A 57,671-nucleotide genomic window follows, 5' to 3' on the forward strand; every position below is an offset into this window, starting at 1 on the left:
TTCAATCTCCCCATCCCCCCATCTCCCCATCTCCCCATCTCCCCATCTCCCTACGATACAATAACTATTCAACCGGATTCTATATGATACTTAAATTCCAAGGTAACATTGATTGCTTCCTCCACATAGTTATTGAATTCCTAAAGTGTCTCGGTAAGATTGTAATTGGGAATCTCGCCCCATTTGATTTGTGATTTTATCCCACTCTCGCTCAATTTGTTTCATGGTTTCATCGCGAGTCATCTTACCCGTCAGAAAATTGGTGAGTGCAGCATCCAAAATTTCTCCTTGGTAGAAATCATTTCCTGGGATGCGTAGATCTAATACCATGTTGGGATTTTTTAAACTTACAGCAATACCACCTAAGTATTTATTAACTGTTTCTTCCCCCATTCCTACCTGTAACCAGGGTTCACGGTTAGTAAACTGTGATATACGGTAAGGATTAAAACCCGTAATCCCAATGGTGACATCAACATTAGATTGCGCGGGTTGGCTCATATAGGAAATCAGGGCATAACCAGCCTCTTTAACTTCTGGTTTGGCCGTTGCATTAATTCCACCTGCCCATCCACCCATCGCACCATAGGGAGCATGGTTAACGCCATCAATGGCATAGGGACAGTTAAATTTATCGCAGGCTACCAATTTACCAGTCTGGCGATCGAGAACTTCTTTACTACCTGGTGATATAGATGCGCCAACTTTATTAGGTATTTGGGAAATGGCTGGATCTATGGCTAATGTTCCCATGTCCCCCCAATCTAAGGTTAAAGCACAGCGTCCACTTAAGAACAATGCTCTCGCTTCGTCCACACCCAAGCTTAATTCATCTGGCGGTGCGTATTTAGTTGTTTCTTTATAAATATCTAGTGCTCTGGCAAAGCCTTGGTTATTGACCAATGGCTTCATAGTTTCGGGGTCAAAATATCCACCTTCTTGTGTTCCTTGACTTTGGAGAAACGAGCTTGCCACCGACCAAAATATCTGATGATTCAAGACTTTTGGCTTTTTCATCATACAAGAACCATAGTCTGGTATACCATCACCATTGAGGTCTTGCCCGTGAAATTGTTTGGCAATAGCGAGATAATCATCCCAGGTTCGTGGAGACTCAAGCTTCGCCTTTTCAAACAAATCCCTGCGATAATAAACCATGTGAAAATTGCCATCCACAGGAACAGCATAGACTTGGTCTTTGTAGGTGGCAATAAAATTGCGGAAAAAAGGTGCAATATCATCCCATTCCAGTTGCCTATCTGCTTGGACGCGAGCTGTTAAATTTTCCAAATATCCAGGCTTGACAAAATCCGTCATCCATTTGGGCGAGAAAACAACCACATCATACTTGTTGGTTTTGTTCACAAACTCCTGCTGCATGGATGCAAAAACATCCTTCATAGGAAACGTAAACATATTAACCTGAGCACCCGTCAGTTGTTCAAACTCACGCACTCGACGTTCAACTCCTATCCCAATTTTATAGAAGGTGGCAACCGTAATGGTAATCCCGTCAAATCTTTGTGGTTTTACTGAATTTTCTATTTTAGTTGGAACGGGATCTGTTTCTAGAGTGGATTTATTTTGACTACAACCAACTGTATTAAACAGCAAAAGGAAAGCTACAAGTGCTGTAGATAATCTTTGCTGATGACAATTTTTTTTGTGGCCCAGTATTTTCATTAAGATGTCTATAGCAATTTTGATACTTAAATTCCAACGTAACATCGATCGCTTTTGACTCATAATTATTTTTGAATTGAGCTGACTTTAGGCAGAAGTTATATCATGTCTGTTGGTATCGTTTGTGTATAAAGTTGGGGAAATATCTAGCGCTATATAAGGTTTTTCCTTCTCTTGTAGGGGCGAACGGCCGTTCGCCCCTACTTCTTCCTTCTTCCTTGTTCCTTCTTCCTTACCTTCTCTATAGAACCCCTAAGCGGATCTATTTAAAAGTAGAGGGGGAGGTGGGGAGATGGGGAGATGGGGAGATGGGGAGATGGGGAGATGGGGAGATGGGGAGATGGGGTGTATTAAATATCTCCCCAAATCCAATCATCAAATCAATTATTACCCATTTTTTATCAATTATATCATGTCCGTTTATATCGTTTGTGTAAACCCAAGGGTGAATATCTACAGGAAATAATGGTTTTTTTCTTGCGAGGGTAGCCTTTCTTCCTCTTCTCTCTTCCCTCTTCCTTCTTCCCTCTTCCTTCTTCCTTACCTTTGCTATACAAGACCGATGCTGCCGGACATGATATTACTTCTCCTGATGACCTATTTTATATAGATCTCAAATGGCTTCTATAGAACCCATTTGAGATCTATATAATTATGGTAGTCAAGTCTTTTCGCGGATCAATTTTGACCGAAAACCTGAAGAAGGAGTGTTGAATTTTTTGTATTATTTCTCCCCACATCTTTCTTCTTCCCTCTTACCAAAAAATGAGGGTATGTGCCTCCCCTTTTAAGGGGATGAAAAAAATATTTAGTTCAGTATTTCAAGCCTCCGACTTCAGTCGGAGGTTCACTGATAACTGATAACTGATAACTGATAACTGATAACTGAAATGACCTCCTGTCTCCTGTCTCCTGTCTCCTGGCTAAAAAACTTAATATTTATGAAGATACGATCGGGGGTTCTATACAATACCGATACTACCGGACATGATATTATAATTTTGAATTTTGAATTTTGAATTTTGAATTGATTATTCGACTCCTAAACTGTCTCGGTAGTCTTGTAATTGGGAATCTCGCCCCATTTTATTTGTAACTTCCTCCCACTCTCGCTCAATTTGTTCCATGGTTTGATCGCGAGTTATCTTACCCGTGAGAAAACTGGCGAGTGCAGTATCCAAAATTTCTCTTTGGTAGAGAGCATTTTCTGGTATGCGTAGATCTAATACCATGTTGGGATTTCTTAAACTTACAGAAATACCACCCAAGTATTTACTAGCTGCTTCTTCCCCAATTCCTGCCTCTAACCAGGCTTCACGGTTAGTAAACTGTGATCTGCGGTAAGGATTAAAACCCGTAATGCCAATAGTGACATCAATATTGGATTGTGCAGGTTGGCTGATATAGGAAATCAGTGCATAAGCAGCATCTTTAACTTCTGGTTTGGCCGCTGCATTAATTGAATCTACCCATCCACCCATCGCACCATAAGGAGCATGGTTAACGCCATCAATGGCATAGGGACAGGTAAATTTATCACAGGCTACTAATTTACCAGTCTGGCGATCGAGAACTTCTTTACTACCTGGTAATATAGATGCGCCAACTTGATCAGGTATTTTGGAAATGGCTGGATCGATTGCTAATGTTGCAATATCGCCCCAATCGAAGGTCAGCGCACAGCGTCCACTTAGGAACAATGTTCTGGCTTCCTCTAAACCTAAGCTTAATTCTTCTGGCGGTGCGTATTTAGTTGTTTCTTTATAAATATAAGGAAAGCAGCAGATGTCTGCTCAAATCATTGAATAACTGTTTGCATCAATGCAATAAATTTTCATGGTTAAGGATATTAGAGTTAAGTTGATCAAAATAACATGGGTCGCGCAACCCCGCCTTTTAAGGCGATCGGGTTTTTGGAGCTTTGCTCAAATCCCCTACTTCCCCTCCACGGTCGGGGGAGGGGCTAGGGGTGGGTTAACTTCTGTACGTCGCCAATCCGACGGCTCCCCTATCTGACTTCTGACTTCTGACTTCGTTAAGGCCAGTTAATCCAAAGACTTTTTCAGAATTTTCTCTCATTCCAATTCTATCTAAAGGTACAAAGATGAATATTCATATTTATAGCAAAATGTCAAGCTGATTTTTTTAACAAAAATCGGAATATATAATCGCCATTTTGTCAATAAATGTAACGAAAAATTTCAAATTTCTTATCGAATTGTATCAAATCAAGACTTTACTCTACCTTTTATTAACGTTTTCTGGTAAATATACTCATTAAGTATCAGCAATTATCCTCAAGGAGCAATACTTAAATGTTCACATCTGTTAAACCCGCCGTTCGCCACATTGTCCCAGAAGACCTTAAAGGGCGATCGCTCTTAAAAGTCGTATATATCGTTTTAGAAGCACAATATCAGAGTTCTCTCTCAGCAGCGGTGCGTTCTATTAACGAAAAAAATCCTAATCTGGCCATTGAAATAAGTGGCTATTTAATAGAAGAATTAAGAGACCCACAAAATTACGAAAATTTTAAAAAAGAAGTTTCTGAAGCTAATATCTTTATCGCTTCCCTAATTTTCATTGAAGACTTGGCCGAAAAAGTAGTGGAGGCTGTTACCCCCCACCGAGATAAGTTGGACGCTGCTGTTGTTTTCCCTTCCATGCCACAAGTTATGCGCCTGAATAAAATGGGCAGTTTTTCCATGGCGCAACTAGGCCAGAGTAAAAGCGCGATCGCTCAGTTTATGCGGAAGCGGAAGGAAAAATCTGGTTCTTCTTTCCAAGATGGAATGTTGAAGTTGTTGCAAACTTTGCCGAAAGTTTTGAAATATATGCCTATTGATAAGGCGCAGGATGCTAGGAACTTTATGCTTAGTTTCCAATATTGGTTAGGGGGTTCGTCGGAAAACCTGGAAAATTTCCTGCTGATGTTGGCAGATAAATATGTTTTTAAAGACAAGAAAAACAGCTCTCTCCAATATGTGGAACCAGTGGTTTACCCAGATATGGGTGTTTGGCATCCACTAGCACCTAAAATGTTTGAGGATGTTAAAGAATATCTCACCTGGTACAACAACCGGAAAGATATTTCTGAAGATTTGAAAGACCCCCTCGCTCCCTGTGTTGGGTTGGTATTGCAGCGTACCCACTTAGTTACGGGAGATGATGCTCACTATGTTGCGATGTTGCAAGAATTGGAAGCAATGGGAGCTAGAGTTATTCCTGTATTTGCTGGAGGATTAGATTTTTCCAAACCAGTCGATGCTTATTTCTGGGAAGTTGCTGCTAAAGGAGTTGAACCTACACCATTAGTAGATACGGTAATTTCTTTGACAGGTTTTGCACTGGTTGGTGGACCTGCTAGACAAGACCATCCGAAAGCTATTGAATCGTTGAAACGGTTGAACAGACCATATATGGTAGCTTTGCCTCTAGTTTTCCAAACTACCGAAGAATGGGAAGAAAGCGAACTTGGTCTCCACCCCATACAAGTAGCTTTGCAAATAGCTATTCCAGAATTGGATGGAGCGATCGAACCTATTATTATGTCTGGTCGTGATGGAGCAACTGGAAAAGCGATTGCTCTCCAAGACCGCATCGAAGCTGTTGCTCAACGTGCTATGAAATGGGCAAGTCTCAGACGTAAACCAAAACTAGACAAAAAAGTTGCTATTACGATTTTCAGTTTCCCACCAGATAAAGGAAATGTTGGTACTGCTGCATATTTAGATGTATTTGGATCTATCTATGAAGTAGTAAAAGCACTCAAAGGAAACGGTTACGATATCCAAGACTTGCCAGACTCTGCAGAAGAATTGATGAAGCAAGTTATTCACGATGCTACTGCTCAATATCAAAGTCCGGAATTGAATATTGCTCACCGGATGTCGGTCGAACAATACGAACGTTTGACTCCATACTCCGAACGTTTACATGAAAACTGGGGACCGCCTCCTGGAAATCTGAATAGCGATGGCGAAAATTTATTAATCTACGGTAAGAGTTTCGGCAACGTTTTTATTGGAGTACAACCAACATTTGGTTATGAAGGCGACCCCATGCGGTTATTATTCTCCCGTTCCGCAAGTCCCCATCATGGTTTTGCTGCTTACTATACTTATTTAGAACAAGTTTGGAAAGCTGATGCGGTGCTACATTTCGGTACTCACGGTTCTCTAGAATTTATGCCTGGTAAGCAAATTGGAATGTCTGGAGATTGTTATCCAGATAATCTCATTGGTAGTACTCCCAACATCTATTATTATGCAGCGAATAATCCTAGTGAAGCGACTATTGCCAAACGTCGGAGTTATGCTGAGACCATTTCCTACTTGACTCCCCCTGCGGAAAATGCTGGTTTATATAAAGGTTTGCAGGAATTGAACGAATTAATCGGTTCCTATCAAACTTTGAAGGATAGCGGACGGGGTATTCCCATTGTCAACACTATTATGGATAAATGTCGGATGGTGAATTTAGACCAAGATATTATCCTGCCAGAAAAAGATGCTCAAGAGTTGACTGCTGAAGAACGAGATAACATTGTTGGGGATGTTTATCGCAGGTTGATGGAAATTGAGTCCCGGTTATTGCCTTGCGGTTTGCACATTATTGGAAAACCTCCTAGTTCTGAAGAGGCGATCGCTACTTTGGTAAATATTGCTAGTCTAGACAGAGAAGAGGAAGGGATAACTGGTTTACCTCGCATTATTGCTAATAGTCTCAACCGCGATATTGAGGAACTTTATCAAAATAATAATAAGGGTATTCTTGCCGATGTTGAGTTACTGCAAAAAATTGTTGAAGCGACTCGCAGTGCTGTAGCTGCATTAGTTCACCAACAAACTGACGCTGATGGTCGAGTTTCTATGGTGAGCAAACTCAATTTCTTCAATATGAGGAAAAAAGCACCTTGGATAGAAGCTTTGGATGAAGCTGGTTTTCCTGATGTTGATGCGGAACTTATTAAACCTCTGTTTGAATATTTGGAATTTTGCTTGGAGCAGGTTTGTGCTGATAATGAATTAGGTTCTCTGTTACGAGCGTTGGAAGGGGAATATATTTTACCCGGACCTGGTGGCGACCCTATTCGGAACCCCGATGTTTTGCCTACTGGTAAAAATATGCACGCTCTAGACCCCCAGTCTATTCCTACTGCTGCTGCGGTGAAGTCGGCAAAAATTGTAGTTGACCGTTTATTGGCACGACAAATGCAGGAGAATGGTGGGCAATATCCAGAAACTATCGCTGTTGTTTTGTGGGGTACTGATAATATCAAGACTTACGGTGAATCTCTTGCTCAGGTGATGTGGATGGTAGGTGTGAAACCTGTACCTGATGCTTTGGGTCGGGTGAATAAATTGGAATTAATTCCATTGGAGGAATTAGGTCGTCCTCGTGTTGACGTAGTGATTAACTGTTCCGGTGTATTCCGAGATTTATTTATCAATCAAATGAATCTTTTGGATAAAGCTGTGAAAATGGCGGCAGAAGCGGACGAACCGGAAGAGATGAATTTTGTTCGGAAGCACGCTTTGAAGCAAGCAGAAGATTTAGGGGTAAATTTACGTCAAGCTGCAACGCGGGTATTTTCTAATGCTTCCGGTTCTTATGCTGCAAATGTTAATTTGGCAGTGGAAAATAGTACCTGGGAAGATGAGTCGGAATTACAGGAAATGTATTTGAAGCGTAAGTCTTTTGCTTTTAATTCTGATAACCCTGGAATGATGGAGGATAACCGGAAAGTATTTGAGTCAGCATTGAAAACTGCCGACGCGACATTCCAGAATTTAGATTCGTCAGAAATTAGTTTGACAGACGTAAGTCATTATTTTGATTCCGATCCGACAAAAATTGTAGCGACTCTCCGGGATGATGGGAAAAAACCATCTTCTTATATTGCGGATACAACAACTGCCAATGCTCAGGTGCGGTCTTTGTCAGAGACGGTACGTTTGGATGCTCGGACTAAAATGTTGAATCCAAAATGGTATGAGGGAATGTTGTCTCATGGTTATGAAGGGGTGCGGGAATTGTCAAAGCGTCTGGTGAATACCATGGGATGGAGTGCCACTGCTGGTGCCGTTGATAATTGGGTTTATGAGGATGTGAATGAGACCTTTATTAAAGATGAGCAGATGCAGCAGCGGTTGTTGAACTTGAATCCGCATTCGTTCCGGAAAATGGTGACTACACTTTTGGAGGTGAATGGTCGTGGTTATTGGGAGACCAGTGAGAGTAATTTGGATAAGTTGAGAGAGTTGTATCAGCAAGTGGAGGATCGGATTGAAGGAATAGAGTAGTAGGTTTGTTGTTCACACCGTAATATTTGTTATTCCACCGTAGGGACGTTGCATGCAACGTCCCTACATTTGTTGTGGGAATTTGACAAAAAACAATATTGCAATAAGGTCTCTACAATTTTTACCGAAAAATTGTGGTTTAAAGCCTCCCCTTTTAAGGGGATAATAAAGAAAATTTTTCATTATTAGTCAATCCTCTTCTTTTCAAGGAGAGGTAATTATTCATTATTCATTGTTGAAGACCGCCAAATTGTATAATAATATTGATAACCAGCAAATTATCAACCTTGCTTCTCCATACCCGTAAGAACGTTACCTGTAAGGACGTTGCATGCAACGTCCCTACATTGTGGAAATTTTACCGAATATAATATAAACAGCAGTATTCACAAACCTGAATCCTTACAAAAATATAATGAATACGGAATATGTTGAAATAAAAAGTGGCAGAAAATCTACCCGTTTGTCACATTGGAATTATGCCGAAAATGGCTGGTATTTCGTAACAATTTGTACCTCCAACCGAGAAAACTTTTTCGGCAATATTACTCAAGGTCAAATGCAACTATCAAATATTGGCAAAATAGCACAGCAATTTTGGCAAGATATTCCTATTCACTCTAAAAAAAAAGATGTATATTTAGATCGATATGTAATATCATGTTCGGATAATTACTTATAATAAAGTTTTTGTTTGTAGTTGGGCTTTAGCCCTTACAATGCTTAGTATTAGGACTAAAGTCCAACTACGAGCCTAATTATAACTGTTCTACCGAACATAATATAATTATGCCAAATCATCTACATGGAATTATAATTATTGACAGTAGTACAAAAGAACCTAAAAGTAGAGAAGTTAAATGTAACATCTCTACAGAATATGATATTTCCAGAATAATGTCAGAAATATCTCCCAAAGCAGGCAGTTTGAGTGCAATTATTCGGTCGTACAAATCTGCCGTTACTAATTGGTGTAACTCAAATAACTATTCATCCTTTGGTTGGCAAAAAAGATTTTATGAAAAGATTATTCGTGACGATAAATCTCTAGAAAATATAAGAAAATATATTATTAATAACCCTATCAAATGGAAAAATGATCGAAACAATGTAGTAGGTTTATTAATGTAAATTCCTTCAACCCTTACGGACGTTTTATTCCCAATCCGTAGAGACGTTGCATGCAACGTCTCTACGGGTAATGGATTGGGGAATCTCAAATGTTGGCACATTTACAACAAACAAAAGAATCTATAGAGGAGATTCATTTTGTTGATTGAAGATTATTTTCAAGAGATTAAGGATTACAAAAATCAAAACACAAAAGAGCAAAAACTATGAACAATAATTTAATAGAAATATCTCCATAAATATTATCAGGTACACCAGTCTTTAAAAATACTCGCGTTCCTATCAAAACTCTTATTGATTATTTAAGTGCAGGAGAAACTATAGCAGACTTTCTTGATGATTTTCCTACAGTGACTCAAGAACAAGCAATTTCTCTATTACAGCGCTTTTCAAGTTGATGAACCACATCTTCACAAATAATACCTTGTAGGGACGTTCCATGGAACGTCCCTACTGTGGTCTACCCAAATGAAAACCTCTGTAAAATTAGCTCAAGAAACATTATTGAAACAAACTTATGAAGATATTACTCGATGGATGCTTACCTAAAAAGCTCAAAAAAGAAATCATAAATCATCAACTAATAACAGTTCCGGAACAAGGTTTGGCAGGAATAAAAAATGGAGAATTGTTAAAATTAGCATCAGAAAGTTTTGATGTTTTTATTACAGTAGACCAAAATTTAATATCGCAACAAAATCTCCGACAAATTGACTTAATCATTATCATTTTAATTGCCAAAGATAACCGTTTAGCTACATTAAAACCTTTAATGATAGAAGTAAATCAAGCTTTAGATAGTGTTAATAAAGGTGACATTATTTCTATTAAAGAATTGAATGGGTAAGAATGGGTAAAGAGTTGAGTTTTTTTGGAGATGTCTCTGTAGGAATTATCTAGTATCCTTGAGAATACCCATTTTATTGCTCAATTTTTTTTCTTTATAGATACCTATATAAGTTTTAAAAATAATTCCTTGCTACATTTTCGATAATTTGTTTATGTATAAATCTTCATTGACAGTAAAATATCAAGAATTATATTCGCGACCATAAAATATTTCTTGCTTCATAAATTCGTATTTATCCAAACTGTAACTTAGAAGTTTCTCCGGGTCTAGTATATATGCAGCATAAGTTTCAGCAAAATCTACAACTATGTCTTGACCCTTTTGAGAAAGTAAACCTAATCCATTTTTAATGTATTCCTCCACACTTTTGTGATGTATCTCTGACCATTTATTCTGTAACTCTAATTTGACTAGACCAATATCACAATAGACTTTTAAACCAACTTCATAAGTAAGATTTTCCCAGAAATTTTCTTTAGCTTCTTCTGGAGAAATTTTTGCTGCTACCCATCCTTCCATTACAGGTAGTTTTAACTTAATGGTGGCTTTTATTTCTGTTGAAAATTTAGGCTTTGCTTCTGAAACTTCTGATTTTGGTTCAGGTTCATACTGAATATTACGAATATTTTCTAGATGAGTAGGTGGTAAAGTTTTGAGATATTCACCAACTTCTTTATTTGTCACTAATTCACAAATTTCAAACTTACTAATTTCTGTGGAACCAACCCGCTCAATAGTTTCTTCAACAGATTGGTTAAGTTCCGATAATTCTGTTGAATTTGTTTCTAAATTTGTGCCTTCGGTTTCCTGAGAATAAGTCATTATATTTTCTCCTATTGTTTTTAGATTGAAAAAAATTATGATAGTAAATCGTAGGTTGGGTTGCGCTGTAGCTTAACCCAACAATTTATTTGTCTTTGTTGGGTTGACATACGGAAACCCAACCTACAGAGTGCCAGTTTTTTATTAAAACAGATTCCACTTGGTGAGGTATACCCATCGCGGGCAAGATGCCCGCACTAGAGACATTTCTTCGTCCTTCTTTCAACATCAAACGCTAACCGTCTTAATAACAACTACTTTACCAAATTTCACAAGTCATATCAAATCCGGATAATTACTACACCCAAGTCATTGCGACGGTCACTCCGTGGAAGGAAGCAATCTCAAGGGTTGAAAAGATTACCGAATGATTAAGGTTTAAAGCCTCTCCTTTAAAGGAGAAAAAGAAAAAATTTTCCTTTTATTCAATCCTCTTCCTTTTAGGGAGAAGTAATTATTAATTATCAATTATCAATTATCCATTATTGAATTCCTATCGTCGCAATGACGATTTTTCAGCCGGATTATATCTCTACTCAACTCAAAATTTTTACCCAAGCTGCCATATCATCTTGTTCTCCATAAATAATTGATTGTCCTGGTCGCAAACGATTAATAATGGTAGTCTGTTCTGGTGTTAATGCCATTGCAGCACTCATTGCTTCTCGGTCATCAGCAGCAACTAAGCGATGAACAATTTTCAGATTGGTATTTTTAATAGCATCAGGAATAAGTCGGGATGGAACTTGATCTACAATTAATAATCCTTCACCATAGGCACGAATTTCTGAGAGAATATTAGCAAACATTTCAGCTACTTTACCTTGAGGATTTGCTTGTTCTAAGGAATTAGAGTTAACATTGAGCAAAATCCGATGAGCTTCTTCGATTACTGTGAGATGTTGTAGAGGTTGTTGTTGAGCTTTTAATTCATATTGAGCTTGACGATATTCATAAATAAAATTTAACAGCACTGCCATAGTAAAGGCTTTGTCTGCATCGTCTCCTAGATAAGAAAGGTTAATAACAACTGGACGGTCAAAGATATCTTGCCATTTTGTAGAGGGAGTTCGGTCAAATAGCTCTTTTTTCCATCCTCTACGAATACTCTGTATACGAGCAGTCAAAGCAGCAGTTAAATTTGCTGTGATTTTTTCTTCATATCCCAAATTTTTGACAACATCCCCAACTCTATTCCTTAGTTGAGTAAAGGTTGGTCGAGATGTATCGGGAGGTGGCAACTCATCATCTAACCATTTATAGTTATCGTAAGCATCAAACAAAAGTTCCTCCAGAATAATAGGTAAAACTTCCTGCATGGGGAAAGTTGCATTTAAAATAGATTTGAGACGGTCGATGTGAGGTAATATTTGTGGTGTAGCACCTTGAAGCCAGATAATATCAAAGGGGTTGAGAACAAGTTTGTTTTGTAGTGGATGACCGCGCCAAGTTTTAACACCAGGCATATAAATGGTAATGCGCTTTTCTGGAGGCAAAGATTTGTTTAATTCCAGTGCCCATTCTACATATTCTTGCTTTGCTGGTTCGATGACTAAAAAAGGAATGTCTTTTTGAGATAGTTCCTGCAAAAGTTTCTTACAGGTGGTGGTTTTTCCTGTTCCTGTAATTCCGGTAACTAAGCCATGCTTTGCCAAGGTCTTTTGAGAAATAGCGTAATTTAGGGTAGTTGGTTGACCTCCCTCTAACAAACGCCCCAAAATAATATCATCTGCACTAACTTTGGGAGGGTTGAGGCTAAAATCAGCACTAGGCATTACTTGTACACCAGGTATTTCACGCATGGGAAGGTTAACGAGTAGTGCTAATTCTTCGATATTAAGTGGGGTAGTTAGACTGTTGAAAGCATTGCCAAGAGGATGCTTGAGAGGAGTTTGATTCTTGGGAATAGCCAGTGTCAAATTAGGTTGATAAAATTCCTGTAAAGCATCACGCACAGAATATCCCCACTGCTCTCCTTTACCCCGCAAATCGTGAATTCGTATTGGTTCAAAAAAACTCTGTTCCCCACTGAGTAAAGCTTTAAGTTGGATAGCACCTTGCTGTGTCACATTTGGCTCTTCAGCTAGCAAGTAGACACCTACATTCCAAGAACCTAAAGTAAGAGATTGCTCAAACCGATTAAGATATCTTTCAAGTAGTGTTTCTGCTGCTTTAGCATGAGCATTAATATACTCTCGGCCAAAAGCTTGTGCTATACTTTGACCTTCGGTAGTCGTTTGAGAAAAAGCTTTACTAATGCTTTCAGTTAACGACATACTTGTTCCTGATGTTGTTTGGCTTGGTGGAAAAAAATCTTCTAAAAGTAGGGAACTTGTCGATACTAAACCAACCAGTGCTTCTAGTAATAAACCACCTTTTGCTAAAGAACTCATCAATAAAGCAGCAGGAGGAAAAAATGGTCCTATTGCTAAGGAACCAAGAACAATTCCCATCAAAACATTTTTAGTATTTTGATTAGTTTTAGTTTCACTTTTGTTAATGCCATGACTAATTGATTCACCCCAAGTTTCAGTTTGTCCTATCGCATTTGAGATGGTCTCAGTAAAGGTTTCATTGAAAGTAATTTTAGTCAGAGAATGCACCTTTCCCATCAGTTCCCGGAGATGATAAATAATTCCATTTACTTCCCCCTGCTCCATTGGTTCCGCTACAACCATATACATAAATGGAGAACCCTGTAATCCAGAAATTAAACGATCTAAGCTTTGAGGATAGCCGGGTTTTTCTCCTGGTTTGAGTGACGGAATTCCTGTTAAAGCCTTAACATAGTGTAGTTTATTTTTTAAAGGCTTCAAGACATGAGTTTGGAACTCTCGATCTCCTGGATAACACGGAACAAGTCTTGTACCTGACCAATTTCCTTCCAAGAAATTTCCCAGATTCTTGACAAAATCTTTGGTTTGATAGTCAGTGGGATCGTGATGACGAATACCCAAATAGATATGATTTTTGCTTCCGTCACTACCAACAATAAAAATCAAGGTGCAATGTTTAGGAAGATGACAAGAAGCTAGTGCAGTTTGCAAAGCTATTAGTGGATCGTCTGATAAGGAAACATTAGAGCTACCTACTTGCTCTAATCGCAAAAACTCTACATCCTCTAATTCTTCAAATGTTCGAGTTACAGGTGCGGTTGGTCGAATGTACTTACCTTTTTCTATTGGAACATCTAAATATTGCCGTCCTAAAGTGTAGAGCAAGGACAGTGACATAGCATTTGCTACGGCTAATTCTAGTTGAGCAGGAGACAGTTTATTATTTGCCATTTGATTTTATTTCCTTTAATTATTAGACATCTCCAAAAATTAATCTTAAACCTGTGAATTTCTAGGCTAAGAGTTAATTTCTGGAGATTTCTGTTTCAGATTGAATGTTGTCTAGCCGTCATCACTAGCAATTAGCAGTCTAGCTTTATCTATTTTTGTTTGTACTGCATCCTTTAAGACTTGACTCATCTGGTCGATCAGGTTTTGTTTCAAATTTGGATCTCTGCTAAATTCATTCTGGATGACTTGACATAATTCATCTTTCTGTCTTTGTACTGTTTCTTTTATCTCCTTGTCTGATAAGTCCCTTTTCTCCCGAGTCTCTGTTCTAGTTTTTTCTTCAGTACCTAATAATGCGCCAATTCCTAAACCTACAGCACCAACTCCTAAAGCAGCCCAACCAACAGGTCCTAAAGCTACCGCTTCCGCAGCAAATAAGGCATAAGCAGCAGCTCCTCCAGCTCCAACAGCAGCTCCTCCAAGTCCACCTACAACAGCACCAGCAGCAGCTCCTTCTTTAATAGTATAAGTATCGATATAAATAATTGCATCCTTGGTAAAAATTGCGTTTGAGATCCCTTCAATCTGGGGCGTTAGCTCAAATTTTGTCATTCCCAGACCAGCTTTGCTCAAACCATATTCATCATAGAGAGGAGAAAGTTTTTCTTCTACCTTTTTGTTAACAGTTTGTAACCAATCACTCAATTCTGAGTTGATTACTTTGCTTGCTTCAGTTCCTGTCAACCAATGTTCAGATTCTTGCTTGACTTTAGATTCAAGATTTTCAGGTGTTGAAATTTTACCGTCACGCCACTGAATTAATTGAGGCTTTAGTCCATGATTAACAGCCCCATTTGCTAATTTTTGTGCCTGATTATTAATTAGAGTTTCAATATTGCCCTCTACAATACCCTTTAAATCACGCTTGAGAATTTTATCGGCCTCATCCTTAAAGTTTCTTGTATTGATATCAATACGTCCCCAACGAGCTAATCCTCTAGCAATAGCTAATTCAGGCTCGTTATCTTTTATGTAAGAATTGGGAAAAATATGATTGCATATTTCAGGAATAAAATTCATTCTAGATGCACCACCTGTGAGCAGAATTTTACTTGGTGTAACTCCTAGAGAACCTAATTTTTGGCTTACTTCCTTCAAGCTATCTCTGAAAGCAGATTCCCAACTTTTGTTCCCCAATTCTTTCATCGGTTGATTAAGTATTTCTTTGATTATTTGATGATTAACTTGTGGATCAAATATAAACTTATTTTGTATCTTCTCATACTTTGCATGGACACAATTGTTATTCTCAGCATAACAATCAACATCTCGGAAATATTCTTCTTTGTTGACACGACACGCAAATTCACAACGATGTATAAAGAAGGGATATTCTTGAAAAATTTGCTCTAGCTCCTCTTTATTGGGATGGGTATCTAAAGTTCGTTTAAAAATTTCTTTATCAATCAGTGAAGCCGATACTATTTTGCTAACAATTGTTAACAATGCACAGCAAGATTAACTTACTGAGGGGGTATCTCCCAATGTGGTAGAAAATTTCTCTACCACGCTTTTGATCAAAATTCCACGCGGGACCTTTAANTCATGGGATCATCAGCTTTATGATCTCACTTGAAGTCACTAAATACCATAAGTAATTCTACTTAATTAAATAGACAAGTTTTTTTGTGGTATGTTGTAATTCAAATTGAAGTGCGGAATGTGGGTTAGATATAGATTTTTTAGAACAAATACAATGTTTCTGTAAACCCATATTTCAAAATTGTGAATTGAGATATACGGGATTAGATATAGCTCTAGATACAAATAATAAACTCTGGTTAATTGAAGCGAACTCTGCACCAGGGTTTTATTATTTAGTTAGAGACTGCGGAGAAGAATTAGTAATAGAATGGTACAGGAAAACACTGCTATTAATATTCTCCCAATAACATTACTCCAAATAATAGTTTAGTAATTTTGGTGTTGGTGAAGCGCGTGTATGATATTAATTTTAATTACTTAGGAGTCAGTCCTCAGGAGTCAGAAGTGAGGAGGGAAGAAAGAAGAAGAAACAGAAGTAGAAGGAAAAAGTTTTTTGGTTGCGTAAAGGTCACGGAGTTCTATCGAACTCTTATGAGGACATGATATCATACCTCAAATCACCAACGCCGTAATTTTTAGCCCCACTCAAAAATTTACTCTTAAGTTTTGAGATTTGCAACAAACCTTAGTTTCTCCTAAATTGATACTTCCGAATCAAGATACTATTACTTTTGCCCACTGAAGATATTGGTAGTCCTGTATAGTAATGGTGAATGGTGGCTGAAATGCTTGCTATACCGTTACCGAAAAAATTACAATGCACCACTACCTAATACCAATTTCATAAAATATTGCTACATTCATGGAAGAGTGAGCACTGGAACACAGGAGTAAAAAGTAGGGAGCAGGGAGTAGGGAACAAGGGGAAACTTGTTTGCACAGCATTCCGCACCGAAAAAATATTCTCTCTCAAAAGAAGAACATTTTGATTATGACTAATTAATGAGACTTGATATATAGCAGAAAAAAGAAGGAAGAAGGAAAAAGAAAAAATCTTGCTTTGTCTGAGTTTTAAGCTTTTGATCTGTCCTCTCCTTTGCTTCGACTGCCATAACTAGCTTTGCGTGAATTTGGTATCAGATTAACAAAATTATGAATTGTTTTCTTTTCCTCCTAATCCTTGCCATATTAAGATAATATTTGAATTGAGATACTGCTCTGATTATCTAAACAGAAGTGTCAGTTATTTTTTGATAGATTTGTCTGCTTGCTTCTTAGCTATTGCTTTTTCTATATTCATTACTTCCAATTTTAATTAGACAATAGCAATTTAAGCTTGAAATGAGTGAGATTGTTACTTTTAAGAAGACTATGATAATCCGAAATAATTCACGATAATTTGATTGCTGCGGTTTTTTCTATCCTCATATTCTCTATTCATTAAAAGTCTAGAATATCTAAAAACTCAAATTAATATTTCCATTCTATATTTCAGAAAAAAAAATTATAGATCGACCAAACAAATGCTAATTTTACCAAAAAAACTTACTACTTTAATCATAATACTTGTACTTACACTTGCCAGTGGATGTTCTCTATTGTTAAAACCTTCTCCGAAAGTTCATATAACTCTAGGAAACCCAAGTAATGCCACAGCTTCTATTGAAAATACAGATAATTATTTAATAGAAAAACCTCAATATGTATTGTCATATAACCGGGATAAAGGAACAGCAAATTGGGTAAGTTGGCAACTGAATAAATCTTGGTTAGGAAATGTAGAAAGACAGGATGATTTTCGCCCTGATGATAGTTTACCTGAAGACTGGTATCAGGTCAGACCTAGTGATTATCGAAATAGTGGTTATGACCGAGGACATTTAATTCCTTCAGCAGACCGTACAGCTAATGAAGAAGATAATTCAGCCACATTTTTAATGACAAATATAATTCCTCAGAGTCCAGATAATAACCGTGAAACTTGGCGGGAATTAGAACAATATTCTCGCGAACTTGTAAAACAAGGAAATGAACTTTATATTATCGCTGGAGGATACAGAAAAAAAGCAACTCTTGCCAAAGGTAAAGTAACTATTCCTAGTCGTACATGGAAAATTATAGTAGTGGTAAAACCTGGTTCTGGTTTGAGGGGAGTTGATAAAAATACCAGAGTAATTACAGTGGATATGCCTAATTCAAATCGGATTAGAAGTGACTGGAAAGCTTACCGAGTTTCAGTGGATAAAATTGAAACTGAGACTGGTTATGATTTTCTTTCAAAAGTTCCTCAAGAAATTCAAGATGTAATTGAAAGTAGAGTTGATAAGCAGTAGATAAGTTAAAATTAATAGGTTCAAAATTGACTTGAATAAGCTAGTAGGTTTTAGGTTGTAAATTAAAAATTTTGGTAGTCCTAAATATCTCAGGATATTGATTAGTAAATCCTCTTGATGCTTAGGAGGTAAGCTGTAAAGTTATTACTTGTTTACCACTACTATTACTTGTTTACCACGACCAAAATTTTCGAGTATATATATAGTTTCCAGATAAGTTGTTAAACTAGATAAGACAAAAGAAAATAGGCAACAGTAGTAAAAATATTTCCCTGTCTATTGAGCATCATTAGTCTACGTTTTAATCAACTCTTTCCTGTGCTGTAGATTATTATTTTTTTCTGTTGCCAAAAAATTTATCTGTAGAAAAAAATTGCCTAATTTGAAATTAACTTTCCCATACTAAAAAATTATTAAAATCTTATATGTAGACATTTTAAATAGGGCTTGCTGATTAAATATCAAAGCATTGACTGATATTGGTTTGCTGCCTTTTTTTGCCTTGAAAAAGTGCAAGCTTTTCGGTCGCTCAAGCTCATGCATGCTAGTATTTTGGGGCGATTATGGCAGAACAATCTTGGGACAATTTTTCCGACTACCTCCTCTACATTCCCATTTCTCCTGTCTCCTGTCTCCTGTCTCCTGTCTCCTTCCCCAACAAAAAGACTTTTTCAGCAAACCCTAAATAGGTAATGTACATCAAAAAAAGTTTGGGTTAAGTTTTAGATGTACTTTCTCAGACTATCACAGATAATATCATCTCTGAAGGTAATAGTTCGTGTAAACCCAAGTGTGAATATCTAGAATAAATTGAAGTTTTTTCAGGCTTTTAAGCCTTCTTCCTTCTTCCCTCTTCCTTCTTTCTTATTCTCCTAGAAACTACCTATCTCTAATCATTTTTTCCTAAATTCAAGTTTCAATAGAAACTGTAGCTACACCTGCATAATCTCCTGTATTTGTCTTACCAACTATATAAACATCTTTTCTAACCTCACCCACCTTATAAACCTTTAAATCACTCAAATATTGCTTCATGATACTGACAAGTTTTTGATATTTCCTTACCACTTCAGACTTTTGTGCGTTATGCCAATCTTTTGCTGTAATTACCAATCTAAAAAAAACTTCAAATTCTATTACTTTAACTGTAGTCTCTAGAGAATGTTTAGTAATTTTCAAAACAATTTCATTATTTAATGAAATTCTCTCTCCAAATTCCCAAATAAAAGCTTCAAAAGGATAATCAGATTCACTCATCCATAGCAAACCTTTTACCAGTTCATCTAATTGCTCAAAAATTTCTAAATTAGTTAAAGCCATTGTAATTAATGCTCAAATTACTAATACATTTATAGACTATTGAGGTGAAATATCTAATCCTTGTTTACCTCCCCATAGGCCAACACATCAATAATAGGCGTTGCTGAGGGGCGGGATGAAACTTTTGGGAGAAGGTACATCCCATGCGCGTGTTTTTTATACTTCCCGTGTTCGAGAGCCTAAAATTCATCCCCCACTCTATGCAACGCCATATATTTACTCATCTAGAAGCGATGTAGCTACCATAGTTGCTCTGCCAACGCAATATTCACAAATCCAGAAAATTATCATCCTGTGAAGCTCCAAAAAAACGGCAAGGTATTTCCCCTTGCATCCTCAAAAAAATTATGATACTATGTAATTATTGGGTGTTACTCGTACCTACACATGACTTTTTATTCAACCCCAAAACAGCATATCGTGACTGAATACATATAGAAGACATACTCACGCAATCAAAGCAGAGAAAACTATCATCCGGTGAAGCACTTCAATAATAAAGAAATGACAAGAAGTAGCGACACCGAAAAATTTTCACCCCATCAACACATCCATACATTGACTCATGCAGAAGCGATGTAGCTAACGCACTTGCTCCGCCAACGCTATCTTCACAAATCCAGAAAATTATCATCCTGTGAAGCACCAAAAAAACGGCAAGGATTTTCCCCTTGCATCCTCAAAAAGCGAGTGTGTAATTCCGAGGTCTCCTCGGAATGAAAGACACACTCAAGACAAATCATAGTAGTATGTAATCATTGGGTGCTGCTCGTATCTACACATGACTTTTTATTCAACTCCAAAACAGCATATCGTTACTAAATACATATAGAAGGCATACTCACACCATCAAAGCAGAGAAAACTATCATCCGGTGAAGCACTTCAATAATAAAGAAGTGGCGACACCGAAAAATTTTCATCCCATCAACACATCCATACATTGACTCATGCAGAAGCGATGTAGCTAACGCACTTGCTCCGCCAACGCTATCTTCACAAATGCAATATATCATCTTGTGAAGCACCAAAAAACGGCAAGGATTTTCCCTTTGCATTCCCAAAAAAATCATAGTAGTATGTAATTATTGGGCTTCTTTCGCCTATAAACATGACTTTTTATTCAACTAAAATAGAAAAACTTATATTTTGCGTTGATACTTAATCTAAAAATCATTACTACTCAGCAACGCCCTTTTAATGGTGCTTATTATTAATAAATCTACCCTTCAACAATGAATAATGAATAATGAATAATGAATAATTACCTCTTCTTTTCAAGGAGAGGATTGACAAATTCATGAAAATTTTTCTTCACAGGAGTCGATTGGATATGGCGAGGAGACCTCCCCATCCCATCCTAGGTCATGCTGCGCAAACGACCGCTTATTATCCCCTATCCAAGGGGAGGCGCATACCCACAATTTTTCGGTAAATTTTTTTCAAATATTGCTCGTTCTAGTGGCACTACCGGGAAGTTAAAAGTCATGCATTTAAAAGCGAGTGTGTAATTCTGAGGTTTCCTCAGAATGTAAGACACACATCTGACAGTCAAAAGTATTGAAGCGTTTCTCAAGGTAATAAGGTACATTTGCCGATCTTCATTTATCAATTCCTACAGAACCAGAATTACTACTCCCTAAAACCAAGGAATTTTGTACAGAAACGCTTTTTGGGAATTGCTATATGTTTTGAAAATAATTATATTAACTCCCAAAAACTACCCTTTAATATATTTTGATGATTAAGCGATCGCTAAAATAACTTATTTGATTGTTATTGTTTTTGTATCACCTTTAGCTTTCAAAATCACAAAAATAAAGCAATTTTAAAATCAGAAGTCAAGAGTAGAATGTTGTAACTTTTAATTTTTGATTTTTTGCTTACTTTCTAGAGTGTTTCTAACATTTTGAGGCACTCTCAGAATTACCTCCTCACCCTTGACCAAAAAGTAAGGTCATAGTCTCCCCTTTTAAGGGGATGAAAAAGCGGTCGATCTTCGGAGCTTCCCGGAGGGTGGGATGGATGGGTGTCCTAACCATATCCAATCGACCAAGAGAAAATCAACTTCAGTATTTTCGTAGCTTCCCTATTGCATGAGGTGCTGATAACTGATAACTGATAACTGAAATGACTTGCCCGAAGCAATATTAGGTTGTCTAAAATACATTTGTAAACTAATTAAATTATCACCAGTAGAGGAAACACTTATGGCAATGACTATGGTTGAAAAAATCCTGGCCAAAGCATCAGGAAAATCTACCGTTACCCCAGGAGAAAATATTTGGATTAACGTAGATGTTCTAATGACCCATGATGTGTGTGGTCCTGGCACTATTGGCATCTTTAAAAAAGAATTTGGCGAAAAAGCCCAAGTTTGGGACCGGGAAAAAATCGTTCTTATCCCAGACCACTATATTTTCACCGCCGACAAACGAGCTAACCGCAACGTAGATATTCTGCGAGACTTTGCCCAAGAACAAAACATCAAATACTTTTACGACATTATCGATCGCTCAAATTTCAAAGCTAACCCAGACTACAAAGGAGTTTGCCATGTTGCTCTCGCCCAAGAAGGGCACACCCGTCCAGGGGAAGTTTTATTTGGCACAGACTCCCATACTTGTAATGCAGGTGCTTTTGGACAATTTGCCACAGGTATCGGCAATACCGACGCTGCTTTTATTTTAGGTACTGGCAAACTTTTGGTAAAAGTGCCAGCAACTATGCGGTTTGTCTTAAATGGGGAAATGCCGGACTATTTATTAGCAAAAGACTTAATCTTGCAAATTATTGGAGATATTTCTGTTTCCGGCGCTACTTATAGAACAATGGAATTTGCTGGAGAGACGGTGAAACAGATGACAATGGAAGAACGAATGACCCTTTGCAATATGGTCATTGAAGCAGGTGGTAAAAATGGAGTTATCGCTGCGGATGAAACTACTTTTAAATATTTGCAAGGTCGAACAGATAAAACATTTGAATCATTTCAGACAGATGAAAATGCCACATTTTATAGCGATCGCTCCTACGATGTGACAAAACTAGAACCTGTAGTAGCGAAACCTCATTCTCCAGATAATAAGGAACTTGCTCGTAATTGTCAGGATGTCAAAATTGACCGAGTTTATATTGGTTCTTGTACAGGTGGAAAAACTTCTGACTTTCTTCATGCAGCTAAACTTATTAAAGGTCATCAAGTGAAAGTTCCCACCTATTTAGTACCAGCAACCCAGAAAGTTTATGAGGATTTATTTAACTTAAAACATGATGGAAAAACCCTCTCAGAAATATTTTTAGATGCTGGTTGTATTGAACCTGCTGCTCCTTCTTGTGCTGCTTGTTTAGGCGGACCAAAAGATACATTTGGGCGATTAAATGAACCAGAAATTTGTGTGTCTACAACTAATCGTAATTTCCCTGGTCGAATGGGTAATAAACAGGCACAAGTTTATTTAGCTTCTCCCTATACAGCAGCAGCTTCAGCACTGACTGGATATGTTACCGACCCACGAGAATTTATGTAGGGTTTGCGCTCATAAAGCTTTTTGGTAGGGTTAGGAGACAGGAGAAATGAGTCGGGAGAAATGAGTCGGGAGCGAGGAGGTAGGAGTAAGAATTGCTCCTCAATTTTTCTGTCCGAAGGTTTGCCTTTTATGCTAACTTTTTGAGGGTTTTAGACTAAAACAAGGGTACTTTTGGGGGACTAAAGAAGGCAAAAACCTTTACCTATCAATGGTTTTATAATTAATCAGCAAGCCCTATGTAAACTTCTTGCGAGTTGATCAATAAAGCATTTAGGAGTCAGGAGTCAGAATTTAATTTTGTATGTAGGAATGGATAAATAAATTGTTGAAAAATATCCAGTCAATCTGATATTGATTGATATTCGATTAGTGATAGTGGAAATTTAACAAATACAGCATTAATTAATTTTGACTCCCGACTAATTTATATTGCTAATATCACAATTTTCTTGCCTCTCTATTACAGGAGGTACTGATAACTGATAACTGATAACTGAAGTGACACTTTAAAACCTATCTAAAATCTCATAACCCAGACACTATAGTTGAAAAAATCATCAATCTACCATCTATAGCGCTGTGCGCAGGCAACAGCTCATCTGGCAACAGCTCATCTGGGGGAATAAAAAACTGATAGCATAAGACTTTTAGCTATTGGACAGTTGTTGTAATTTGTAAATATGCCAGCGCACATTGCTATACATCAGAGCGATCGCCACAAAAAAACCTATCTAAAATCTAATAACCCAGGCGCTATAGTTAAAAAAATCATCAATCTACCATTTACCATTTACATCAGAGCGATCGCCACAAAAAAACCTATCTAAAATCTAATAACCCAGGCGCTATAGTTGAAAAAATCATTAATCTACCATTCATACTAGAGCGATCGCTACACAGAAAATCTATCTAAAATCTAATAACCCAGGCGCTATAGTTGAAAAATCATCAATCTACCATCTACATCAGAGCGATCGCTACACAGAAAATCTATCTAAAATCTAATAACCCAGGCGCTATAGTTGAAAAATCATCAATCTACCATCTACATCAGAGCGATCGCTACACAGAAAATCTATCTAAAATCTAATAACCCAGGCGCTATAGTTGAAAAAATCATTAATCTACCATTCATACTAGAGTGATCGCTACACAGAAAATCTATCTAAAATCTAATAACCCAGGCGCTATAGTTGAAAAAATCATTAATCTACCATTCATACTAGAGCGATCGCTACACAGAAAACTTATCTAAAATCTAATAACCCAGGCGCTATAGTTGAAAAATCATCAATCTACCATCTACATCAGAGCGATCGCTACACAGAAAACTTATCTACAATCTAATAACCCAGGCGCTATAGTTGAAAAATCATCAATCTACCATCTACATCAGAGCGATCGCTACACAGAAAATCTATCTAAAATCTAATAACCCAGGCGCTATAGTTGAAAAAAATACCAACTTAGTAGTCTCTACCTCAGGGCAAACGCATCTAATATCATGTCCGTTGGTATCGTTTGTGTATAAAGTTGGGGAAATATCTAGCGCCATATAAGGTTTTTCCTTCTCTTAAAGCTTCTTCCTTCTTCCTTCTTCCTTCTTCCTTACCTTCTCTATACAATACCGATGCTACCGGACATGATATAAATTCTGGAAACTTCTGCCGTTAAGCTTTAGAAGAGTAATAAGTATAAATATTCAAAAGTCTGGCATCTTTACCCTGTAATATCATGTCCGTTGGTATCGTTTGTGTATAAAGTTGGGGAAATATCTAGCGCCATATAAGGTTTTTCCTTCTTCCTTCTTCCTTCTTCCTTACCTTGCTCTATATAATACCGATGCTACCGGACATGATATAAGAACTTCAAAATAAGATGCGTTTGCCCTGATCTCTACCTAAAGAAAATAATATATAGCAACTGCCAAGTTGATGTTTGACAATTAGAGCATCTTGCTCGCGTCATAAATCATCATAATTAGAGTTTGCTGATTAACTATCAAAGCATTGACAGATAAAGATTTTATCCTTCTGAGATTCCCAAGGGGTGCGCTTATTTTGGTCTAAAACGTTCAAAAAGTTAGCATTTTAGGCAAATCAGGCACAGAAAAATTGAGGGACAAAACTTAGCTCCTACCTCCTGTAAATTCCCATTTCTCCTGTCTCCTGTCTCCTGTCTCCTGTCTCCTGCCTCTACTAAAAGACTTCCATAAGCAAACCCTAATTATTAATTATTGAAGACCAATTTTTCCAAGGATTTTTCGATAAATTAGAATTAGTATATCTCTTATCGTGAGATACTTCTTCTCCTATCCAATCTGGCAATTCAACTTCTTGATTTTCATTATCAAGCTCAACTTCAGCCACAATTAAACCTTGATTATCTCCAGCAAACTCATCAACTTCCCAAATAAAATTACCATGAGAAACCTTATATCTAACCTTTTCAATTAAAGGTGAACTACACAAAGTATTCAACATCTCTTGAGCATCTTCAACTGGAATAGGATACTCATATTCTGACCGTGAATTACCCACAGAAGGTCCTTTAATAGTTAAATAGCCTTGGTCCCCTGCAATTCTTGCCCTTAATGTTATGCCATCTTCTGTAGACATATAACCTTGACGATAAACTTGTCCAATAGCTTGATTACGCCACCCGTTGCCTTTCACTAAAAACTTACGTTCTATTTCTATTGCCATTTTAATATTTAAGAACTTTTGAGAATTAATACAATGATTATTATCATAATGGGAGTTTCTGGTTCTGGTAAATCTACTATTGGAAAATTATTAGCAAAATCTCTAGATTATGAATTTTATGATGCCGATTCTTTTCACTCCCAAGCTAATATTGAAAAAATGAGTAGTGGTAATCCTTTAAATGATGCAGACCGAATTCCTTGGTTAGTAGAAATGAGAAACGCGATTGAGCAATGGTTAGAGAATAATAAAAATATTATATTAGCCTGTTCTGCTCTGAAAAAAGCTTATCGTCATCTACTGATAAAAGACTCACAAAATATTAAACTTGTCTACTTAAAAGGGTCTTTTGATTTGTTAGCCCAAAGACTAAAGGAACGAGAAAATCATTTTATGAAAGTTGAAATGTTAAGAAGTCAATTTAACGATTTGGAAGAACCAGAAGAAGCAATAATAATAGATATAAATGCTGTAAAATCTCCCGAAGATATTATCAATTCTATTAGGAATAGTTTGTAGAAATTTTCTTTATTATAGGTAATCAACTGGGAGAAGGGCAGGAGATAGAGAATATGGAATTCAAATATATAGAAAACCATCTAAAAAAAGGTATTTAGAGAGCAAAATTGTTTGAATATTTGCGTAATAATTCTCCCTTCAAATATTTACTTTTCTTCTCCCTAATGGAAAAGCTTTAAAGTCTTTTTGCCACTCATTTATCCCTAACCTTTAATTTATAATACCAATTTTATCTAAGGCTGCACAGAATGAGGTTTTAGGTCGTAGGTGTTGGGTGTTATACCAATTTTATGTGAAGTGGCATAGAATTATGAAATTAATTAACAAGTCTATCTCGATCTACAGTCAACCCTGATCGAGATATTATTCTATGCAGTTTTGAAATGAGTTTGGTATAATTCCTGCCTTGAATAGTCCAGTCAAAGTAGTAATATTATCTTTTCTTTCACGGGTTTAATACCTCACCATCAACAGGAGTGCTTAAAATTGTTTGGGGTTTTAATTCCCATGCAATTTTGCCTTCTGCCTTCTGCCTTCTTCAAATCACCTAAAACCTAAAACTTTTCCTTTACTTCAAAAAACGACTTGCCATTCCCATCATATCTGAAATATCAACATCCCCATCTCCATCAGCATCCAAAAAGCTATTTAAAACATTATTAGATGCCTGATTAGGATTTTGAGTGTCATTACCAGTCTTCAATAAATTCAGAATTAGTGGCACTAAAGTAGGCAATAAATTCTGGATTTGTGAGAGGTCAAAACCTGTTTTTTCAGATATACTCTGAACAATTTCAGTTATTTGATTAGCTGAAAATAGAGATGCCACAGCTTGGGGGTTAGGGTTTGTACCTGCAAACTGATTAACAATTGCTTGAACTGCTCCATTACCAGACTCTTCTCGCTTCTGCTGTAAAGCTGAACGTACATGACCACCTAAAATTGACATAGCAACTTGAGTTGCACCAGAATTTCCTCCGAAATTGCCACTTAGTTGCTGCACTGTACCAAGAATACTGCTCAATTGATTCGTACTAGCTTCTTGATTAGGGTTATTAATAGCACCAACAATTTGATCGAAAAGTCCCATTATTTTTAAACTGTGATTACTTAGTTGACAACGAGCTTTATAAAGACCAATAACTTCTACCGAAGTCGTCTTTAATTATCTATCTTTGTTACCGCTCAACTAAACTTACTCAAAAATCTGAAAGTTTAGTTGAACGCAAGTGGCTCGACCACTACAGGGTTAAACGGCAAACCCTTTATTCCTTGGTCTAAGACATCAGGAATTACTTTTTTAATTATATTAAATGACCCATTTACATCTGCATTTAATAATTTATTTTCTCTGGTTTTATATAACCCTCTTGTTACTCTTTTTCCACTAAATTTCGGTTTTTTCTCTCCATATTTTGGTAAATCATCCCCATCTAAACAGCTTGATTGAGATGTATAGGATTCTTCTGTAATTATTACTTTTATTCCTCTTAGTTGGGCTTTATATCTTAACATCTCTATTAACCTATAGTGAGGGATATTAACAAATTGTTGATTGTTCTTTTTCCCTAATTTTATCTCTTGTTTCCAATTCTGATTATGCCCAATAATTAAGATTCCTATTTCATGGTTTACACACCAATCTATTACTCTTTTGCTTGCTGTATGGAGATAGTTTTCTACTCGAAAATTTCGTTTCGGCTAAGAGCCGACATGAATGTGAGTTAATTTTTTTAACCGATGATAATTAGTTTTATTGTGGTTTGTTTTTAATTGAGATTGTAAACAAGAGCGTTGTTTATTATAAAAGGTGTTAATTGCTTTTAATGGTCTGCCTTTAATCAATAGAGGTGAATTTCTTGTTTGATTTGTAGTTACAGCTATTAAATTATTTACTCCTAAATCTACTCCTGCTACTTGTTGATTATTTGTTATTTCCTCCTGTTTTTCATAGACTATTTCTATTATGTAAAAGCTACTTTTGGGTATTATTCTAGCTTCTATTATTTCTGTCTGTGAAGTGGGGATTTTTATTTCACTCATCGACAGATGACAAATTCCTTTTTTTAAGGTTTTTTTGTAAATTGATTCATCTGGATAGGGCAGAAGATTTCTGCATGCATGTTTTATGTTTATATTTGGGAATTTTTGGTTTCCCTAAAAATTTATTTAGCTGTTTTTGCCATACTTTTAAAGCTGCAAAATAACTATTCCAAGCTGAGTCTAATTTTCTGATTATTTGCTTACTGACTTTGGTAGTTAAAGCTTGATAATCGTCGCTTTTAGATACCTTGTGATAAAGTTCAGTAAAATTTAATTTCTTTTGATAGGAAAAGAAATGTTGGCGATAATGGTAATTGGCTAAATTGAACAGATTTTTTGACAAAAAAGCCTTGTGGTCAATTTCTGACCACAAATCATGTGATTTGGTAATAACATGACGTTCAACTAGCTTCATACCTTTATTGTAGCTGATAGTGACTCAATGGATAGACAACTGAATAAACTTACTCATTTTAGTTTGATAGCTATAGTTATGAGTCAGTTTGATAAACTTTAGCTAAATCGCTCTTGAGCCTCACGCCATAATCTGTGATTTGGCGACCAGATGAATCGGCGGTAAATTAATGGGACTCGATGTCCCATTAATTTACAAATTTTTATGTTATCATCGAACTATGCTGGTCTGCAGCTCATCGCCGCCAGTAATGAACCATGAAAATTTAATAGGATATGGGGTTGTTAGCCCAAATTCCTAGTAAACTGTGGGAAAACGTAAAATCTTATTCCGGAACTAGGTGAGCAGTTTTTTATGTGCAAAAAGAGCGGTGGGGCATCTCGTTCTTAAAGCTCGTCGAGTCCGACGGGATACCGGGACTGTGAAACGAGAAGCCCACACTAACCTGACGGTATAGTGTGGGAGTATGTCACACAAGTTTCTACTTTTTGTATTTACCCCAAATAGTTACTTAAAAATGCCTCAACTTCATCTACAGTAGGTTGAGCAGACATTGCTCCTTTCTTAGTAGCGCTTAAAGCACCCACCGCACTAGCATAAGTAACAATTTTTTTTGCTACCTCTGGTTGCTGTAGTTGACGAATACCATATTGGCGCAACTGATGTACAAAACCTGCGACAAAGCTATCACCAGCACCAGTAGTATCCATCACATCTATTGAAAAAGCTGGTACTTTCCCTTCATTTTCTGACAAGTAGTAAGCACAACCTAGATCGCCAGCAGTTATTAATGTGCCTTCTACCGAATTTAATTGGTAAGTAATTGCCGCAGGTTCGGTAGATTCAAATAACCACTCAGCTTCTTCTATAGAGAGTTTGACAAAATCCACTCTTTTTAGTAAAGAGTATATAAGCTCTTTAGCTTCATCTGGATTCGGCCAAAATAAAGGACGCCAGTTGACATCTACCATGATTTTAAGATGGTATTGGTCAGCCAATTCAAGAGCTTGGTAAATTGCTTGCCTAGTTTCAGGATAAGCTAGTCCAAGGGTTCCTAAAATTAAAAAATCACCATGCAAAAATAAAGATTCTGGCAAAAGTTCAGCTTGTAAATGGGTATCAGCAAATTCTGTTGTCTGGCGATCGCCAAAACCAACAAATTCACGTTCCCCTGTTGTAGAGTGTAATACATAGACCTTCCGTGTTGGTGCATCAGAATTTTGCTGGATACCTGTAGTGTCTACTCCCACTTCTTGCAAAAGTTGTACCAGTGTTTTGCCTTCTGTATCTTGACCTACTGCACTAATTAAAGCAGTAGGAGTCCCTAGTTTGACTAAACCACAAGCAACATTGGCAAGGGCACCACCAGGGTAGATTGTCCAAGACTGAACTTGATTTAGAGGTATTCCGGGTCGATCGGCCAAACAATCAAATAAAATTTCACCGAGACAAAGAACATGAAGATGGGTCATATTAATTAGAGTATCTCAAGTTATATATAGGTTAGGTAGGGAAATTAGGAATATTTTAGTGGTGATTAAAATCTAAGGTATATTTAAAATCAATAATTTTTTATTTTTTTTTAAAACATAATTAACTAATTTTATCCTCCCTCAGCTTTTTTATACTTTTCCCACTTATAGATTGTCATTAAGGTGAATTTTGTCAAGATGTCTCTAAAATTATAATTAGGCAGATATACATATATAGGCAAAAGTTATGACTGGTTGCGAGTCTCAAACCAAAATATCCCTTTCAGAAAGGGAACTTCAAGTTGTGGAGCTAGTGGCAGATGGGTTGACTAATGAAAAAATCGCCGAGAAGCTAGAAATTAGCAAGCGAACGGTAGATAATCATATCAGTAATATTCTGAGTAAAACTTCAACCCATAATCGAGTAGAACTGGTTCGTTGGGCTTTGCAGTGGGGCAAAGTATGTTTGGATAGTATCAACTGTTGTAATTTACCAGATACAACGGAACAATTGGTAAATCATAGCTTAGAGGGCGATCTATTGGGAAGGTAAATATTAAGATGCAGACTGCGAAACAAAAACAACAACGTTATCAAATTAGCTGTCAAGGATTACCACTAGCAGTATATCGAGAAGTAGCAGCTCATTTGCGTCAAGTCGGCAAAGTAAAAGTGGACTTATTTTTTCTTCCTGCCTCAGAACAATTTGACTATGAAAAAAGCCAAATAGGAAGTCTGTGCTTAGAGTATACAGAAGATGCTGAAGATGGTGTCCGTCAAAAAGTAGACCAAATATTGGCCTATTATCAATCTAAATTCGGGCCTTGGGAAGCCAATCAAATTGCAGGTAATGGTGAGGGAGATTAGTCATTGCTCAAATATCAAATCTCAGGGACTAATGACTGTCCCCTCTCTCAATTTTTTTAGTAATTATTGTTCTAATATCTGGCATTAAAGTTACTCTAGAAGATCAAACAAAAGTCTTAATTTTTACTAATAAACTCTATTTTCAACAATAACAAAAAGAGCTATAGCAATTCCCAAGAAGCGTGAGGTACAAAATTCCTTTGTTTTAGGGAGTAGGGAGTAGGGAGTAGGGAGTAGGGAGTAGGGAATAGAAAAACAACTGTATCTTAGTAACTTGAGAAACGCTATATGTTAGTATGTAGTAATTATTTGTAGTAAATTAGTTATTATGTCTAAATCTAAATTACCTAATTTTATTATTTTTGGCTCTAGTAAATCAGGCTTTACTTCGCTTTGTAACTATCTTGTTCAGCATCCAGATATTTTTATTAGTAAAAAGAAAGAACCTAATTTTTTCTTGTATGATGAAGGTAGCATTATAACTGATCAAAAAGGAAAGACTACATTTTATACTATAGATTGGTACAAGTATTGGTTTAGAAAAGCACAAGAGAAAGCTATTGGAGAAGCTTCTGTATCTTACATAGCTAATGAACAAGCTCCTATTAGAATTAAATAAAGATTACCTGATGTTAAATTAATTGCTTTATTACGCGTTCCTGTGTCTCGTGTCTATTATCATTATTTATTTAATCAAAGAAACAATAAACACGAAGGTGAAAAATCTTTGTTAAAAGCAATAGAAGCTGACCAAAAGCAAGGATATCCCGAGCAATATTTTGAAAAAGGGTTGTACTACTATTACCTAAAAAAATATTTTGATATATTTGACCGTCAAAATATTAAACTTTTCTTATTTGAAGATTTTACCTCAGATCCTCTAAAGGTTGTCAAGGATATATTTACATTCTTAAATGTAGACAGTACCTTTGTACCTGTTGTTGGAGCCAAAGATGCTTCTTCAGGAATCCCAAAAAATCAGACTATTTATAATTTTATTTATAAAGATAATTTCCTTAGAAAAGCTTTACGTCCAATTATGAGAACTTTATTTCCTAACCGTGAAAAAAGAAGAGCATTGTGGACAAATCTAAGTAAGTCGAAATTTATCTCGGCCTCCTCTACCCTCAGAAATGAGAAAAGTCATATTCGAGATGTATAAACCTGATATCATAAAATTACAAAAACTAATAGACCGAGATTTGTCAAAATGGTTGTCTTAATTTAAGCAATTGCAAGTAATACTTTTACAAATTATTCATTAAGTAGAACATAGTAATTTTTGGGCGCTATGTATCAAATTGTAAATTAGCTCAAAAGTTTATATTAATTGCTTTTAGGAGTTTTTTGATTAAAAATGCAACGTCTTTTTTTTGCCTGCTCTATTTATCTATTAGTAATTATTGAATACTATATTGCTCCTACACTAGCTTTGTTTAGAATTGACTGATATCGAGAGATAAGCAGAATTATTATAATTCTGAATTAATTAACTATTGAAACATCAGAGATGTTGCTATGCCACCAATACCATCTTATTTAATCCCTCTAGTAATTGTTTTAGTAATTGTACCATCTGTAGTTGCTATATTATTAAGAATTTTACTTCATTTTGACTTAGTAAATCAAGGAAATAAAGTTAGAAGACTAATTAATCAGCAGTCAGTAAATAAGCCAAGATTTATCGAATATTTAGAGGACAGATTTACAGATGCAAGTAGCAAACTAGAGCAAGTTAATACAGGAGCATTAATAGACCAAGTTTATAGTAGACAAAGATTATTTAAATTAATATCTTATGAACAAATAGAATATTTATGTCGAATTTTACCTAATCTACTTGTGTCTTTTGGATTATTAGGTACTTTTATTGGCATTACCATTAACTTGACTTCTTTAAGTCAAACAGTTAGTGATACTAATGCTACTGATGTTAGTAGTTTGCTCAGGGAATTACAAGTACCATTACAAGGCATGGGAATTGCCTTTACGAGCAGCTTAGTAGCAATATTATTTAGTGCAGTAGTTACATCAGTTAATTTTATTTTTAATACTAGCCTTGCTAAAACTAGATTAATCAGTTCAATAGAAGACTATTTAGATAACATTTACTTACAAACAATAGAAGGTCAAACTCAGCTTGATAAAGTAGTAAAAGCTGTTGCTTATTCTTTTGAAGGATTTTTAACAAGATTTGGTCAAACAGTCAGAGTAGGAGTAGAGTCAGCTCTGCAAGATAAAATTCAAGAAATTCATAATGCTAATACTACTACCAGTAAATTAGCAGAACAGACTTTTGTGCGATTAGGAGAAGCTGCTGCTACAGTGGCAAAAAGTTCTAAAGATTTTCAGATAGCTTCTGATAAGTTTCTAGAAGTAGCACAGATATTTGAACATAGTCAATTTCCGCAAAAGTTAGCTAATTCTACAGCACAATTAGCCAATATTCAAAGTAATTTTTCTCAATCAACTTCGACTCTAGCTACTGCTGTTCAAGCAATAGAAATAGTAGTAATTGAACTACAGGGATATAGTAAGAGACTAGCCAAATTTGGAGAACAAATTACCAGTAATAATCAAACTTCATTAAGACTATTAGAATCTCATCAAAGTAATCAAAAATCTTTAGCTGAGATGATTCGACAATTACAAGAAGCATCACAAGGTTTTCAATTAGCAGTGGGAACTCTGGATACTTTACAAAGAAGAGTAGTATCTAAAGCAGATAATTTAGATGAAGTACAAATTCAACTAAAAACTTTAGCAAATGCCTTGAATAATTCTACAGATGGTATTAGTCAGAGCATTAAATCTTTAGGAGACCAAATAGGGAAAGGTATGAGTAATCAAGCCAATCTAAATAATTCCCATTTAAGCGTCATTGCCACAAATTTACAGGAATATATTAGTCAAATGAAAGAAACTAAAAATGAAATTTATCGGCTGACACATATTATAGATAGATTAGCAAATAAGTAGATGTCATTTCAGTTATCAGTTATCAGTTATCAGTTAGCCTCATAAGGTTATAACTGCGGACTTCAGTACCTCTAGCTAAAGCAAATGGAAAAGCCTCTAATTAAATAGATTTCTATAGTTACTACATAACTTCTCTCTTTTGTCAAGCTTTATGTTAAGACAGATGTGGGTCATTTCAGTTATCAATTATCAGTACATCTGCAATAAAGAGGCTTGACATCAGGAATATTACCTTTTTTTATCCCCTTAAAAGGCTATCTCTTACCCATAAGTCTTGAAACCTTTGTGGGGAGCAGGGGAGAAAGGAGAAAAAATCATAGTAGCCAAGTAAAACTACTGAATTTGTCAAAAAAATGTATGAAAAAGTACATTTTTTCTCCCGAAAAAGCCTAACCAAGACTCATTCATGACTTGTCTATTTTGTCAAGTTTTATATTAAGAAAGATGTGGGTAATGGATAGCTTAAAAGGGGAGGCTTTAGACCGAATTTTTCGGTAATGGATAGAATTATAGAATCCGGTTATACAATATATCTTTATAATTCTATAATTACTTCAATATTCAATCTTCCCTACTCCCTCACTCCCCCACTCCCCTACTCCCCTACTCCCTATTTTTAGAAATAATTATGCGTCATCGTTCACGACTTGTTGAGGATAATCGCGACCTAGAAATTTGGCCGGCATTTACAGACTTAATGTCTAACTCTTTTATGATATTAAGTTTATTATTGCTATTAGCTATTATTAAATCTCTATTTATAGAGTCAATTTCTGATGCCAACGAAAATCGTGCCCTACAACTGCAACAAGAAATTACTAATTTACAAAATCAAATTCAACAAAAGACTGGTGAAGTAACAGGATTACAAGGACAAATTGGTAATTTACAAAATCAAGTAACAAAATTACAAGGATTAGTAACTACATCTAAAGATGAACTAGAGCAAAAGTCAAATAGAGTCACACAACTAGAAACAGAAATTGAAAAATTGAAGTCTCCACCTGTGATAGTAATTAGAGATTCTCAGTCTCGAAGATTTGAATCAGGAAGTGCGGAAATATCGGGAGATTTAAAAAGTTTTATTGAGGGAGATTTAATTAAACAAATAGAGGATTTTGCTAAGGAATATAAAGGTTATGTTGTTGAAGTAATAGGTCATACTGATGGTCAAGTAAATCAGAGAAGTGGAAGTAATTTAGATACTCAGTTAGAACAAGTTGCTAAGGGTAATGAATCTGTTAATAGTTTAGTACCAGGTTCAAATGCAGATTTAGGTTTGATGCGTGCTTTATCTGTTGTACAAGAACTGCAAAAAAATCCTCGTTTGAAAAAATTGGGTTTAAAATTTCGGGCTTATTCTGCAGCACAATTATATAATCCTGGGGGAGATTTTGCCGGGGTAAATCGTAATCCAAACCAGAGTCGGCGTCGGATAGAAGTTCGGTTTACTCCTAGTGCGGTTGAGAGGTAGGTTAAAGTTGAAAGCAAGATTTTTAGCACAGATGTAATTATAGATTTATGAACACGGAACCAAAACTGATGTATGAATGGAGGGACATCAACTGGCGAAAATTGGATAAGTTTGCCGAATATAGTGGCATTAATCCTCAGGACTCGTTTCAACAATTAATAATGAATCATGAATAATGAATAATTACCTCTCCTTGAAAAGAAGAGGATTGACAAATTCATGAAAATTTTTTTTTATTATTAGTCAATCTTCTTCCTTTTAGGGCTATCCATTACCCACATCTTTCTTAATATAAAGCTTGACAAAATAGACGAGTTATGCGTTAGTCTTGGCTCGGCTTTTTCGGGAGAAAAAATGTATTTTTCCATACTTTTTTTTGGACAACTTTAGTAGTTTTACTTAGCTACTATGATTTTTTCTCCTTTCTCCCCTGCTCCCTGCTCCCCTTCCTCTCCAGGGAGGGGTTAGGGGTGTAGAGGTGAGTCCCACAAGGTTTTCAAGACTTATGGTTCAACAATTAATAATGAATAATGAATAATGAATAATTACCTCTCCTTGAAAAGAAGAGGATTGACAAATTCATGAAAATTTTTTTTATTATCCCCTTAAAAGGGGAGGCTTTAAACCATAATTTTTCGGTAAGGGATAGCTTTTAGGGAGAGGTAATTATCAATTATTCATGATCAATTATCAATTATCAATTATTGAAATGGCTCCTAAGTTTGAAATTAAAATATATAGCGCTACGCATTAAGGTGTTTGATATGAATAGAAGCAGCAAACCCTTTTGTATTTCCCCTATTGCCTTCCGGAGCTTTTGCCTGTTGCCTTGCGCGTAGCGCTATACAATTGAGAATAATATAAATACTGCTAAAATTATTATGGCAAAATTTTGTTTGCAAGCTCCCTTTAAACCTACTGGTGACCAACCTGGAGCGATCGCTCAATTAACTGTTAATATTCAAGCTGGACATGACTTTCAAACATTACTAGGAGCTACAGGTACGGGTAAAACTTTTTCCATAGCTTCTGTAATTAAAAATGTTGGCAGACCGACGTTAGTTTTGGCTCATAATAAAACATTAGCTGCTCAATTATGTAATGAGTTGCGCGATTTTTTTCCTAATAATGCGGTTGAGTATTTTGTTAGTTATTACGATTATTATCAACCGGAAGCTTATATTCCGGTGACGGATACATATATAGAAAAAACTGCTTCTATTAATGATGAGATTGATATGTTGCGTCACTCGGCAACTCGGTCTCTTTTTGAACGTAGAGATGTAATTGTTGTGGCTTCTATTAGTTGTATTTATGGTTTGGGAATGCCTGCTGAATATTTAAAGGCTGCTATTTCTTTGCAGGTGGGAGAAGAAGTTAATCAACGACAAATTTTGAGAGATTTAGCGACAGTTCAATACACCAGAAATGATTTAGATTTAGGTAGAGGAAAGTTTAGAGTTAAGGGCGATGTTTTGGAAATCGGACCTGCTTATGAGGATAGAGTTATTCGGGTAGAATTTTTTGGGGATGAAATAGATGCTATTCGTTATGTTGACCCTGTAACTGGAAAGATTCTGCAAAGTTTAGAGTATTTAAATGTTTATCCTGCGCGTCACTTTGTTACTCCTGAAGAGAGGTTAGAAGCAGCTTGTAATGATATTGAAGCAGAATTAGATGAGCAATTAGAGGAATTAGAAAAGGCAGGAAAGTTGTTAGAAGCTCAACGTTTGGAACAGCGTTGTAGATATGATTTGGAAATGCTGCGGGAGGTGGGATATTGTAATGGTGTGGAAAATTATTCTCGGCATTTAGCAGGTAGAAAAGCAGGGGAAGCGCCGGAATGTTTGATTGATTATTTTCCGGAAGATTGGTTATTAGTTATTGATGAATCTCATGTTACTGTTCCACAAATTCGCGGAATGTATAATGGCGACCAAGCTAGGAAAAGAGTTTTAATTGAACATGGGTTTCGTTTGCCTAGTGCTGCGGATAATCGACCTTTAAAATCTGATGAATTTTGGCAAAAGGTTAATCAATGTATTTTGGTTTCTGCTACTCCTGGAAGTTGGGAAATAGAAAAGTCTGAGGAGAGAATTGTTGAGCAAATTATTCGTCCGACTGGTGTTGTTGACCCGAAAATTTTTGTGCGTCCGACTGAGGGTCAGGTTGATGATTTATTAGGGGAAATTAGGGAAAGGGTTAAGCAGGAAGAGAGGGTTTTAATTACAACTTTAACTAAGCGGATGGCTGAAGATTTGACTGAATATTTGCAGGAGCAAAATGTGAGGGTTCGTTATTTGCATTCGGAGATTAATTCTATTCAGAGAATTGAGATTTTGCAGGGGTTGAGAGAGGGAGATTTTGATGTTTTAATTGGGGTGAATTTATTACGGGAAGGTTTAGATTTACCGGAGGTTTCTTTAGTAGCTATTTTAGATGCGGATAAGGAGGGATTTTTACGAGCGGAACGTTCATTAATTCAGACTATTGGTAGGGCGGCGCGTCATGTCCGGGGTCAGGCTATTTTATATGCTGATAATTTGACGGATAGTATGATTAAAGCTATTGATGAAACTGAAAGAAGGCGAGGAATTCAGTTGGCATATAATAAGATGAATAATATTACACCTAAGCCTATTGTTAAGAAACAAAGTAATGCAATTTTGGCATTTTTGGATGTGTCGCGGCGTTTAAATGCTCAACAGTTGGAAGAGGTTTATGAGCAGGTGGATGAATTGTCTTTGGAAGAGTTACCGGAGTGGATTAAAAAGTTAGAAAGTCAGATGAAGGAAGCGGCGAAAAAATTGGAGTTTGAAGAGGCGGCTAAATTGCGGGATAGAATTAAGTATTTGCGGGATAAGTTGGTGGGTAATTAGGTTAAATAGATTTCTGTACTAGGAAAATTCTTAATTAAAGAGAGAAGATTAGTAATATGGTAGTTATCAGGTTAGTCAGATATTTACAGCAGATTCCAAGTATATAAAGTACACATATTAATAATTTTAATAATTTAATGTTCCCAGTGCGAGCATCTTGCTCGTGCGGGTGTACCTCAGCAAGGTGGAATCCGCTGTAAGTCTTTTCTGAAAAGAAAATTATTGTCTTAGTTATTGTCTAATGTTCAATTTTTAATGGAGAATTTTCATGTTAAAAACTCTTACTGATATTTTAACTGACTATAAATTTTTTCTGGGATTATTTCTTTCTGTTCCATTTGCCGTACTTGCCAATTTGTTAACTCCCAAGATTGAGAAATTTCTCTCATCTCGCAATTACCAATTAAAACAAGAGAGAATTAGAAAAATTAAGCAAGAGTATCAACAGGTAAAACAATATTATGAAAATAGAATTATATTGGTTGAGTATCTTTTAATTAATATATTAAAGACTATAGCTATAGGTTTTTTAATGATACTATTTGTTACTTGGCTTGATTCTACTTTTTCCGTTAGTATAGCTAATATATTAGCAAATTCTCTATCAAAAATATTAGTAATTTTGGGTTCACTCGTTATTGTAAATTGGACAACAAATGCACTGGATATTTATGCAAAAGTAAAAAACTATAACGATTATCAAAAAGAAGTATCAGATATTGTTCAGGAATAAAATACTTTAATTATTATTTGACAAACAGGTAGATTAATTATCTTTGGATGATATTCCGGACTTGATCAAAAAGTTAGAAAGTCAGATGAAGGAAGCGGCGAAAAATTTGGAATTTGAAGAGGCGGCTAAATTGCGGGATAGAATTAAATATTTGCGAGATAAGTTGGTGGGTAATTAGGTTAAATAGATTTCTGTACTAGGAAAATTCTTAATTAAAGAGAGAAGATTAGTAATATGGTAGTTATCAGGTTAGTCAGATATTTACAGCAGATTCCAAGTATATAAAGTACACATATTAATAATTTTAATAATTTAATGTTCCCAGTGCGAGCATCTTGCTCGTGCGGGTGTACCTCAGCAAGGTGGAATCCGCTGTAAGTCTTTTCTGAAAATAAAACTATTGTCTTAGTTATTGTCTAATGTTCAACTTTTAATGGAGAACTTTCATGTTAAAAATTTTGAGTGATATTTTAACTGATTATAAATTTTTCCTAGGATTATTTCTTTCTGTTCCATTTGCCGTATTTGCCAATTTGTTAACTCCCAAGATTGAGAAATTTCTCTCATCTCGCAATTACCAATTAAAACAAAAGAGAATTACAAAAATAAAGCAAGAGCATCAACAGGTTAAACAATATTATGAAAATAGAATTATATTGGTTGAGTATCTTTTAATTAATATATTAAAGACTATAGCTATAGGTTTTTTAATGATTCTCTTTGTTACTTGGCTTGATTCTACTTTTTCCGCTAGTATAGCTAATATATTAGCAAATTCTCTATCAAAAATATTAGTAATTTTGGGTTCACTCGTTATTGTAAATTGGACAACAAATGCACTGGATATTTATGCAAAAGTGAAAAACTATAACGATTATCAAAAAGAAGTATCAGATATTGTTCAGGAATAAAATACTTTAATTATTATTTGACAAACAGGTAGATTAATTATCTTTGGATGATATTCCGGACTTGATTAAAAAGTTAGAAACTCAGATGAAAGAAGCGGCGAAAAATTTAGAGTTTGAAGAGGCAGCTAAGTTGCGGGATAGAATTAAATATCTACGGGATAAATTAGTGGGTAATAGGGAGTAAGTTTTAGGTATTAGTTATTTGAACAATTTTGTCAGACTTATTATGATTGTCAGGTGAAAATTATGTCGAAAACGAGTAATGTTAAAGATTGAATATCTCCAATGTTTATATAGAAGTGGCTAAATTAAATAAAGCTATCTTAGGATAGAGTTAACCTTAAAACTAAATCATTGATAAAAGTATAGAAATGGATGAAAGAACTCAAGGTGCTTGGATTATTCATCATACAGATAAACTCCAAGATATGAAATATGCTGCCAATGATTATGAGAATATTAATCTTGCGGGAAAGTGTGGTTTATTACTATCTAGTTTGGCTGCTTCTGAAGAAATGTCTATATCTCACAAAAGGTTAAAAACTCTGGGTAAAGCTGCTAATATTAACTTGAAAACTAGAGATGCCAGTTATTTTAGATAAACTTGAAAAGCAAAAATTAATCAGCTCTAGCTCTACTGAAATTCATATTCTAGGACTGACTACTCCTGCTACATTGGAACATACAACATCAATTTTTTATGATGAAAATCCAGATAATACTGAAATTGCTGTTATAGATTTATCAGAAAAAATTTCTGAATTACCACAGGGGTATAAAAAAGCAAAAGAATATATAAGTGACACTTACAAAATATCTAATAAAAAAACTGATGATTTGCTAATTGGTTCAGAAGAAATTGGATTTATAGATGCAGCTAGTGTAGATGATTCTAGAAAAATTTTATTTAATGGTAATTTATTTAGGCATGATGATATAAGGAAAATTAATGCCGTCTGTTCTTCTTTATCTGAATCAGAAACTAGGAGAATTAAGGAGCTAGATGAACTTCTGAAATATCAAAGTTGTTTGCCTTTAGATATCGCACAATAAATTGTTGAGGAGAAACTATTTAGGAAATTACATTCTATAGGTATATATGATGTCAATACTGTGAGTAATTAACTAGGCATACACAAATTTGTGACAAAACCATCTGCATTTTCAAAGTTTGGTAATGCTACTGTTGAAGACGCATTTGATTTAGCTAAATTATTTGTAACGTCTTTAACATTTGGCATGACGAAAAGTCATTCTTATAGAGGAAAAATTACAATGATTCAGAGACTTATGGAAAAGCTAATTGATGGAGAATGGGTTAGTCCAGCAACAGCTATTGGAAACGACTATAAAGTGTTAGAACTTCGCGGTGTAATTCAGGTTGAAGTATCGCTACAATATTTAAATAGATACAATATGAAACTTTTGAAAAAAGATGTTGGAGAATTAGCATTAAAAGTAATTAATGATGGTGATATTAGCACTGAAGTACTTATGTCAATTCCTAGTGCTTCAATAACAAACTATATAGCTCCTGAGCAAAATAGAACTTACGAAAGAAAGTCACAAAACTCACAAACTGGAAAAAATGTTGCAGAATTATTAGATATATTGAGAAGTGGTAAATAGTTGATTATGAAGCAAGAACTTGGCAAGGGTGAAACAGCAGAAGAAGCACTTAGAAAGTATTTTATCGAACAAAGTTATTTTGTAGTTCGTTCACTTCCATTTACATATAATCAAATTGACATTACAGATGTTGATCTATGGTTGTATAGTAAAGCTTCAGCTTTTTCTAGAGAACGGACTAATGTTGACATTAAAAACAAAAAGGATCCTAGAGCATTTGAAAGAATAATTTGGGCTAAGGGTTTACAGACTACTTTAAAATTAGAAAGAGCTATTGTTGCTACAGCATCCACAAAAGATGAAGCTCAGAAATTTGGTTTGGCAAATAATATTATTGTGATAACTGGCGATGTGTTAAAACAAATAATTTCTCGAAGAGTTAACTCAAATAGAATTACAGAAGAAAATTTTATTTCAGATATATCGACTCAAAATGTTGAAAAAAAAGAAGATGATTATAAAAGAAGATACCAGATGTCAAAAGGTAGGCTTTTAAGCAATTTTAATTTTAATGGTTGTAATGAATATCTCCAAGAAATAAATTTTTTTCTAGAACAAACTATGACAAAAGCAGATAATAATATCAGTATTCTAAGGCTTTTATATATCAATACAGCCTTTTTACTAATTTGTACTGACTTTGTTATTAAAGGATTTACTTCTGTTGATATAAAAACTAGAGTTGAAATTTTACAGAATGGATTTAATTACGGAGAGAGAGGTAAAGAAGGTACAGAAAGGATAACTAATGCTGCTATTAAATTAGCATCTTCAGTAATAGGAAATAAAAATATTGCTACAACGCTTAAAAGAGAAGTTGATAAACAAACTAAGAATAGACCTGTTGAAATTTTGTCAGATTACTTTTCTCAAACTACTAATATGAACTCCTTATTTAAAAATGCTAAATTTTTTGAGAGTTGTGCTTATTCAGAAGTTGTTACAACACCTTCAAAACTCCCAATAGAGCTGCAAAGTATAATCGGTTTATTGACTGATTTTTTCCGAATGGATAGAAAAAAAATATTGAATCTATAAATTTATTAAATCTCTAGTAAATAATTCTTAAAAAAGCGGCGAAAAATTTGGAGTTTGAAGAGGCAGCTAAATTGCGGGATAGAATTAAATATTTGCGGGATAAATTAGTAGGTAATTAGGTTAAATAGATTTCTGTACTAGAAAAATTCTCAATTAAGAAGAGAAGATTAGTAATATGGTAGTTATCAGGTTAGTCAGATATTTAAGTCTTTTATGAAAAGCAAATTCTTGTCTTAGTTATTGTCTAGTGTTCAGCTTTTAATGGAGAACTTTCATGTTAAAACTTTTGAGTGATATTTTAACTGATTATAAATTTTTCCTGGGATTATTTCTTTCTGTTCCATTTGCTGTATTTGCCAATTTGTTAACTCCCAAAATTGATAAAATTCTCTCATCTCGCAGTTACAAATCAAAACAAAAGAGAATTAGAAAAATCAAGGAAGAATATCAACAAATTAAACAATATTATGAAAATAGAATGATGCTGGTTGAGTATCTTTTAATTAATATTTTAAAGACTATAACTTTAAGTTTTTTAATTATTTTCTCTGCTACTTGGTTTGATTCTCTTTTTTCCTCTAGGATGTTAGCAAATTCTCTATCAAAAATATTAGTAATGTTGGGTTCACTCGTTATTGTAAATTGGACGACAAATGCACTTAATATTTATACAAAAGTGAAACACTATAACGATTATCAAAAAGAAGTATCAGATATTATTCAGGAATAAAATACTTTGATTATTGTTTTAGGAATATTTGAATAAATAATGCTATTTTGTAAGCATTCAGCTATTAGCAATAATATCCAGTCTTTAAAGCTATCCATTATTATAGAAAATAAAGTTTTATGTGGGGATGGTTTAAATCTAAAACCAAAAACAATAGCTGATAGCTGATGGCTGACAGCTGAATACTTACCCTATTTTTATACTAAAATTTAAGCATTTGTAATCTTGAAAATAATAATCATGCTATCTATTGATGAACTAATGAAAGAAGCTTTATATCTATCAAATACACAGAGAGCTTTTTTAGCAGAAAAGTTGGTAGAAAGTTTAGAGTTTGATATAGATGAAAAGACTCAAAAAGCTTGGATAAGTGAAGCTAAAAAACGTCGATATGAAATCTATAATGGTAATGTGTCACCTATACCAGGAGAAGAAACTTTAGCTGAAGTGAGGAAAATTTTAGAGCAATGAAATATATTTTTCATTGATAACCTAAAGTAAATAATACAATACTTTCTAATTCATTTATGATGGTTGGACTTAGTTTTCCTAACTGGCGACCTAAACGAGTTTTATCTAATACTCTTAATTGATGACATAAAGCAACTGAATCTTGATTTCATCCACCTTCATATTTAGGAATAAGTAAACAACTAGGCAAAGAACTTCGTCTTAAATTAGTAGTTAAAGGGATGGCAATAATAGTTGTAGTAAATTGATAAATTGTGTTTTCTTGAAAGATAATGACTGGACGAATTCCGGCTTGTTCATAACCTTGTGTGGGGTTAAGACTGGCAATCCAAATTTATCCTCGTTCAGTTTTCATAGTCGTTCTTCTTGAGTTAATAAATCAGCAGATTCATTGATTCCTTCTTCGGCAAGTTGACGATCTTCTTCTGCAAATTCTTGATAAAGTTGGGCTAATTTTTCTGTATTTAGGTTAGGTTTAATTAACTTTTCTCTGAATTTTAGAAAGGTGATAAAGTCAGCAACTTGGTTAAGTTGTTCTTCATTTAATTGGTTCAATTGTTGATTTATTTGTTCTTTTGCGTTCATAGTATTAGTTGAGATGTATAAAAAAATAAATACTAAATGGGTTCTATACTCATAGCTAGCAAATTCCTGTTTCAACTAGACCCTACAATTTTGAATATTTTTATTGTAGCAAAAGTTTTGATAATATCAAAAGAGTAGAGGAAAAAAATCCCAGGATAAAGGCAGATAAATTTATGCTAAAAAAACTACGACTAGAAAACTTTAAAAACTTCAAAAATGCCGAACTATATCTAGACTCATTTACTATTTTAATCGGCACTAACGCTTCTGGAAAAAGTAACATTCGAGATGCCCTACGATTTTTACATGGTATTTCTCGTGGCTATAACCTTGCTGAAATTATGGGGGAAAAATATGTAGAAGGTGGTGTTTTGCAATGGCGTGGTATTAGGGGAGGTACAAAAGAAGCTAGTTTTCAGGGTAATAATTTTGGTTTGGAAGTGACATTTTCTATCCCCGACTATTCTCAAGAAAAGGAAACTGAACAAGAAGCAATTTATGAGATTGAGGTTAATTTAGGAAGCGATAATCAACCACCGAATATTATGACAGAAAGATTGACATTTACTGGAGAATCAGAAAGTTTAATTGAAGCTAAATTACAGGTTGAAAAAGAAACAAAAAATTTAATTGTTAAAGTATATAATCAACCCTACCAAAATCCGCTAATTCCTTTAAGTTTTCACCAACCTATTCTTTCACAAATGGCACAAATAACTAATGTTCCTATAGTAGAAGGATATATACGACCAAGTTTGTCAAGAGAGAAGTTAAAAGCTGCCCTACAAGAATTAGATCTTCCTGTAGGAGAAGAATATATACTAACAACTTCTTTAAGAGACAAGTTAAAATTTACCCTACAAGCATTTAGTAATATGAGATTTCTGGATATCAACCCAGAAGTGATACGTTTACCATCCTTTCCCGGACAGAATGTTTTGGGCGATCGCGGTGAAAATCTTTCATCTGTACTGTTAGATATTTGTCAAAATACCCAAAAAAAAGAAACACTGCTGGAATGGATACGGGAACTTACTCCAATGGATGCTAAAGATTTTGAGTTTCCGACTGATTTTACAGGCAAAACTTTACTAACCTTAGTAGAAGAAAACGGACAAAAAATATCAGCTTATAGTGCATCAGATGGCACTCTACGTTTTCTAGCAATAATTGCAGCTTTGCTTGGTTCAGAGTCAGCTCAATTTTACTTTTTTGAAGAACTAGATAATGGCATTCACCCCACCCGTTTGCATTTCCTACTTCAACTTATTGAAAGTCAAGCTTCTCAAGGAAAAATCCAAATTATTGCAACTACTCATTCTTCCCAGTTGCTTAGATTGGTGAGCGATCGTACCTTAGAAGCAGTATCATTAATCTATCGTTTAGAAAACCGATCCGATGCCAAAATTATCCGTGTTTTAGATATTCCAGATGCACCGCGTATTCTCAATGAACAAAGTTTGGCTCACCTTCACGAGTCAGCATGGTTAGAAAATGTGATGGAGTTTATCAGTGATGATGAGGTAGATGAATGAACGTTTTAGTCATACCGGAGGATTTTCGCAAAGACCAATATATGCTCAAACCTATTATTACTGCTATGATCAAAGCTGTGAAAAAAAGGAGTGGCAGCATTAAAGTCAGGATTTGTCAAAACCCTCTACTTGGAGGAATAAGTGAAGCTTTAAAATGGGAAAATATTGAAACCATTATCAATCAATATCCAATGGTTGACCTGTTTCTACTCTGCGTAGACCGAGACGGTAAGGAAGGTCACAAAGTAGCTTTAGATAAAATTGAAAAACAAGCTACCGAGATTTTAGGCGATCGGCAGTTATTTTTGGCAGAAAATGCTTGGCAGGAAATCGAAGTTTGGGTTTTAGCTGGTTTAAAAGACTTACCAAGAGAGTATAATTGGCAAGAAATTCGTCAAGAAATTAATCCTAAAGAAATTTATTTTTTACCTTTACTTCAACAGAAAAAACTATTAGATTCTGTTGGAGAAGGTCGTAAAGAGTTAGCTAAAGAAGCGGCGCAACAGTATGACCGCATTCGTCAATTATGTTCTGAAGATATTGGCAACTTAGAAAGTCGAATTAAGGGGTTGCTTATTGGTAATGATTTTTAGATTAGGAAAACTTCAGAATTATGATGACTTCCTTTAATTCTAGCAACACTAAAACCTGTTTTTTTTAAAGCTGAAATCATTTCCTTTCCGGTAACTTCTGGAATATTAGTCATTGCTGAATTTCTACTCGTTATACACCCACAAAATCTAAGGGTTCAAATTATTCGTTCTCCATTTCTAAACAAAGTTCAATAGCTTCTTGAATGCGTTCCATTAATTCATCATAACTTTTTGCTTGTATATGACATCCTTTTAATGCGGGAACAGATGCAAGTAAATAGTCATCTGCATCTTTAAAAGTGGCTCAAATTGACAAAATATTCAGCCAAGCTGCACAAGAATGGGACTTAGAAAGTCTTTATGCCGATTTAGCTTCTGCAAAAGGAAAACATCTTACTCCTATTGAAAAGGCTCATTTAAGAGGATTATTATGTGGCTTTAGTCCTTCGGAAATTGCCGAACATTTAGGTAAAATTCCTAGAGGTGTAGAGTCAGATTTATGTGCAACGATTTATAGATATGTCAAATCTCTTTTAGAGAAGGTTGAAAAAGTAGAAAACTGGCGGAAAATTTATGAATTGCTGGATGATTATGGTTATAAATCTAAGTTAGAACAAGTGCCAGTTAAAAGTTTATTACCGGAACAAAGCATTGTAAATATCACGAATATTAATCTGGAACAAGATAAAATAGTCTTTCAATTTAATCTCACAATTCCCACATCAGAAGTTCCTGAATTATCGCTACAAGATTTGCAGGTTGACGAGCATCTGGATGAAAATAAAAATAATCATAATAATTAAATTGTTTTTTGATGCTAAACAGGAGGTTATTTGTCAATAAGTATCATATTGTTGTATACCCATAAACTCTAAGGATTCAAATTCTTATTTCATGTTTTTGGTATTTTGTTTCAAGATAAACTATTTAAAAATTGACTTGGTGTAACAATCAAAATATCTCGAAAAGGATGCAATTCTAATAAGTCTTTGTCTCCTGTGATAATATGAGTAGCATTTCCAGAAACAGCTAATTCTAAAAATTTATTATCTTTAGGGTCTCGACAAATATCAATTGTTTCGGTAATAGCTATTAATTCTGTTTCTTTGGTTAAATTAGCTAAAAAATATTCACGAATTTCTCTTGATAGATAGCGGTCAAATTTTTGACGACTGAGTACATCAATTAATTCCGCTCAAATTTTAGCAGAAATTAAGATTAATCCGTTTTATTTCGCTTCTCTAAAGGCTTGCATTGTGGTCGATTTAGAGAATATTAATGCACTTACAATTATGTTTGTATCAATTACGATACGCTTAGTTTTCATCATTAAGAATTGATTCTAAAATCTCTGGTGTCATTCCATTAGCAATTGCTTGTTGACTCGCTTCTTCCATGATATCTAAGAGTGGTTTTTGGCTAATCGCTTTTTTCAGCATTAGGTTAAGAAAAATTTGGATTTTTTGCTGTTTTTCTGCTTCTGCTTCTCGGTAAGCTTTGGCAATTTCAGGGTCAACTTGAATGGTAATATTTTCCATGATAAATTAAAGTTAGTTAATCTATTTGAGGAGTTGATGAAGATAACAAAAGTCAACTGATTCAGATATTAGTATCTAAAATAATTCGTAACCTACTCATCTTGTAATAATTCTTCTAAGATTTCAGGTGTTAAACCATTTTCGTCCGCTTCTTGACGAATTTGCTGGACAATTTCTTCAAAACTTGCATCTTTGAAAAGTTCTTTAAGAATAAGGTTAAAAACAAGAAGCACATTTTGCTGTTTTTCCGGTTCTGCTTCTCGGTACGCTTTGGCTATTTCAGAGTCAACTTGAATGGTAATATTTTCCATAATAAATTAAAGTTAGTTAGTCTATTTGAGAAGTTGATAGAAGATAACAAAAGTCAACTGATTAAGATATTAGTACAGGACTTACGCTAAGAAACTATATATAGTTTTTGGTGCGTTACGCTAGCGCTAACACACCCTACTGGACTGTTTCACCTAAAATAGTGCATTAGATTAAATTCAAAAGTCATGCATTCAAAAGTCAAAAGTAAGAATTTTTAAGTTAAAAGCTAATGCACATTTTTAGATGAAACGATACACTACCATTAGCTATTTCATAAGGAATTATTTTCTCAAAATTTATCAAAACAACATGGGTCTAAAACCCCGCCTTTTAAGGCGCAATATTTTTGGAGAGTTGCTCAAAATCCCTACTTCCCCTCCTGGGAGGGGTTAGGGGTGGGTTGACTTCTGACTCTCTTGGTGCGCGTTCCCTTGCGACTGGCGTCGTCGCGGGGTCGCACCGCTTCTGACTTCTGACTTCTGACTTCGTTAACTCTCCCTATATCTACTAGCTAAAACTTAAACTGAATAATTTTCACTTTACTCTTTACTCTTTTATTCTAAGGTGTAGGATTAGGATATTTAGCATGAACAGCATCAATTTCAGCAATAATTTCCTCAGTCAAATTTATCTCCACACTACTAATATTTTCCTTCAATTGTTCCATAGTTGTTGCCCCAATAATTGTACTAGCTACAAACCATTGGGAACGGACATAAGCTAATGCTAATTGTGCCGGAGTCATATTATTTTTATGAGCAATTTCTACATAATTTTTTATTGCTTCAGTTAAATTTGTTTTACGATAACGTTGGTCAAATCCAGGAAATAAAGATAGACGAGAATTTTCTGGAATTCCATCTAAATATTTACCAGTTAAAATACCAAAAGCTAGAGGACTATAAGCCATTAATCCCACATTATTAAATCGACAAGCTTCGGCTAAGTTTATATGAAAAACACGGTTAACTAAACTAAAAGCATTTTGAATCGAAACTATTTTTGGGAAACCTAATTTTTCTGCTAAATGACAAAATTCACAAACTCCCCAACTTGTCTCATTACTTATTCCTAAATAACGAATTTTTCCAGCCTTAATTAACTCGCCAAATACTTCTAATTGTTCGGCAATAGGTGTAGTATCTCGTTCGTTTTTTGGGTCATAATCTGGTGCCCCAAATAGAGGTACATAACGGTCAGGCCAATGAATTTGATAGAGGTCAATATAGTCAGTTTGAAGACGACGCAAACTGTCTTCTATTGCTTGCTGAATATTGGGGCGGTTAACTTGATTATTTCCCCCACGAATCCAAGTCATTTTAGGATTTGGTCCAGCAACTTTTGTCGCAATAATTAATTTATCCCGCTGTTGTTTAGCCAACCATTCGCCAATATATTCTTCAGTTTTTCCTTGAGTTTCAGCCTTAGTTGGCACTGGATACATTTCTGCTGCATCAATAAAATTAATACCTTCAGCAACAGCATAATTAAGTTGTTGATGAGCTTCTTCAATGGTATTTTGTTGCCCATAAGTCATAGTCCCTAAACAAATTTCTGATACATTTAGGTTACTATCACCAAGTTTGTTATATTTCATCGGTTTGTCTTTTAGAGGTTTTGTCTTTTAGAGGTTGTCTGAGAAGTCCCATTTGCTAAATCCAAGCCCCCGCGCATCCCCCAATTTTGGGGGACTTTTAGAAGCAAATTGACTCTTGTTCTCCCCCAAAGTTGGGGGGCTAGAGGGGCAAAATTCAGTATCAAAAAACTTTTCAGATATCTTCTTAGTAAATTCTCTAATTTCATCCTAGCATTAACAGGAACAGAACTTACCGAAATATTATGGTTTAAAGCCTCCCCTTTTAAGGGGATAATAAATAAAAATTTTCATCTCTTTGTCAATCCTCTTCTTTTCAAGGAGAGGTAATTCTAAATTCGCGCATTCGCGCATTCTAAATTCTTGAAGCATAACCACCATATCTTGGGGCGAATGGCATTCACCCTCTACAATTGGTGTATAGTTTCACATCTTGCGTAAGTCCTGTTAATAACTAAACACAACCACAAATTGCATCTAATAAAGCTTGAGTTTTTTCACTCACTTGACAATAATTTGTTGTAGAATTAGTAACACCATTGAACACCACATCAGCAAAATTTTCAACCATTTTCACCTGAGAACTTTGCTCACTTTTTACCTCAATAAATTTGACATCCCCACGGGTATCCATACCATTTTTGAGATAAAAACCCGCCTTGAGATGAGGATTTTTAAAGGCAAAACTATTCACCCAATCTAACACAAAATCATCTAGGGTAATAATGCCTTTTGTACCAATTAAAGCCAAATCCATCGTTATCGCACCTGAAGTATATCCTGCATCCCAAGTCGAGGTACTCTCATCATCAAAAGCGAGCATACCAGAACAACGAACAATCCCCCCAGTTTCGGTGTCTCGTTTAACTTTGACTGAAATTTGGCTTAAATTAATGTTAGGAGCTAAAAATTCAACTGTTGCCCGCATATTATACCAACCTAAGTCCCCTAAAGCTCCTTTTGGTTCCAATTCGGGATTGAAACGAATATTACTGCGATCGCTAAGGGGAAAATAGAAGGCACTTCGTATCGCTTGAACCTTACCAATGCTTTCCTCCATAGTTTGCTTAATGGTTGCAATTCTGGGATGATGGACAAAATGGGTTGCATCCATAAACAAGACTTGATTTTCCCTACAGGCTATGGTAATCTTTTGCAAAGACTCTAACGTCACAAAGGGTTTATCCACTAAAACGTGCTTTTTCTGTTGCGCAGCTACCACAGCAATTTCTTCTTTTAAGGCAGTAGGAGTTGCAATATAAATTGCATCCACCCCAGACCAAGCGATTAAATCTTGCCAACTGTCAAACCCTTTAACATCTCCGAATTGCTGGCCAAACTCCTGTGCTCGAGAGATGGAACGACTAGCTACTCCCACTAAAGCACAATTTTTGGCATCGACTAATCCTTGGGCAATCACCCTGGCAATAAATCCCGTTCCCACAATACCAAATCGTAATGTATCTGTCATGCAACAGTCTCCTTAGTTAGATGCTGAATTCAGCCACATTTAATGTAACTTGGGCAATATTGATAAAGTTATACCAATCTGATAAATTTTTACTACAAATAGTTAGCGGGACTTACACAAAACAGCAGCCTAAAATAGGCTATAAGATAGACATAAAGAGGCTTTTACGTCAAAAAGTATAATTCCTTTATTACCGAATAATTAAGGTTTAGCGAAATCTTCTCTAAAACCTTTAAAGATGACAACGTAATTTGTGATATGCTTTCAGGGGGATGCGACTTCAGTAATTTTATCGATCAATGTGTAAAGTTCATTTCAATAGAAACTTCAGAACAATTTATTGAATGTTCTTACAAGAAAGAACGCAACATTAGATATCTCCAAAATAGAAAATAAGGTAAAATTATCAAAATCATTTATGTATGCGATCGCCAAAATGAATCCAACTTGAGAATAGAGTTGTCGCTAAATAAAGGGAAAAAATAACTCTAACCTAGACAGAGCAATAATTCCAAGCATTTTTGCTATCCAATAGCTACAATCCTTACAGAACAAGGTTTTTGGGATTTTTGTAAGTTATAAAGCGACAAGTCTAATAGACTTATAATCATCCACTCATAAACAACAAGAATTATTGGTATTACTACAGCCTTTTTTGTTCCTAAATTCTGATATCCCCTAGCAAAACTTCTCTGCTCCATCTATTTTAGATTTATAAATGCGATATTCGCCTTTTCCTAAAAATTAAAATGTTTGTTTGATGAGTTATTTTAAATTCAGAGAACAAATTACTGTGATGTGCTTGAATAGAGTAGCAGTTAAATTCAGGAATCAACATACATGGCCACCAAACTAATTAAACTGGAAGATGGGATTTTGGTTGAAGCTGAAGTTCCAGATAATGAAGCAAAGCCGATTTCTACTAATGTTGTTAAAGATGTTAAATCTAGTTTTGCACAAGTTAAACCTATATTAGTTAGTATTAGTCGTCCTATTGCTGAAGCTTGGCAAGAAATTAATAAAGAGATGGAAATTGAACAAGCTGAAGTGGAAGTAGGTTTTAATTTCGAGGGGGAAGGTAATCTTTATATTACTAAAGGAAAACCAGATGCAAATTTAAAGGTGAAGTTAGTGTTGAAACCAATTGCACCAAAACCATTTGATGTAATAATGGTAAATAGCAAAGGTGAAGAAATTAATCGTAGTTCCCATGAAGCAGTATTTTTTACTGAAGATTTGGGTAAAGGTGTAATGTTGGAAATGGTTTCTATTCCTGGGGGTAGTTTTGTTATGGGTTCCCCAGAAAATGAAGTAGAAACAGATAATTGTGAAACTCCCCAACATGAAGTTACTCTGCAACCTTTTTATATAAGTAAATACCCTATTACTCAAGACCAATATCAAGCTATTATGGGTGAAAATCCCTCTCACTTTAAAGGAGGAAAGCGCCCTGTAGAAAATGTAACATGGCATAACGCTACAAAATTTTGTCAAAAGTTATCCCAAAAAATTGGGAAAACCTACAAGCTACCCAGTGAGAGTCAGTGGGAATATGCTTGTCGCGCTGGTACAACCACACCCTTTTATTTTGGGGAAACTATAACGACCGATTTAGTTAACTATAATGGTAACTATACTTATGGCGATGCCCCTAAAGGTGAATATCGAGGGGAGACAACCGATGTGGGAATTTTTCCTCCTAATGCTTTTGGTTTATATGATATGCACGGGAATGTGTGGGAGTGGTGTCAGGATATTAGACACGATAACTATGAAGGTGCACCTAATGATGGTAGTGCTTGGGAAACTGGAGAAGATAGTAAGATACGAGTGCTTCGTGGTGGGTATTGGGAGGATGAACCTTGGAATTGTCGGAGTGCTTTCCGTCTCTGGGGAGATGCCGACTTCTGCAACAATAACAGAGGTTTCCGTGTGGTTTATTTGCCTGGTGTATAGTTTCTTAGTTTCGGAGTCTAAGATTTTTTCCCTCTGTTGTGCTGGTCTTTTTTTCCTATTTTTTTCTTTTCCCGCGTTAGGGTGTCGCGATTTCTTTAAGATTTAGGGAACAGTTTGATATAGTATGCGGATAATTAGTTATCGTATAATTCAGGAGGACCGAAGACCTAGTCAGGAGAGTGGGAATTATCTGGGGATATTCCGGCATTTTATGTCTGCATGGAATGGAAGTAGAGAGTGCGTTAAAGAAGTCAGAAGTCAGAAGTTATTTTTGTAACGGGTATTTGCCCCGCTCCAAAAAGATTTCGCCTTGGCGGGGTTTTAGACCCATATTATTTTGATAACTGTATAACCGGATTTTATCTGAATTGCCAGAAATAGCATTGGCGAACCATTCTGAATGCTCACAAAAATGCACATAAAGGCTAATCTTTATCAATTGCAAGATAAATTAGAAAAATTAGCACCAAAAAAGTCTTTAACAGAAAATACCAATGAATCTTCAACAGATTTTTTTCCCTATCAGTCAGCAAAAGTTGAATCCTATATATTGTTGGCTAAACTTTCTCCTGCTGACGAATATTTTGAATTAAATGCTTGGTTAAAAAATATTGATGATCATAATTCAGTACCAAATAAAAAGTCTTCAAAATTTATATCTCTCATTGACTCTAATGAAACACGAATGGTAAGCATTCAGCCGTCAGTTATCAGCTATCAGCTATCAGCTATTGCTGTTAGTTTACGCTCAAAGCTTTATTAATTGTCTTACTACAAAAGTTGGCTCCCTGATCCTTAAAGTCAGTTGTTAATTTAAACACTTTCCTATATGAGAGAGTCTTGCTGAATTTAGACAAAATAGCGATCGCCTTATCCCACAAATACTAAAAAACTCCAACGTTATAGTTTTTAGATTTTAGATAAATTCTGAGAAAGTAGCGATCGCTAGATTGATGTTTTATTCATCTATTGTACAAGAGTTTTGAGATGGAGTGAAAATAGCGCTCACCTCCTTCCAGAAATAGACATATCAAAGAAACTCCAACGTTATAGTTATTGAATTGATGTTTTATTCAAATAAATGCTTACCTTCTTTCTCCTCTGTTTCCTTTCCTTATTTTCTCTAAGAAATAATTTGATTTTTCAACCACTCATACCACTCATTTAAACCTTCCTCACTTGTGGCAGAAACCTGGAAAATCTTAATATTAGGATTTACCTGTTTTGCATATTCAATACAACGATTAACGTCAAATTGTACATAAGGTAATAAATCAATTTTCGTCAGAATCATTACCTGACTTTCTCGAAACATATAGGGATATTTAATCGGTTTATCTTCTCCTTCGGTAACTGATAGAATTGCTACCTTACAATTTTCTCCTAAATCAAATAAAGCCGGACAAACTAAATTCCCCACATTTTCAATCATCAAAATTGAATCTAAAGGAGGGTTTAATTCTGTATAACCTTTTTCTACCATTGCAGCTTCCAAGTGACAGCCTTTACCAGTATTAATTTGCACTACTTTACAACCAGTTTGGCGAATTTTTTCAGCGTCATTAATAGTTTCTTGGTCGCCTTCTATGACGCTAAATGTTAACTCAGATTTTAAATCGTTAATAGTCCGAGCTAACAAAGTTGTTTTGCCAGAACCAGGAGAACTAACTAAATTTAATGCCAGAATATTTCGACCTTTAAACCAACCACGATTTTGGGCAGCTATCAGGTCATTTTTCTGTAAAATTTTCTGTTCTAAACTAATAATAGTTCCGTGCATTTTGGCATGAACTTCTGCCGTTTCCTGATGATTATGTTCAGGAGTATGATTATCAGAATGAGTATGAGTAATAATAGTGCCATCTGGGAGAGTATGAGTATGGGAATGATGCTTATCTACTGTCATTTTTTCTCCTGTTTGAGAATTAGTAATAGTAATTTGATTATTACCGGAACAACCGCAAGTTACACACATAATTTTTCTTTCTCCATTTCTTTGATTTTTTGTTTTTGAGATTTGATTATAAGTAGGTCATTTCAGTTATCAGTTATCAGTTATCAGTTATCAGTGAACCTCCGACTAAAATCAAAGACTTGAAATACTGAGTTATACCAAATCCGGGTTAAAAAAAAGGTGTATATATATAGTTAACACCTTTTATTCTATGCGGATTTGATATTAAACATTTTTTTCATCCTCTTAAAAGGTGGAGGCTTTGGACTTGGTTTTTTGGTAAGTGGGAAAATTTACCGAAAAATTAAGGTATAAAGCCTCTCCATTCATGGATAAAAAAGCGGTTGAGGGATGGCGTTAGCGGAGCGGGTCTGCAAGAACGGGTCTCCTCGCCATATCCAATCAACCAAGAGAAGAAAAAAAATTCCTTTTAGGCAATCCTCTTCTTTATAAGAAGAGGTAATTATTAATTATTAATTGTTAATTATTAATTATTGAAAAGTACGTCATTGCGACTGTAACGAATTGGAAGGAAGCAATCTCAAGGGTTGAGACTGCACCAAAATTTGGTTATATAGTGAAGTTGATTCGCGTCTACCTACTTAATTAAATTGAAAAAAATTTAATCTCTATTTTCAGTCAATTTTGCTAATCTTTGAACTTCCTGTAAAGGCAAATCTAAATATTCAGCAATAGTCTCTAAAGTTAAACCTAAACGAATCATATTAGATACAGATTTTAAGTTAGCTTCTACTTCACCTTCATCTTTACCTTCAGCAAAAGCTTCTTGATAAACTTTAGTTTTTTTCAATTCACTTAAACCTAACATTGCTTCAATCTCCTTTCTGGTTTTTTGGGGTAACTTATAAACAATAATTGTTTCAATCAGGTCAATTAAATATTGTTGAATTTTTGGCTCAGTAATTTCCTGTTTTGCTTGATAAATTAAATATTTAGCCAAATTAATCGCTTGATTTTCTGGCTTAATTACCACCAGTTTAACAACTATTATCCCTAATGAACCACTTACCGAATAATTAATAATTAATAATTAATAATTAAATAATTCTGGTTTAAAGCCTCCCCTTTTAAGGAGATAATAAATAAAAATTTTCCTTTGAGTCAATCCTCTCCTTGAAAAGAAGAGGTAATTCTAAATTCTAAATTCTAAATTCTAAATTCTTGAAAGTTTCTTCCAATTCATCTAAATAAATCCGTTGGACTTTATTTGAGGCTAAAATACTGCTAAAGTGCTGATTTTGTTCTCTTTCGATATTACGACTCGGATAAATAACAACTACTTGCCAAGGATTGGGGGGTTGATATTGTCGTAAAAAGAGAAATAATTCGGCAAATAGACGATAATAGAGATTATCATCTGGTTGAAATTGGACTTCAACGAGGTAAAAAGGTTTATTAGGATTATTATCAGTTGGTAAAAATCAACCATCTAAACGGAAAGATAATTGTTTGACTTCACGAGAGGTAAATTCATAAGTTTGAGTATTGGTATTTGGTTGGTTAATTAGTTCAAAGAAAATTTGAGGAAAGTTGAGAAATATTTGATAGAAAATACTGTCTGTTTTCAAAATATTTATAGTTTAGTGGCAGTAGAAATATTTTATTATTGAGTTAATATTAATTTTGTTATTTCTCAGTCATTTGAGCAAAATGTTCTATTAACATTCGGTGGATGAATATTTAAGCACTCACCTACTTTTTGGATAAACTATGAAGCTTCTGCCTCAATCCAACCTTTGACCATTTCAATAGGAATCCCAATAGGACCAAATAGTACTTTCAATGCTTCAATTCCTCCTTCTTTAAGAGCATTAATTAATCTAGCTTTCAATGTGGGATTTTGTTTAATTTCTTGTTGTAAAGTTACAGCTAAAGCACTCTGTTTTTCAATTTCTGTTGCATTTGGATAATTTTGTTCTAGTTGTTGTAAAAGCTGTTGAATTTCTACTGCTGCATCTGCTAAGTTTTGTTTTTGTTCGGGAGGGTAATTATTAATTATTCCGCCTACATGGTTGGCATAAATTGGTCCGCTTATTCGGTTACCTTGAGATTTGTCAACATTGACAACTCCTTGAGAAAATTTTCCACCGCTAAAGTCATTTTTAGTGGTATCAGCCATAAAAATGTCTCCTTGACTTTGATAAGTTTGTGTATAAAAACTAGGACGCTGTAACGCCGTTACTATCATATTCTCTAAATTATAAATCCTATTATCTTTTTCCGCTAAAAGTGCCTTTACTTCTGTCTGAGCTAAGGATTTTATTTCGTGATAAGTCTGAAAATATTCAGCATTCAACTGGGAAAGGTTAGCCCCAAGAGCAGTTGCCAGACGAAGTAGAAGATTATCTTGTCCTCGTTTCTCCATCGCTACAATTTCTAGCTCTGCATCTGGATGATTTTCGGCTAACTGCTTCAATGAAATGGCAATAGCGCGAGGGTCAA

Annotated in this window: 55 protein-coding genes and 6 pseudogenes (1 of these 61 only partly in view); 36 read left to right on the plus strand and 25 right to left on the minus strand. The window is 35.2% G+C overall.

All coding sequences use genetic code 11. The annotated features are described in order from the left end of the window. Positions 1-129 precede the first annotated feature (129 nt). Positions 130-1,746, minus strand: coding sequence for an ABC transporter substrate-binding protein (locus tag F6K23_RS10245; protein ID WP_293154301.1), 1,617 nt, complete (start codon positions 1,744-1,746; stop codon positions 130-132). Between the two features lie 221 nt (positions 1,747-1,967). Between F6K23_RS10245 and F6K23_RS10250 the strand changes: the two genes are divergently transcribed. Continuing rightward, the gene (locus F6K23_RS10250) at positions 1,968-2,120 is read left to right on the plus strand and encodes a hypothetical protein (RefSeq protein WP_293154303.1); all 153 of its coding nucleotides are present in this window, start codon (positions 1,968-1,970) and stop codon (positions 2,118-2,120) included. Positions 2,121-2,714: 594 nt separating this feature from the next. Here the strand turns inward: F6K23_RS10250 and F6K23_RS10255 are convergent. Continuing rightward, positions 2,715-3,383 (minus strand): hypothetical protein, encoded by a 669-nt coding sequence (locus F6K23_RS10255; RefSeq protein WP_293154305.1) that lies wholly within the window; start codon positions 3,381-3,383, stop codon positions 2,715-2,717. A 615-nt stretch (positions 3,384-3,998) separates the two neighbouring features. Here F6K23_RS10255 and F6K23_RS10260 point away from each other — a divergent pair. From F6K23_RS10260 to F6K23_RS10280, 5 genes are all read left to right on the plus strand, one after another. After that, entirely contained in the window at positions 3,999-7,988 is a 3,990-nt protein-coding gene (locus F6K23_RS10260; RefSeq protein ID WP_293154308.1) for a magnesium chelatase subunit H, read from the plus strand. A gap of 415 nt (positions 7,989-8,403) precedes the next feature. Beyond that, positions 8,404-8,670, plus strand: a complete 267-nt coding sequence (locus tag F6K23_RS10265) for a hypothetical protein (RefSeq protein ID WP_293154311.1) — start codon at positions 8,404-8,406, stop codon at positions 8,668-8,670. A 107-nt stretch (positions 8,671-8,777) separates the two neighbouring features. Then, complete coding sequence (locus tag F6K23_RS10270; protein WP_293154314.1) at positions 8,778-9,119, plus strand: transposase; 342 nt, start codon at positions 8,778-8,780, stop codon at positions 9,117-9,119. A 239-nt stretch (positions 9,120-9,358) separates the two neighbouring features. Further along, on the plus strand, positions 9,359-9,517 hold the full coding sequence (locus tag F6K23_RS10275) for a DUF433 domain-containing protein (protein ID WP_293154505.1): 159 nt from the start codon (positions 9,359-9,361) through the stop codon (positions 9,515-9,517). 119 nt (positions 9,518-9,636) lie between these two features. Further along, the gene (locus tag F6K23_RS10280) at positions 9,637-9,966 is read left to right on the plus strand and encodes a DUF5615 family PIN-like protein (protein WP_293154317.1); all 330 of its coding nucleotides are present in this window, start codon (positions 9,637-9,639) and stop codon (positions 9,964-9,966) included. Between the two features lie 183 nt (positions 9,967-10,149). Here the strand turns inward: F6K23_RS10280 and F6K23_RS10285 are convergent, their stop codons facing one another. The 3 genes from F6K23_RS10285 to F6K23_RS10295 form a co-directional block, all read right to left on the minus strand. Further along, a complete protein-coding gene (locus tag F6K23_RS10285) occupies positions 10,150-10,791 on the minus strand; it encodes a hypothetical protein (protein WP_293154320.1) in 642 nt (213 codons plus the stop codon). A gap of 536 nt (positions 10,792-11,327) precedes the next feature. Next, on the minus strand, positions 11,328-14,078 hold the full coding sequence (locus F6K23_RS10290; RefSeq protein WP_293154323.1) for an ATP-binding protein: 2,751 nt from the start codon (positions 14,076-14,078) through the stop codon (positions 11,328-11,330). 111 nt (positions 14,079-14,189) lie between these two features. Continuing rightward, on the minus strand, positions 14,190-15,584 hold the full coding sequence (locus F6K23_RS10295; RefSeq protein WP_293154326.1) for a hypothetical protein: 1,395 nt from the start codon (positions 15,582-15,584) through the stop codon (positions 14,190-14,192). A gap of 284 nt (positions 15,585-15,868) precedes the next feature. Here F6K23_RS10295 and F6K23_RS41695 point away from each other — a divergent pair, with 284 nt between their 5' ends. Both F6K23_RS41695 and F6K23_RS10300 read left to right on the plus strand, forming a co-directional pair. After that, a complete protein-coding gene (locus F6K23_RS41695; RefSeq protein WP_367267674.1) occupies positions 15,869-16,030 on the plus strand; it encodes a YheC/YheD family protein in 162 nt (53 codons plus the stop codon). Between the two features lie 1,116 nt (positions 16,031-17,146). Next, on the plus strand, positions 17,147-17,956 hold the full coding sequence (locus tag F6K23_RS10300; protein ID WP_293154329.1) for a DNA/RNA non-specific endonuclease: 810 nt from the start codon (positions 17,147-17,149) through the stop codon (positions 17,954-17,956). Between the two features lie 909 nt (positions 17,957-18,865). On the opposite strand, the gene F6K23_RS10305 is transcribed toward F6K23_RS10300, so the two are convergent. Further along, the gene (locus F6K23_RS10305) at positions 18,866-19,276 is read right to left on the minus strand and encodes a nuclease A inhibitor family protein (RefSeq protein WP_293154332.1); all 411 of its coding nucleotides are present in this window, start codon (positions 19,274-19,276) and stop codon (positions 18,866-18,868) included. A gap of 2,209 nt (positions 19,277-21,485) precedes the next feature. Between F6K23_RS10305 and F6K23_RS10310 the strand changes: the two genes are divergently transcribed. From F6K23_RS10310 to F6K23_RS10325, 4 genes are all read left to right on the plus strand, one after another. Beyond that, positions 21,486-22,805, plus strand: coding sequence for an aconitase/3-isopropylmalate dehydratase large subunit family protein (locus tag F6K23_RS10310; RefSeq protein ID WP_367267675.1), 1,320 nt, complete (start codon positions 21,486-21,488; stop codon positions 22,803-22,805). 680 nt (positions 22,806-23,485) lie between these two features. Beyond that, a complete protein-coding gene (locus F6K23_RS10315; RefSeq protein ID WP_293154338.1) occupies positions 23,486-23,632 on the plus strand; it encodes a hypothetical protein in 147 nt (48 codons plus the stop codon). A 110-nt stretch (positions 23,633-23,742) separates the two neighbouring features. Next, a complete protein-coding gene (locus F6K23_RS10320) occupies positions 23,743-23,895 on the plus strand; it encodes a hypothetical protein (protein WP_293126421.1) in 153 nt (50 codons plus the stop codon). Positions 23,896-24,084: 189 nt separating this feature from the next. Continuing rightward, positions 24,085-24,237: a hypothetical protein gene (locus tag F6K23_RS10325; RefSeq protein ID WP_293154341.1), complete on the plus strand. Its 153-nt coding sequence runs from the start codon at positions 24,085-24,087 to the stop codon at positions 24,235-24,237. Positions 24,238-24,307: 70 nt separating this feature from the next. On the opposite strand, the gene F6K23_RS10330 is transcribed toward F6K23_RS10325, so the two are convergent. Together F6K23_RS10330 and F6K23_RS10335 are read right to left on the minus strand one after the other, a co-directional pair. Next, positions 24,308-24,430, minus strand: coding sequence for a hypothetical protein (locus F6K23_RS10330; protein ID WP_293121536.1), 123 nt, complete (start codon positions 24,428-24,430; stop codon positions 24,308-24,310). Positions 24,431-25,027: 597 nt separating this feature from the next. Further along, positions 25,028-25,510: a CYTH domain-containing protein gene (locus F6K23_RS10335; protein ID WP_293154343.1), complete on the minus strand. Its 483-nt coding sequence runs from the start codon at positions 25,508-25,510 to the stop codon at positions 25,028-25,030. Between the two features lie 33 nt (positions 25,511-25,543). On the opposite strand from F6K23_RS10335, the gene F6K23_RS10340 reads away from it, so the two are divergent. Further along, positions 25,544-26,029: a gluconokinase gene (locus F6K23_RS10340; RefSeq protein WP_293154345.1), complete on the plus strand. Its 486-nt coding sequence runs from the start codon at positions 25,544-25,546 to the stop codon at positions 26,027-26,029. A gap of 568 nt (positions 26,030-26,597) precedes the next feature. Here F6K23_RS10340 and F6K23_RS10345 read toward each other — a convergent pair. From F6K23_RS10345 to F6K23_RS10365, 5 genes are all read right to left on the minus strand, one after another. Continuing rightward, positions 26,598-27,119, minus strand: coding sequence for a hypothetical protein (locus F6K23_RS10345; RefSeq protein ID WP_293154348.1), 522 nt, complete (start codon positions 27,117-27,119; stop codon positions 26,598-26,600). A 125-nt stretch (positions 27,120-27,244) separates the two neighbouring features. Then, positions 27,245-27,676: a transposase gene (locus F6K23_RS10350; protein WP_293154508.1), complete on the minus strand. Its 432-nt coding sequence runs from the start codon at positions 27,674-27,676 to the stop codon at positions 27,245-27,247. 54 nt (positions 27,677-27,730) lie between these two features. Beyond that, positions 27,731-28,072: a transposase gene (locus F6K23_RS10355; protein ID WP_293154351.1), complete on the minus strand. Its 342-nt coding sequence runs from the start codon at positions 28,070-28,072 to the stop codon at positions 27,731-27,733. A gap of 46 nt (positions 28,073-28,118) precedes the next feature. Beyond that, the gene (locus F6K23_RS10360; protein WP_293154354.1) at positions 28,119-28,487 is read right to left on the minus strand and encodes a transposase; all 369 of its coding nucleotides are present in this window, start codon (positions 28,485-28,487) and stop codon (positions 28,119-28,121) included. Positions 28,488-28,981: 494 nt separating this feature from the next. After that, the gene (locus F6K23_RS10365) at positions 28,982-29,959 is read right to left on the minus strand and encodes a carbohydrate kinase (protein ID WP_293154357.1); all 978 of its coding nucleotides are present in this window, start codon (positions 29,957-29,959) and stop codon (positions 28,982-28,984) included. Between the two features lie 247 nt (positions 29,960-30,206). Between F6K23_RS10365 and F6K23_RS10370 the strand changes: the two genes are divergently transcribed. From F6K23_RS10370 to F6K23_RS10450, 18 genes and pseudogenes are all read left to right on the plus strand, one after another. Continuing rightward, entirely contained in the window at positions 30,207-30,512 is a 306-nt protein-coding gene (locus tag F6K23_RS10370; RefSeq protein ID WP_124143783.1) for a response regulator transcription factor, read from the plus strand. An 8-nt stretch (positions 30,513-30,520) separates the two neighbouring features. Further along, complete coding sequence (locus F6K23_RS10375; RefSeq protein WP_293154360.1) at positions 30,521-30,826, plus strand: hypothetical protein; 306 nt, start codon at positions 30,521-30,523, stop codon at positions 30,824-30,826. Between the two features lie 328 nt (positions 30,827-31,154). Beyond that, on the plus strand, positions 31,155-31,445 hold the full coding sequence (locus tag F6K23_RS10380; protein ID WP_293154363.1) for a hypothetical protein: 291 nt from the start codon (positions 31,155-31,157) through the stop codon (positions 31,443-31,445). A gap of 18 nt (positions 31,446-31,463) precedes the next feature. Then, positions 31,464-31,988, plus strand: a pseudogene (locus tag F6K23_RS10385) (hypothetical protein); the annotation flags it as partial. 356 nt (positions 31,989-32,344) lie between these two features. Then, the gene (locus tag F6K23_RS10390; protein WP_293154366.1) at positions 32,345-33,805 is read left to right on the plus strand and encodes a hypothetical protein; all 1,461 of its coding nucleotides are present in this window, start codon (positions 32,345-32,347) and stop codon (positions 33,803-33,805) included. Between the two features lie 628 nt (positions 33,806-34,433). Beyond that, a complete protein-coding gene (locus F6K23_RS10395) occupies positions 34,434-35,279 on the plus strand; it encodes a hypothetical protein (protein ID WP_293154369.1) in 846 nt (281 codons plus the stop codon). A gap of 881 nt (positions 35,280-36,160) precedes the next feature. Further along, on the plus strand, positions 36,161-38,158 hold the full coding sequence (gene uvrB, locus F6K23_RS10400) for an excinuclease ABC subunit UvrB (protein WP_293154372.1): 1,998 nt from the start codon (positions 36,161-36,163) through the stop codon (positions 38,156-38,158). Positions 38,159-38,426: 268 nt separating this feature from the next. After that, entirely contained in the window at positions 38,427-38,891 is a 465-nt protein-coding gene (locus tag F6K23_RS10405) for a hypothetical protein (RefSeq protein ID WP_293154374.1), read from the plus strand. A 37-nt stretch (positions 38,892-38,928) separates the two neighbouring features. Beyond that, positions 38,929-39,069: pseudogene (locus F6K23_RS10410) on the plus strand (UvrB/UvrC motif-containing protein); the annotation flags it as partial. 268 nt (positions 39,070-39,337) lie between these two features. Continuing rightward, a complete protein-coding gene (locus F6K23_RS10415) occupies positions 39,338-39,802 on the plus strand; it encodes a hypothetical protein (RefSeq protein WP_293154380.1) in 465 nt (154 codons plus the stop codon). A gap of 37 nt (positions 39,803-39,839) precedes the next feature. After that, positions 39,840-39,986, plus strand: a pseudogene (locus F6K23_RS10420) (UvrB/UvrC motif-containing protein); the annotation flags it as partial. A 187-nt stretch (positions 39,987-40,173) separates the two neighbouring features. After that, positions 40,174-40,404 (plus strand): hypothetical protein, encoded by a 231-nt coding sequence (locus F6K23_RS10425; protein ID WP_293154386.1) that lies wholly within the window; start codon positions 40,174-40,176, stop codon positions 40,402-40,404. After that, positions 40,385-40,855: a hypothetical protein gene (locus tag F6K23_RS10430; protein ID WP_293154388.1), complete on the plus strand. Its 471-nt coding sequence runs from the start codon at positions 40,385-40,387 to the stop codon at positions 40,853-40,855. The genes F6K23_RS10425 and F6K23_RS10430 overlap by 20 nt, the downstream gene beginning before the upstream one ends. A gap of 90 nt (positions 40,856-40,945) precedes the next feature. Then, positions 40,946-41,431, plus strand: a complete 486-nt coding sequence (locus F6K23_RS10435) for a hypothetical protein (protein ID WP_293154391.1) — start codon at positions 40,946-40,948, stop codon at positions 41,429-41,431. Between the two features lie 6 nt (positions 41,432-41,437). Next, the gene (locus tag F6K23_RS10440) at positions 41,438-42,469 is read left to right on the plus strand and encodes a hypothetical protein (protein ID WP_293154394.1); all 1,032 of its coding nucleotides are present in this window, start codon (positions 41,438-41,440) and stop codon (positions 42,467-42,469) included. Positions 42,470-42,495: 26 nt separating this feature from the next. Next, positions 42,496-42,588: pseudogene (locus F6K23_RS41700) on the plus strand (UvrB/UvrC motif-containing protein); the annotation flags it as partial. A 155-nt stretch (positions 42,589-42,743) separates the two neighbouring features. Beyond that, a complete protein-coding gene (locus tag F6K23_RS10445) occupies positions 42,744-43,199 on the plus strand; it encodes a hypothetical protein (protein WP_293154397.1) in 456 nt (151 codons plus the stop codon). Positions 43,200-43,439: 240 nt separating this feature from the next. Next, on the plus strand, positions 43,440-43,670 hold the full coding sequence (locus F6K23_RS10450) for an addiction module protein (protein WP_293154399.1): 231 nt from the start codon (positions 43,440-43,442) through the stop codon (positions 43,668-43,670). 10 nt (positions 43,671-43,680) lie between these two features. Here F6K23_RS10450 and F6K23_RS10455 read toward each other — a convergent pair. Both F6K23_RS10455 and F6K23_RS10460 read right to left on the minus strand, forming a co-directional pair. Beyond that, positions 43,681-44,004 (minus strand): annotated as a pseudogene (locus tag F6K23_RS10455) (type II toxin-antitoxin system PemK/MazF family toxin). Positions 44,005-44,021: 17 nt separating this feature from the next. Continuing rightward, positions 44,022-44,255: a hypothetical protein gene (locus F6K23_RS10460; protein ID WP_293154402.1), complete on the minus strand. Its 234-nt coding sequence runs from the start codon at positions 44,253-44,255 to the stop codon at positions 44,022-44,024. 173 nt (positions 44,256-44,428) lie between these two features. Here F6K23_RS10460 and F6K23_RS10465 point away from each other — a divergent pair, with 173 nt between their 5' ends. Together F6K23_RS10465 and F6K23_RS10470 are read left to right on the plus strand one after the other, a co-directional pair. Beyond that, positions 44,429-45,790: an AAA family ATPase gene (locus tag F6K23_RS10465; protein ID WP_293154405.1), complete on the plus strand. Its 1,362-nt coding sequence runs from the start codon at positions 44,429-44,431 to the stop codon at positions 45,788-45,790. Then, a complete protein-coding gene (locus F6K23_RS10470) occupies positions 45,787-46,383 on the plus strand; it encodes a hypothetical protein (protein ID WP_293154408.1) in 597 nt (198 codons plus the stop codon). The genes F6K23_RS10465 and F6K23_RS10470 overlap by 4 nt, the downstream gene beginning before the upstream one ends. Here the strand turns inward: F6K23_RS10470 and F6K23_RS41705 are convergent. Beyond that, positions 46,380-46,496: a type II toxin-antitoxin system HicA family toxin gene (locus F6K23_RS41705; protein ID WP_367267676.1), complete on the minus strand. Its 117-nt coding sequence runs from the start codon at positions 46,494-46,496 to the stop codon at positions 46,380-46,382. The genes F6K23_RS10470 and F6K23_RS41705 overlap by 4 nt on opposite strands. Positions 46,497-46,682: 186 nt before the next feature. Between F6K23_RS41705 and F6K23_RS10475 the strand changes: the two genes are divergently transcribed. Next, positions 46,683-47,186, plus strand: a complete 504-nt coding sequence (locus F6K23_RS10475; RefSeq protein ID WP_293154412.1) for a helix-turn-helix domain-containing protein — start codon at positions 46,683-46,685, stop codon at positions 47,184-47,186. A gap of 110 nt (positions 47,187-47,296) precedes the next feature. Here the strand turns inward: F6K23_RS10475 and F6K23_RS41710 are convergent, their stop codons facing one another. From F6K23_RS41710 to F6K23_RS10495, 5 genes are all read right to left on the minus strand, one after another. Next, positions 47,297-47,569, minus strand: coding sequence for a putative toxin-antitoxin system toxin component, PIN family (locus F6K23_RS41710; RefSeq protein WP_367267682.1), 273 nt, complete (start codon positions 47,567-47,569; stop codon positions 47,297-47,299). Positions 47,570-47,699: 130 nt separating this feature from the next. Continuing rightward, a complete protein-coding gene (locus F6K23_RS10480; protein ID WP_293154415.1) occupies positions 47,700-47,921 on the minus strand; it encodes a hypothetical protein in 222 nt (73 codons plus the stop codon). Positions 47,922-48,013: 92 nt separating this feature from the next. After that, on the minus strand, positions 48,014-48,232 hold the full coding sequence (locus F6K23_RS10485; protein WP_293154418.1) for a hypothetical protein: 219 nt from the start codon (positions 48,230-48,232) through the stop codon (positions 48,014-48,016). 560 nt (positions 48,233-48,792) lie between these two features. Beyond that, the gene (locus tag F6K23_RS10490; RefSeq protein ID WP_293154421.1) at positions 48,793-49,830 is read right to left on the minus strand and encodes an NADP(H)-dependent aldo-keto reductase; all 1,038 of its coding nucleotides are present in this window, start codon (positions 49,828-49,830) and stop codon (positions 48,793-48,795) included. A 451-nt stretch (positions 49,831-50,281) separates the two neighbouring features. Continuing rightward, positions 50,282-51,298 carry a Gfo/Idh/MocA family protein gene (locus F6K23_RS10495; protein WP_293154424.1) on the minus strand — a complete coding sequence of 339 codons (1,017 nt, stop codon included), beginning with the start codon at positions 51,296-51,298 and terminating at the stop codon, positions 50,282-50,284. 840 nt (positions 51,299-52,138) lie between these two features. On the opposite strand from F6K23_RS10495, the gene F6K23_RS10505 reads away from it, so the two are divergent. Both F6K23_RS10505 and F6K23_RS10510 read left to right on the plus strand, forming a co-directional pair. Further along, a complete protein-coding gene (locus F6K23_RS10505; protein ID WP_375340752.1) occupies positions 52,139-53,254 on the plus strand; it encodes a CU044_2847 family protein in 1,116 nt (371 codons plus the stop codon). A 400-nt stretch (positions 53,255-53,654) separates the two neighbouring features. Continuing rightward, positions 53,655-54,017, plus strand: coding sequence for a hypothetical protein (locus F6K23_RS10510; RefSeq protein WP_293154427.1), 363 nt, complete (start codon positions 53,655-53,657; stop codon positions 54,015-54,017). A gap of 360 nt (positions 54,018-54,377) precedes the next feature. Here F6K23_RS10510 and hypB read toward each other — a convergent pair whose 3' ends face one another. The 4 genes and pseudogenes from hypB to F6K23_RS10530 form a co-directional block, all read right to left on the minus strand. Further along, positions 54,378-55,229 carry a hydrogenase nickel incorporation protein HypB gene (gene hypB, locus F6K23_RS10515; protein WP_293154430.1) on the minus strand — a complete coding sequence of 284 codons (852 nt, stop codon included), beginning with the start codon at positions 55,227-55,229 and terminating at the stop codon, positions 54,378-54,380. A 601-nt stretch (positions 55,230-55,830) separates the two neighbouring features. Continuing rightward, the gene (locus tag F6K23_RS10520) at positions 55,831-56,253 is read right to left on the minus strand and encodes a DUF2887 domain-containing protein (protein WP_367267683.1); all 423 of its coding nucleotides are present in this window, start codon (positions 56,251-56,253) and stop codon (positions 55,831-55,833) included. A 148-nt stretch (positions 56,254-56,401) separates the two neighbouring features. Beyond that, positions 56,402-56,797: pseudogene (locus tag F6K23_RS10525) on the minus strand (Rpn family recombination-promoting nuclease/putative transposase); the annotation flags it as partial. A gap of 140 nt (positions 56,798-56,937) precedes the next feature. After that, positions 56,938-57,671: the end of a pentapeptide repeat-containing protein gene (locus F6K23_RS10530; protein ID WP_293154433.1), read on the minus strand. 1,213 nt of this gene lie beyond the right edge of the window; 734 of the gene's 1,947 nt are visible here — the last part of the coding sequence; its start codon lies off the right edge, out of view — the gene reads right to left on this strand; it ends in the stop codon at positions 56,938-56,940.

This window comes from Okeania sp. SIO2C9 (assembly GCF_010672455.1).
In the GTDB taxonomy this organism is placed as follows: domain Bacteria; phylum Cyanobacteriota; class Cyanobacteriia; order Cyanobacteriales; family Microcoleaceae; genus Okeania.

Bases quoted from the DNA above. Each gene is read 5' to 3' on its own strand.
- F6K23_RS10445 (WP_293154397.1), top strand. From the start codon at position 42,744: ATGTTAAAACTTTTGAGTGATATTTTAACTGATTATAAATTTTTCCTG.
- F6K23_RS10245 (WP_293154301.1), bottom strand. From the start codon at position 1,746: ATGAGTCAAAAGCGATCGATGTTACGTTGGAATTTAAGTATCAAAATT.
- F6K23_RS10260 (WP_293154308.1), top strand. From the start codon at position 3,999: ATGTTCACATCTGTTAAACCCGCCGTTCGCCACATTGTCCCAGAAGAC.
- F6K23_RS10280 (WP_293154317.1), top strand. From the start codon at position 9,637: ATGAAGATATTACTCGATGGATGCTTACCTAAAAAGCTCAAAAAAGAA.
- F6K23_RS10300 (WP_293154329.1), top strand. From the start codon at position 17,147: ATGCTAATTTTACCAAAAAAACTTACTACTTTAATCATAATACTTGTA.
- uvrB (WP_293154372.1), top strand. From the start codon at position 36,161: ATGGCAAAATTTTGTTTGCAAGCTCCCTTTAAACCTACTGGTGACCAA.
- F6K23_RS10310 (WP_367267675.1), top strand. From the start codon at position 21,486: ATGGCAATGACTATGGTTGAAAAAATCCTGGCCAAAGCATCAGGAAAA.
- F6K23_RS10405 (WP_293154374.1), top strand. From the start codon at position 38,427: ATGTTAAAAACTCTTACTGATATTTTAACTGACTATAAATTTTTTCTG.
- F6K23_RS10340 (WP_293154345.1), top strand. From the start codon at position 25,544: ATGATTATTATCATAATGGGAGTTTCTGGTTCTGGTAAATCTACTATT.
- F6K23_RS10430 (WP_293154388.1), top strand. From the start codon at position 40,385: ATGCCAGTTATTTTAGATAAACTTGAAAAGCAAAAATTAATCAGCTCT.
- F6K23_RS10450 (WP_293154399.1), top strand. From the start codon at position 43,440: ATGCTATCTATTGATGAACTAATGAAAGAAGCTTTATATCTATCAAAT.
- F6K23_RS10270 (WP_293154314.1), top strand. From the start codon at position 8,778: ATGCCAAATCATCTACATGGAATTATAATTATTGACAGTAGTACAAAA.
- F6K23_RS10380 (WP_293154363.1), top strand. From the start codon at position 31,155: ATGTCTAAATCTAAATTACCTAATTTTATTATTTTTGGCTCTAGTAAA.
- F6K23_RS10490 (WP_293154421.1), bottom strand. From the start codon at position 49,830: ATGAAATATAACAAACTTGGTGATAGTAACCTAAATGTATCAGAAATT.
- F6K23_RS10355 (WP_293154351.1), bottom strand. From the start codon at position 28,072: ATGAGTGAAATAAAAATCCCCACTTCACAGACAGAAATAATAGAAGCT.
- F6K23_RS10370 (WP_124143783.1), top strand. From the start codon at position 30,207: ATGACTGGTTGCGAGTCTCAAACCAAAATATCCCTTTCAGAAAGGGAA.
- F6K23_RS10495 (WP_293154424.1), bottom strand. From the start codon at position 51,298: ATGACAGATACATTACGATTTGGTATTGTGGGAACGGGATTTATTGCC.
- F6K23_RS10335 (WP_293154343.1), bottom strand. From the start codon at position 25,510: ATGGCAATAGAAATAGAACGTAAGTTTTTAGTGAAAGGCAACGGGTGG.
- F6K23_RS10285 (WP_293154320.1), bottom strand. From the start codon at position 10,791: ATGACTTATTCTCAGGAAACCGAAGGCACAAATTTAGAAACAAATTCA.
- F6K23_RS10505 (WP_375340752.1), top strand. From the start codon at position 52,139: ATGGCCACCAAACTAATTAAACTGGAAGATGGGATTTTGGTTGAAGCT.
- F6K23_RS10480 (WP_293154415.1), bottom strand. From the start codon at position 47,921: ATGGAAAATATTACCATTCAAGTTGACCCTGAAATTGCCAAAGCTTAC.
- F6K23_RS10425 (WP_293154386.1), top strand. From the start codon at position 40,174: ATGGATGAAAGAACTCAAGGTGCTTGGATTATTCATCATACAGATAAA.
- F6K23_RS10315 (WP_293154338.1), top strand. From the start codon at position 23,486: ATGCCAGCGCACATTGCTATACATCAGAGCGATCGCCACAAAAAAACC.
- hypB (WP_293154430.1), bottom strand. From the start codon at position 55,229: ATGTGTGTAACTTGCGGTTGTTCCGGTAATAATCAAATTACTATTACT.
- F6K23_RS10390 (WP_293154366.1), top strand. From the start codon at position 32,345: ATGCCACCAATACCATCTTATTTAATCCCTCTAGTAATTGTTTTAGTA.
- F6K23_RS10365 (WP_293154357.1), bottom strand. From the start codon at position 29,959: ATGACCCATCTTCATGTTCTTTGTCTCGGTGAAATTTTATTTGATTGT.
- F6K23_RS10290 (WP_293154323.1), bottom strand. From the start codon at position 14,078: ATGGCAAATAATAAACTGTCTCCTGCTCAACTAGAATTAGCCGTAGCA.
- F6K23_RS10360 (WP_293154354.1), bottom strand. From the start codon at position 28,487: ATGAAGCTAGTTGAACGTCATGTTATTACCAAATCACATGATTTGTGG.
- F6K23_RS10440 (WP_293154394.1), top strand. From the start codon at position 41,438: ATGAAGCAAGAACTTGGCAAGGGTGAAACAGCAGAAGAAGCACTTAGA.
- F6K23_RS10510 (WP_293154427.1), top strand. From the start codon at position 53,655: ATGCTCACAAAAATGCACATAAAGGCTAATCTTTATCAATTGCAAGAT.
- F6K23_RS41705 (WP_367267676.1), bottom strand. From the start codon at position 46,496: ATGACTAATATTCCAGAAGTTACCGGAAAGGAAATGATTTCAGCTTTA.
- F6K23_RS10345 (WP_293154348.1), bottom strand. From the start codon at position 27,119: ATGGGACTTTTCGATCAAATTGTTGGTGCTATTAATAACCCTAATCAA.
- F6K23_RS10415 (WP_293154380.1), top strand. From the start codon at position 39,338: ATGTTAAAAATTTTGAGTGATATTTTAACTGATTATAAATTTTTCCTA.
- F6K23_RS10395 (WP_293154369.1), top strand. From the start codon at position 34,434: ATGCGTCATCGTTCACGACTTGTTGAGGATAATCGCGACCTAGAAATT.
- F6K23_RS10465 (WP_293154405.1), top strand. From the start codon at position 44,429: ATGCTAAAAAAACTACGACTAGAAAACTTTAAAAACTTCAAAAATGCC.
- F6K23_RS10375 (WP_293154360.1), top strand. From the start codon at position 30,521: ATGCAGACTGCGAAACAAAAACAACAACGTTATCAAATTAGCTGTCAA.
- F6K23_RS10305 (WP_293154332.1), bottom strand. From the start codon at position 19,276: ATGGCTTTAACTAATTTAGAAATTTTTGAGCAATTAGATGAACTGGTA.
- F6K23_RS10485 (WP_293154418.1), bottom strand. From the start codon at position 48,232: ATGGAAAATATTACCATTCAAGTTGACTCTGAAATAGCCAAAGCGTAC.
- F6K23_RS10470 (WP_293154408.1), top strand. From the start codon at position 45,787: ATGAACGTTTTAGTCATACCGGAGGATTTTCGCAAAGACCAATATATG.
- F6K23_RS10460 (WP_293154402.1), bottom strand. From the start codon at position 44,255: ATGAACGCAAAAGAACAAATAAATCAACAATTGAACCAATTAAATGAA.
- F6K23_RS10265 (WP_293154311.1), top strand. From the start codon at position 8,404: ATGAATACGGAATATGTTGAAATAAAAAGTGGCAGAAAATCTACCCGT.